We start from the raw sequence: 48,059 nt of genomic DNA, 5'->3' as shown, positions 1-48,059 counted from the left end.
CATGTGCCGGACAAGGAGAACGCCCAAAAAAACGCCAGCGCAAGCCGGGCCGACGCAAGTCGCGCCGCTGGGTGGTCGAAGTGACTCATTCATGGCTCAATCGCTTTCGTCGGTTGCTGATTCGCTGGGAGAAGAAGGCGAGCAATTATCTGTCCCTGCTGTTTTTCGCCTGCGCCATCATCTGTTGGCGCAAATGCGAGGTTTAGAGATAGGCTCTTACTGAAAGACCAGGGGACCAAGCCCAGCGCTCGACCTCGGTGGTGGGTTGTCGTTCACAGGGGGGATGAACGACGGGGGGACTCCAAGGTCTGAGATAGACCTGATCCCCTGGCTTTTCAGTAACGCCACTATTTTACCTCACTATACGTTAGCAAATCAGCGCTACGCGCAGTCATGCTTTTTTCCCTTATCCTTTGATCGCCCCCATGCGCACGCCCTCTAGAAAATACCTCTGAAACGCCAGGAAGAACACGATCGTCGGCAAGGCCGCCAGCGCCGCGCCGGAGAAAATCACCCCCCAGTCCGTCATGAACTCGCCCTGCAGATTGGCGACGCCGACGGTTAGGGTGTAATTTTGCGGTGTATTCAGCACGATCAACGGCCACAAAAAATCATTCCAAAAGCGCACAAAGGTAAAAATGGCCAGCGAGGCCACTGCCGGCTTACACAACGGCAGAATGATCTCCCAAAAGATGCGCAGCTCGCCGGCGCCGTCCACGCGCGCCGCTTCCTCCAACTCCGAGGGCAGCGTCTGAATGTACTGGCGCATGAGGAAGATGCCAAACACCACCGCCGTGCCGGGCAAGATCACCCCGCCCAGCGTATCCACCAGGCCTATGCGGCGCGTGATGAGATACAAGGGAATCAGCGTCACATGAACGGGGATCATCAACGTGCTGAGCAACACCCAAAATAAAAGGTTGCGCCCCGGGAAGCGCCGCTTGGCGAAAGCATAGCCGGCCATGGTGTCGAAGATCACGTGCCAAGCCGTGATCGCCAACGCCACGACCAAGCTGTTGAGCATCCAATTTGCGTAATACTTGGTCCCGCCCAGCAAACGCGCAAAGTTATCCAACCGAAAGGCGGGGACGAGGATCGGGGTAAGCGGCGGCGTGCCCGAAATCGGCGTGAACGCATTGGCAAACAGCCAATACATCGGGAACAGGGCGACGACAGCGGTGACCACAAGGACCGCCACGGCCGCCCACTTGCCCCATATCGCCGACCAGTGCAGTCTGCGCCGGCGCTGCGCCGGGCGAACGCCGGCGCGCACGTGACCGATGGGTTCAATCATCAGAACGCCGTCCTACGCGCGTCGCGCAGCTAATACTCCACATCGCTGCGCAACAATCGAAACTGGACAACGGCCACCGCAGCGATCATCACAAACAACACAAACGCCTGGGCCGAGGCCACGCCGAAGTTCAAATCTTTGAAGCCGTTGTTGTAAATCTGGGTCACGATGGTTTGCGTGCTGTTGCCGACGCCGCTGGGCACCATCACGTAGATGCGCTCGAAGACCTCGAAGCTGGCGATGGTGTAGATCACCACCAAATAGAGCGTGGTGGATTTGATGAGCGGCACGGTGATGTGCCACCATCGTTGAATTGGGCCGGCGCCGTCCAGCTCGGCGGCCTCGTAGTACTCGCGCGGGATGCTGCCCATCGCAGCGCTGAACAGCACCACGGCCGTCGCCGGCACGGTGAGCACCGCCGAGAGCGTTACACTGCCCAGCGCGATGTCCGGGTCGGAGAGCCAGCGCACCGGCGGCAGGCCCACCCAGCGCAGCACATAGTTGGCAAAGCCCCACTGCGCGTTAAAAATGTAGGCCCAAGTCAGCCCGATGATCAGCGCGCTGGTCACCGCCGGCAGGTAATAGGCCGCCCGAAAGAAGGTGCGCAACCGGTGGCTCAGCGGCTGGATCAGGCTGGCCAGCACCAACCCCACCAGAATGTTCGAGGTCACGGTGAACACCGTGTAGATCAGCGTGTTCCGGATGGCGCTGACGAACACACCCCCGAATTGCGTGAAGGCGGTCAGGTAGTTCTTGTAGAACGGCGTCATCCAGCGGCCGCCGCGCACCAGGCTGTATTCTTGGAACGAGATGACGAGCGCCCACACCACCGGCGCCAGCACGAACACGGTAAACGTGAGCAAGCTGGGCAGGATGAAGGCATAGCTCCAACCGTGCCGACGAATGAAACGACGCAGGCCAGTCATGGGCTGATCCAACTATGACGGTGTGGGGAGGGGCGCAGCGCATGCCGCAGCCCTCCCCCACCCCTCTATCGTTCGGCGATCATTGTTCGGCGATCAGCGCGTTGGCTTCTGGCGCAATCTTGGCCATGGCCTCGCGCGGGTCGGCCTTGCCGAACACGATGTTCTGATATTCGGGATGGAACAGCCGGGTGAGCTTCGGCCATGCCGGCGTGAGCGGGGTGATCCACATGTAGTCCAGCATCGGCACGAACTGATCCAAGGGCGGCGCGACCTTCACCGACCGCCGCGCAGCGGGGGCCAGGTAAAAGCCGGTGGCGGCGGTCTCGCTGGGCGGCACGTCCTCTTGCACCTCGGCGCTGGTCAGATAGCGCGCCAGGTCCATCGCCGCCTGCTCCTTCACCTTGTCGCTCGTCGCTGCCACAGCAATCACACCGATCGCCCCCACCGTCAGCCGGTTGCCGTTCACACTGGGCAGCGGGTAGATCGCGAAGTTGATCTTGTCGGCCTTGAGTTGTGGGCTGAAGCCGGTGGCGTCCACGATCATGCCGTATTGCTTATTCTTGAAGCCGCCTTTCACGTCTGCGTCTTTTTGCGAACCGAAGTCGGGCGGCGTCACCTTGTGTACCAACGCCAACTCGGCAAAGCGTTTCAGGCCGGCCGCAGCCTTGTCGCTGTCAAAGCCGAATTTGCCGTCCACGATGGGGCGCACGCTGGGGTCCTCGTTCATCCACAGCCCCCAGGTGTTGATCACGCCTGGGTCAATGAAGCCGCTGAAGCCATACACCTGTTCGCCGTTGGCGCGCTGGAAGGTGAGCTTCTTGGCAGTCTCGACGAATTGATCCCATGTCCAGTCTTTCGGCGGCAGCGGCACGCCCGCTTCCTGGAACACGTCCAGATTCAGATAGATGCCCATCGGCACCACCCACAACGGCCATGCGTATGCTTTGCCATCTTTGAGCCGGACGGCATCGAGCGTATTGGGCAGGATATCGGCTTTGTCGGCGTCGGTGAGATAGTCGTCAATCGGCGCGATCAGGTCGTCTTTGACGAAAGCCGGCAGGCGGTCGGACGGCAGGCGCAGCACGTCAATGCCCTGGCCGCTCTGCAATGCGGTGGTGAGCTTGGTGAACCCTTCGTCGTTGGGCGGGTAGCCGGTGATCTCGACGTTGATGTCGGGGTTGTCGGCCTCAAACTGGGCGATGGCCAGGTCGAAGGGGTTGGCGAATTGATTGCCCGGCGTGTAGCCCAACACCCACAAGTTCAGCGTGCCTTTGTAGCCGCTGTTGCTCTTGCGCAAGCCGCCTTTAGGGGTAGCAGCCGGCGCCTGGGGCGCGGCAGGCGCTTGGGTAGCAGCCGGCGCCGAGGCCTCGGTCGCGGCAGGGGCTTGGGGCGCCGCCGGCGCTGTAGGGGCAACCGGGGCGGCGCAGGCGCTCAACAGCACGCTCATTGCGCCGGCCATGCGGATCAAGATTGAAACGCGCTTGTTCATGGATTTCACACTCCTCCTCGTCATGGTGAATTCAACCGCTGGGTTCAGCCGCCAGGCTCAACTCAGCGTAGAACACGTATTTATCTCCGCGGTAGTACGATTCCACGGTCTCGAACGGACAGCCGTGTTGCGAGTATGTCGTGCGATAGAGGTGCAGCACCGGGCTGCCGACGCGCACGCCCAGCACCTTCGCTGCCTCAAGCGGACAGGCAACCGCCTCCAACTGCTGTTCAGCCCGTGTGGGGATCACCCCATACTTTTGAGAGAGCAAATGGTACAGGGATTGGTTGGTCAGGTCTTCGCACAGAATATCCCGGCATAGCGTCGCGCTCAAGTGGGCAGTCTCAACCGCCATCGGCTCGCCGTTGGCGGTGCGCAAGCGTTGCAATAGGATCACCTGCCGATGACGGGCGTCCAAGCGCAAGCGATGGGCCACCGCCGCCGTGGCGCGCGTCACCGTCAACTGCAACACCACCGAGCCGGCCGTCTTGCCGCGCTCTTGCATGTCTTGCGTGAAGCCGGTCAAGCGCGTTAAATGTTGCGCGATGCGCGGCGGCGCGACAAACGTGCCGCGGCCCTGATCGCGCACCAAGCGGCCCTCCATCTCTAGCTCCGCCAGCGCCTGGCGCACGGTAATGCGGCTGATGCCAAAGCGCTCGCACAATTCTCGCTCCGAGGGCAACTGCATCCCCGGCGACCATGCGCCAGAATCGATCTGCGACAGAATCACCTCCTTGAGCTGGCAATACAACGGCGTGGGATCACGCTTATCCAAGCTGGGGACGGATTGCCAGGTGTTCATGATGTCATGACCAGTTGGTATTGTAGCCTACCCCCAGCCCTGGTCAAGCCTTATGCATACAGCAGGGCAAACGCGCGTTGCCGGTGAAATTCCTGCTCTGACGCGCGCCACAGCGCAACGATCTCTGCAACCGAGGCGCCGGCCTCCAGGCCGGCGCGCGGCGCACTGGTCCCCATCAGCAAATCAAAATGCGGCGCACGGCCCTCCCAGCTCGCCGGCAAAAACGCGAAATCGCCCGGCGCCATCGTCCGACACGCCGCGACGAGGTGCAGGCCCATCCGCACCGGCTGAAGCGCCTCGCGATCCACGACATGCACCTGAACACCCTGACACAACCGGCCGGCGTGCTTGCCGGCGCTGGGGATGAACTGCGCAGGCCGGAAGCGCACCCCCGACAGGCCGAGCGCGTTCAGCGACCGCGCCAGGCCGTAGGCATCCAACCACGGCGCGCCGATCAGCTCAAACGGCAGGGCGGTGCCGCGCCCTTCGGAAAGCGTGGTGCCTTCCACCAGGCAAGCGCCCGGATAGACCGTCGCGGTGCTCACATGCGGCATGGCCGGCGATGGGGGCGCCCAAGGCAAACCGGTATCGTCGAACCACATCGCCCGCCGCCAGCCTTCCATCGGTATTACAGTCAGGTCGGCGCGCAGGTTGCACTCCGCATTCAGCCAGCGCGCCAACTCGCCCATCGTCATGCCGTGACGCACCGGCAACGGAGCGACGCCGACGAACGACTCAAAGCCCGGTTCGAGCAACGGGCCTTCGATGGCGAGACCGTTGATCGGGTTAGGCCGGTCCAACACGATCACCGGCAACCCGAATTCCCCGGCGGCGGTCAGCACGTGGAAGAGCGTGCTCAGATACGTGTAAAAGCGCGCGCCCACATCCTGCATGTCGAACACCAGCACATCCAGATCGTTCAACATGGCCGGCGTCGGGCGGCGCGTCTCACCGTATAAGCTGTATATCGGGATGCTGAAGCGGGGATGTACGCTGTGGGCGACCGGGTCGGCGTCGGCTTCAGCGCTCTCCAGGCCGTGCTCTGGCGCGAAGAGCGCCCTGAGCGCAACGCCAGACTCGACCAGCGCATCGGGCGCAGCTTGCAGGTCAGGCGTCACCGCGGCGGCATGCGTGACCAGGCCAACGCGCTTGCCGCGCAACATGCCGCCCTTTTCGTTGACCAGGCGATGTAAACCGGTGATGACCACAGCGCACATTTATACCCGGGTCATAGGGACGTGAGACCATCCGGCGCACACAACCTACGAACGCAGCGTGCCGCGGCACGGATAAAAAAGATGACGCGGTCATGGGATTACCCATGACCGCGCCTTCATCAGGAACAGGCTAAGTGCAACAGGCGTATCACATATTCTTGATGTAGGTGGTGAACCAAAATTCGCCGAGTCCGTAATCGTCTGGCCAGTGTGATCCGCGCACGCCGATCTTGTCCGGCTCCATGCCTGGGCCGGTCACCTGCGGTTTGATGAGGTAAGGAATGCGCTCGTGATACAGCGGGCAGATGACGAACTGCGACAGGACCATCTTCTCGGCCTCGTAGAACTTGGCGTCGCGCTCCTCCTTGGGACCGGCGTAGGCGGCTGCCTCGTTAAACATAGCGTCATAGGTTTCGTTGTTCCAGTTGGTCAGACGGTTGGAGGTGAAGACGCCGAGCATGTTGGATTGATCGAGATAATCCATGCCGTATGAGTCCACCCACACCGCAGCGGCACGGTTGGTACGCACTTCCTCGATGAACACGCGCCAGTCACGATTGACCACTTCGGCTTCAATGCCGAGTTGATTCTTGACTTCAGCAGCAAACCCCTGGGCGATGAGCGAAGCGGTTTGACCACCGATGGGGGTAACGGGAATCTCCAGCTTCGGAAAGCCCTGGCCGTTGGGATAGCCAGCTTCGGCCAAGAGCTGTTTGGCTTTCTCTACATCGAACGGCTGGATAGTCTTGGCTTCGGGCGAGTTCTCCCACGAGCCAGGGAAACCAGCAGCCAGGAAGGTATACGCAGGAACGCCGCCTCGGCCGGCCACCGCTTGCACAATCGGCGCGCGATCAAAGCACATGCTCAACGCCTGGCGCACACGGATATCGTCGAACGGCTTCATGGCAAAGTTAAAACCGACGAAGTAGGTGCGGAAGTCGCCGTACATCCAATACACTTGATCAGCCAGCGAGGGGTCGGCCTCGGCTACGCGCCCGGTAGTCGCGTCGGTGCGCATCCACAGCACATCGCTGGATTGGAATGCGGTGACAGCGTCAATGGCTGCCGGCACTTCGCTGACGAACTTGGTGTACCACGGGATCATCTCCGCCGGGCCGGTGTACTTCTCGTTCAACTCCAGCACAAAACGCTTGTCCTTCGACCACTCCGTCAGTTTGAGCGGCGAGCACGTCACCGAAGTGGCTACGTCGTTGTTGTAAAACTTGCCGTGTTTCTCCAAGGCGGCCTTGCTTAACGGCACCGACCAGATGAGCTGCGACGGCAAATACGGCGCCGGGGTGGTGGCCTCAAATTCCAGGGTGTAGTCGTCCAGCGCTTTCACGCCAATCTCGCTGACCGGCACTTTGCCGGCAGTGGCTTCGCCCCAGTTCTTGAGGTTCAAGTAATACCAGGCAAAGTCCCAGGCGTGCTCCGGACTAGCGCCAAGTTGGAAGGTGGCTACATAGTCATGCGCTGTCAGCTCGTTGCCGTCGGACCACTTGATCCCTCGACGGAGCTTAAAAATCCACTTCTTGCCGTCCTCTGCTGGGCTCCAGCTTTCGGCGGCAGCGGGCAACAGATCGTAGTTCTTGTTGAAGCGCACCAAGCCAAGGCTATACGGGGAGGTGAGGCCGCTGGATTGATACATGGAGATGAAACGGTCAAGGGTATATGGTGTGCCACCGAACACGACCATGACCTGTTTATCGAGCGGCGCGGCATCGGGCGGCAGCACTTTGCCCAGCACATTCGCTTGTGGCGCTGTGGTTGGGGTGGGCACGGCCGGAGTAGCAGGACCTTCATACACCGCCGGCCCCGACGGCCGGCCTGTCGGGGCCGCGCAAGCTGCCAGGCCGGCGGCCACGCCCATGCCGGCCAGTCCCAGAAACGTCCTTCGGGTCATCTTTTGTTTGCTCATAATTTGGTTAACCTCCTCTTACTCGGCCATAGTCGAATGTCGAACTACGACGCGGTAAAAACCAAAACCTATCGTTTGCCGCGGCTAGGATCTAAGGCATCTCGCAGGGCATCGGCCAGGAACATGAAGCTCAACGTCGTGGTGGACAACGCCAGCAGCGGGAAGAGGATCAAGTGCCAAAACAAGCGCAACGTGGGGATGCCATCGCTAATCATCTTGCCCCAACTCGGGATCGGGTCGCGGATGCCCAAACCCAGGAAACTCAAGCCGGCTTCAGCATAGATTGTGCCGGGGATGCCCAGTGCTACGGCGATGATGAGCGCGGTAAGCGAATTGGGCAACAGGTGACGCAGGGCGATATGCCACGAGCCGGCGCCCAGCGCCTGCGCGGCCAGGACGAAGTCGCGGTTGCGCAAGCGCAAAACTTCGGCACGCATAATGCGCGCGTAGCCGATCCAGGTAGTCACCATCAGCGCGAAGATGAGCTGGGGAATGCCCGACCCCAGCGCAGTAACCAAAAACAAAGCAAATAGAAAGCCTGGCAGAGCATTGAAAACCATCACAATCGCGTTGAGCACGTTCTCAACCACACCTCGCTTCAAGCCGGCCAAAAAGCCAAACGGCACACCAACCAGCAGTGCCGCAAGCTGTACAGCAAATGCGACCAACAATGATGCACGCGTCGCATAGATCAAACGAGACAGCAAATCGCGGCCCAGCAGGTCGGTGCCCAGCAGATGCTTAGCGTTGGGAAACTGTCCGGCGTCCTGAATGTTGGACTGATCATAGCCATACGGAGCCAGCACAGGTGCGAAGATCGCAACCAGGATCAGCAGGATAACGATGACGGCGCTGACGGTCGCCGGCTTATTACGCTTCAGCCGGCGCCAGGCTGCTCCAAACGCACCGCCCGATATTGCGATTTGTGACCCAACCGTTTTACCGATTACGCTACCAACGGACGCCGTAGATGCCATGCTTATAACTCCACGCGCGGATCCAACTTAACATAGAGTATGTCAGTAACGAGCAGCGTGATGCCCCAAATTACAGCCATAATTAGGGTCAGAGCCATCACCATTGGATAATCTCGGTTGACCGAGCTACTGACCAGATACTGTCCCAGGCCGGGGATGCGAAAGGTGGTCTCAATAAATACCGAGCCGGTCAAGATGAGTGGAATGGTCGGGCCGAATACGGTGACCAGGGGAATCATCAAGTTCTTGAACACATGCCTGGGGATGATCAAATGCTCGGCCAGCCCTTTGGCCCGCGCCGTGCGTACATAATCTAACCCAAGTTCGTCGAGCGTTAGCCCGCGAATATAGCGAATCAAGGTGGCGGTCGGCCCAAGGGCATAGGCGATTACAGGAAGCACGAGATGCTCCGGGCCTCCCCAGCCTCCCGAAGGGAGCAGCCGAATGCGCGCAGAAAATGTTAAGATCAGCGCTACAGCGATGACAAAGCCGGGGATCACCGTCATCGAGGTGGCGAAGGTGTTAATAATGAGGTCCAAGAACGAACCTTTGTGCTTCGCCGCTAGAATGCCCAACCACACACCCAACGGCAAGCTAATTGCAATCGTAATGCCGCCCAAGATAAGCGTAGGCCCCCACACCCGCGCGATCAAATCCTGCACTCGCTCAGTAGGGCTGAAGAAGGAATAGCCAAAGTCACCCTGGAGTGCATTGCCGACGTAAGCGATATAGCGCTCGAATATCGAGCCGGTCATACCGTACTTGCGCAAAATGTTCTCACGCTGGGCGCCTTGCAAGGGCATCTGGCGTTCCTCGAATGGCCCACCAGGCACGCTATACATGATGACGAACGTGATGACCGAGATGACAAAGACGACGAAGACCAGCGCCAAACATCGGCGGATGACATACCCAACCATGCAAGCAAGACTGTATCCTGTTAGCCCAAAATTAGGCGAATAATTTAGCAAAGTCACGACAGAAGTCAAATGTGTTTCATCAGAAGACCAGAAGGCAGCAAAGTGGATTGGCTATGCATCGGAGCATCTCTCGCGCTGACGGCATCGGGCTGCTGCCGGCTACAATCCAGCCCATGCTCATCCTCGGTCTGATGTCCGGCACGTCGGCCGATGGGATTGACGCCGCCCTGGTCGAGCTGAGCGGCGCGCCGCCCCAGTTGAGCTGGCGCATCGTTCATCTGAGTTCGACGCCCTACCCACCTGCGCTGCGCGATGAGCTGTTCGCCTGCTTCCGCCCGGAAACCGGCACGGTGGACCGACTCTGCGCGCTGAATTTCGCGATTGGTCGCGCGTTTGCCGAGGCTGCCCTGCGCTGCATCGCCGAAGCCGGCCTGCAACCCGGCGACGTCCAGCTCATCGGCAGCCACGGTCAGACGCTTTGGCACATCCCGGCCGGCGCGCACGCCTCAACATTGCAACTCGGCGAAGCCGCCGTCATCGCCGAAGCCACCGGCATCCCCGTCGTCAGCAACTTTCGTGCGCGCGACATGGCGGCCGGCGGGCAGGGCGCCCCGCTCGTGGCCTACGTGGACGCGCTGCTGTTCAGCGACGCTGCGCTCACCCGCACGGCGCTCAACATCGGCGGCATCGCCAACTTCACCTACCTCCCTGCGCACAAGACATCGGGCGCCGGCGCGCCGCAGGAGCACGACGCCGCACAAGCGTTCGCCTTCGACACCGGCCCCGGCAACATGCTGATTGACGACGCCGTGCGGCGGCTGACCGAAGGCGCACAAAGCTACGACCGCGACGGAACGCTTGCCGCGCGCGGGCGCGTGCACGAGGGGTTGCTCACCGAATTGATGGCGCATCCCTACCTCGCACAGCGCCCGCCGAAGACCACCGGCCGCGAGATGTTCGGCGCCCCCTTCGGCGCACAGGTGTGGGCGCGCGGCATGGCGCTCGGCCTAAGCGGAGAAGACATCATCGCTACCCTCACCATGTTCACCGCCGCCTCGATCGCCCAGGCGCATCGCGACTTCCTGCCGCAGCCCCCCGATGAAGTGATCGTCTCCGGCGGCGGCGCACGCAACGCAACGCTTGTGCGCTTCTTGTCACAAGCGCTCGCGCCGGCCCGCGTGCGCCTATCGGATGAACTGGGCATGCCGGCCGAGGCCAAGGAGGCCATCGCCTTCGCCGTGCTGGCCTACGAAACCTGGCATGGACGACCCGGCAACCTGCCCGCCGCGACCGGTGCGCGGCATCCGGTGGTGCTCGGCAGCATCACGCCCGGCCGCCCAACGGCCCCAGACAAACCGCCCCATCCGGCCGACGCCGTGACCGAAGCGGTGAATCCGGCCACGCGCGACATTGATCGGCGCAGCACGCTGGAGATCGTGGATGCGATCAACGCCGAGGACCGGCGCGTGGCCGAAGCGGTCGCCACGCAGCGCCTGGCGATGGCTCAAGCGATTGACGCCATCGCTGCGCGCATGCAGCAGGGCGGGCGGTTGATCTACGCTGGGGCCGGCACTTCGGGCCGGCTGGGCGTGCTGGACGCCAGCGAGATGCCCCCAACCTACAATGCGCCGCCGACGCAGGTGATGGGGCTGATTGCCGGCGGGCCAGCAGCCTTGACCGCCTCGATTGAAGGCGCAGAGGACGACGCCGAACAGGGGCGCGCCGATGTTTCCGCCCTCAACGTAGGCCCGCGCGATTGCGTCATGGGCATCGCCGCCAGCGGTCGCACGCCCTATGTGTTGGGTGCGCTGGCCGAGGCCAGGGCGCGCGGCGCGCTCACGCTGGGGCTGACCTGCAACCCCGACACGCCGCTGCACCGCGCCGCCGACATCGTGATCGCCCCAGTGGTCGGGCCGGAGGTCATCAGCGGCTCCACCCGCATGAAAGCCGGCACCGCCACCAAGATGGTGCTGAACACCATCAGCACCGGCGTGATGATCAAGCTCGGCAAAACCTTCGGCAACCTCATGGTGGACTTGCAAGCCACCAACCACAAGCTGCGCGAGCGCGCCCGGCGCATTGTGGCCCAAGCCTGCGGCCTCTCGCCAGAGGCGGCAACAGACCTGCTGGCCCGCTGCCATGGCGAGGTCAAAACGGCGATCGTGGCGCACCTGGCACAGGTTTCACCCGACGCAGCTCGCCTGCACCTGGCAGAAGCCCACGGCAACGTGCGCCGAGCGATCGAGAAGATACAGGGGCAATCCCTTTGAGCGGGGAGACAGGGATTCGAACCCTGGGTCCAGTTTTACCCGGACAACCGCTTAGCAGGCGGCTCCGTTCGTCCACTCCGGCACCTCCCCAGAGGTCAGATTGTCAGAAGTCAGATATCAGAAGTCAGATATCAGAAGTCAGATCGTGGATGTCCGACCTTCTGACTTCTGACCCTCTGCTTTCCGACGGAAAGGGTGAGATTCGAACTCACGGTGAGGCGAAGCCCCACAGCGGTTTTCAAGACCGCCGCCTTAAACCACTCGGCCACCTTTCCCTATCATTGACCCAACGCCAGTGGGGGCATATCTTAGCACAAAATGCTAGAATTCTCGTCGCCACTCCGTGTGGCGAACGGTGAGTCGCAGGCTCATCAGCGGGGCGGTGGCGAAATGGCAGACGCCGAAGACTTAAAATCTTCTGCTGCGAGAGCAGCGTGTGGGTTCGAGTCCCACCCGCCCTATTTGCTGTGGTCGGCGCGCGGCGCGCAGATCAAGTTGCAGGAGACGAGCCTGCCTGTGGACGGCTTCAGTCGCAACCGGTGCCCAGCAGCTTGAGCTGGCTATTGATTTCTTGCTCACCCTGCCCCCGACTGACGAAGATATACGTGCCATCCGGCTGCATCAACCGCGCCTTGACGTTGTCGCGCAGGCCCAGGTCGAGAATCTCGACTTTGATCCGGCGCTTGATGGATGGATCGAGGATGGGATAGACCGTTTCGACGCGCCGGTCGAGGTTGCGTTCCATCAGATCGGCGCTGCCGGAGTAGATCTCTTCGTCGCCGTTGTTACGGAAGTAATACACCCGGCTGTGCTCCAAGAAGCGGCCGACGATGCTGACCACGCGGATATTCTCGCTCAGATTCGGCACGCCGGGCCGCAGCGAGCACATACCGCGCACGAGCAGGTCCACCTTCACGCCTGCCTGCGACGCACGATACAGCAGATGAATCATCTCCGGATCCACGAGTTGGTTCACTTTGAAGATCAGGTGGCCGCCGCCGTGCCGCAAGTGATGCGCGATCTCGCGCTCGATCAGCTCGGTCATCCGCCTGCGCAGCGTCACCGGCGCGACCAGCAGCCGGCGATATGACTTTTGTCTGAAGTAGCCGGTCAGGTTGTTGAACAGTTCGGCCACGTCCTGACCGATCTCCGGGTCACAAGTGAACAGGCCGAGATCGGTATAGACGCGCGCGGTGCTGGCGTTGTAGTTGCCGGTGCTCAAGTGGACGTAGCGACGAATCTCGCCATCGGGATCGCGCCGCACGACCATGCAGGCTTTGGCATGCACTTTGTAACCGGGCAGGCCATAGACCACGTGCACGCCCACTTCTTCCAGCGCGCGCGTCCACTGAATGTTGTTCTCTTCGTCAAAGCGCGCCTTCAGTTCCACCAGCACGGCGACCTGCTTGCCGTTCGTGACCGCTTCCATCAGCGCCTCGACGATCGGCGAGTTTGAGCCGACGCGATACAGCGTCTGCTTGATGGCGAGCACGTGGGGATCGCGCGCGGCAGCGCGCACGAACTCCACCACGGGGGCGAACGAGTCGTATGGGTGATGCAACAGCACATCACCGCGCCGAATACGCGCGAAGATGTCTTCGGAATTGTTCCAATCGTTAGGGATACGTGGGGACAGCGGCGGGTCTTTCAACTCCGGCAGCGGCAAGCGATGCAGTTCCCACAAGCTACTCAAATCCAATGGGCCGGCCAGCCGAAAGACCTCGTCGCTGGATAGGTTGAGGTTCTCCGTGAGGATGTCGCACACTTCCTGCGGCATATCGTGCACCACTTCCAGACGCACCACGCTGCCGAAGCGACGATCTCTGATCGAGCGCTCGACGGTCGAACGCAAATCGTCGGCTTCGTCTTCCTGAATCTCGATGTCAGCGTCGCGCGTCACGCGGAAGGCATAGGTGCCGGCGATGTCCATATCCGGGAAGAGCGCACCGACGTTCGCCGCGATGATCTGATCCAGCCATGCGAAGCAGCGCTCGCAGCGCTCGTCCTCGGCGCAATCGTTCAGCGGGAAGAAGCGAGGCAGCAAAGGCGGCACCTTCACCCGCGCAAAGTGCAACCGACCGCGCGAGCCTCGAATGACGACGGCCAGGCTGAGGCTGAGGTTGCTGATGTGGGGGAACGGGTGCGCCGGATCCACGGCCAGCGGCGTGAGGATGGGGAACACCGTGCGGTGAAAATACGCCGTCGCCGTGGCGCGCTGCGCGTCGGTCAGCTCGTTCCAATCCAGGACGCAGACGCCATGATTCGCCAACGCCGGCTGGATCACGTCGCACCAAGTGCGCAGATGCTCGGTTTGCAACGCGCGCACGCGCTCGTTCACCAGCGCCAACGTCTGCGCCGGCGGAATCCCCTCCGGCCCTGGCCGAGTAATCCCCGCCATCACCTGCTCGCGCAGCCCGGCGACGCGAATCATGAAAAACTCGTCCAGGTTGGTTGCGAAGATGGCCAGGAACTTGGCGCGCTCAAGCAATGGATGGGTGGGGTCCTGCGCTTCCTGCAACACACGCCGGTTGAACTCCAGCCAGCTCAATTCGCGGTTGATCAACTGCCCCGAAAGATGCGCCGCCGTCATACTGCAAGATTGTAGCCGAGCGCGCCTCTCAAGCATGCCATCACCGCCTTTGCTACACTCATGGCGATGACCGATAGCCCGCGCTGGCTGGAACTCAGCCTTGAAGCCGATGCCGAATTAGCCGAGGCAATCAGCGAGGCGCTCTTCCCCTACGTCGAAGGCGGCGTGGCTCTGGAGCAGACCCACCGGCACCCCCTGGGCGGTGAAATCGCCAGCCGCTGGGAGGACGAGCGCGCCGAAGGGCCGATCATCGTGCGCGCCTATTTACCCGACGATGAAACGCTGGCCGAACGCAAGCGCAAAGTCGAAGAGGTGCTCGCCTACCTGAACATGGTGCGTCCCACGCCCCAGCCGACCTATCGCATCGTCGCCCAATCGGATTGGGCCGACGCATGGAAGGCATCGTTCAAACCGCTGCGCATCGGTCGGCGCATCCTCATCCGCCCGTCATGGATAAACGACGTGCCGTCCGACCACGGCGCAGATCGCGACTTGGTCATCACGCTCGATCCCGGTATGGCGTTCGGCACCGGCCTGCACCCCACCACCCAACTGTGCGCCGCTGCGATGGAAGACTACGTCCAAGCCGGCATGCGCGTCCTCGATGTCGGCAGCGGTTCGGGCATCCTCTCGATCTTGGCGGCCAAACTCGGCGCGCGCGAAGTGGTGGGCGTAGACACCGATGATGAAGCCGTGCGCGCCGGCCGCGAGAACGTCCTGGCCAACGGCGTAGGCGACCGCGTGACGATCGCGCACGGCTCTCACGAGGTCGCCCATGGTGTTTACGATCTGGTCGTGGTCAACATCCTGGCCGGCGTGATCATTCGCATGTTGGCCGAAGGGCTGGCATCGCGCGCGCCGCGATTCATCTTCTCCGGCATCTTGGACGCACAGGCCTCGGACGTGGCGCGCGCAGCCGAGGCGGCGGGGTTATCCATCACAGAGCAGCGAGCGATGAATGACTGGATAGGCCTGGTGTGCACCAGGCGCAGCAAGGACAGATAACGCGCAACGGGCCTGACCCCCTCAACAGGCTGCGTCGCGGCAAAGGAAGCAGGCTTCAGGCGGGCACGTTCTCCCGGCCGGTGCGCAAACGATAGGCAATGCGCCCGCGCGTCAGGTCATACGGCGAAAGTTCCACGCGCACGCGGTCGCCGAGCAAAATGCGAATGTAGTTCTTGCGCATCTTGCCGGACAACGTGGTGAGCACCTGATGGCCGTTGTCCAGTTGCACCTTGAACATCGTGCCCGGCAACGCCTCGATCACTTCGCCTTCGACTTGAATCACGTCTTCCTTTTGCTTCTGCTCTCGACCTTTCTTGGCCATTCACCCTCCTCTCACTAAGAGAGGCGAAGCATTTGCACCGCGCTTCCGCCAGCCAAGACTACGCTGCAAACGCTTCGCCTCTGCTACCCCAACAATCAACTGGCCGAAATTATAGGCTCTTGTAAAATCTTCGTCAATCAACGCCGCTTCGCTTAACACCAACGTCGTATGAATAGCACAACACCCCCACCCCGAATGCGCGTCGCGCTGTATTTGCAAGACGCCCATCCCATTCGCGAAGGGATGCAGTACGCCCAATACGCCGAACAACGCGGTTTCGAGGCCGTGTGGCAGGCCGAATCGCGCCTGGTGCGCGACGCGATTGTGCCAATGGCTGCCTTCGCTGCGGTCACCGAGCGCATCAAGATCGGCAGCGGCGTGATTAACAACTGGACGCGCAATATCGGCTTGTTGGCTGCAACGTTGCTGACGCTGGATGACTTGGCGCCGAACCGGATCATCTGCGGGATCGGCGCATGGTGGGATCCGCTGGCCAAGAACGTCGGCATCGAACGGCGCAAGCCGCTCACTGCCATGCGCGAGACGGTCGAAGTGCTGCGCCGCTTGTTGCGCATGGAGCGCGTCACCTTCCACGGCGAGTTCCACCACGTGGAAGGCATTGAGCTGGATGTGGTGCACGGCCGTCGCGAGCCGCGCAACGTGCCGATTTACATCGGCGCCACCGGCGATCAGATGATGGAGCTGACCGGCGAGATCGCCGACGGCGTCGTGCTCAACTATTGCGTGCCGCCGGAATACAACGATCGCGCCATGGAACTGCTCGACAAGGGCGCCAAGAAAGTTGGGCGGCGGGCCGAAGATCTCGACCGACCGCAACTGGTAGTGTGCGCCGTCAACCACGACCGCAAGAAGGCCATTGAGGACGCCAAGGAACTCCTGACGCAGTATCTCGCCCAACAGCCCCACATCGCCAAGGCCAGCGGCGTGAGCGACGACATCGTAAAGCGGGTACAGTCCATCCTCGGCTGGCCGGCCACTAAGGAACAGGTGCACGAAGCGATGCAATTCGTGCCAGATGAGTTCGTGCTGCGCATCTCGGCCACCGGCACGCCGGAAGAAGCGCGCGCCAAGGTGCAGGAATACATCCGGCGCGGGTGCACCTGCCCAATCCTGTATCCGATGAGCGACGCCCGGCTGATGATTGACACGTTCGCGCAAGCATAAGCGCCAGGGCGCTGCTTGACAGGGTGCGCGTGAATTCAGATGGATGGGCGAAGGCGCTGCCCTTCGCCCACCCCGAAAAGCAATGGTCAAAGTAGTGACTGATTCCACCGGCGATGTTCCGGTGGACATCGTGCGGCGCCTGGGCATCATCGTCCTGCCGATGATCGTCGAGGTGGACGGCGTGACCCATCAAGACGGGGTGACCCTCACCCGCGAGCAGTTCTACGCCAGCCTGCCAAGCTACACCAGTTTCCCCAAGACGGCTGCGGCCTCGCCCGAACGGTTTGCGGACGCTTACCGCGCCGCACATGCTGCCGGAGCGGACGGGGTGGTCTCGGTGCACATCGCTCGCACCATCAGCGGCGTATGCAACGCAGCCGAACTCGCCGCGTCCGAAGCTGCTGACGCCGGCATCCCCGTGCGCGTTGTGGATTCCGGCTCGATGACGATGGGGCTGGGCCACTTGGTCATCACGGCCGCCGAAATGGCGCAACAAGGGGCAACGTTGGACGCGATCGTCTCGACGCTGGAAGCGATGAAGCAGCGCATCCGCATCCTGGCGATGGCCGACACGCTGAAATACCTCCGCAAGAGCGGGCGGGTGTCATCGCTCACCGCCGGCATCGGCGAACTGCTACAGATCAAGCTGCTGATCGAACTCAAGCAGGGTGCCATCACCCAACTGGATCGCGTGCGCACGCGCGGGCGCGGTGTGGAACGCCTGATAGAAGCGGTGCGCCAGACGCCGGGCGCTCCCCGTTGTTTCTCCATCGTCTACACCGGCGGCGACCAAGCGAGCGACATCGCCCGCATTCGGCGCGAGTTGGAGCCAATCGCCCCGATTGAGCCGCCCACCCCTGTGCTCGTCACGCCGGTCATCGGTGCGCACTTCGGGCCGATGGGCCTCGGCGTCGTCATTGTGAACGAGCGGGCGCACGTATAATCTCGGCACTCTACGCATCCCAGTTGCGTTTCAGGTATCGCGTCAGTGCGCATCACGCGATGCGCGCTGCGCAATGAGCAACCCGCTTTGCGCGCCATGCCCAATCCAGCGACTGAAAAACTCCTCAAAATCCTCAGGCTCGAAGCGCAGACCGGCTATCGCGACAAAGCGGTCACGCGCGGCTTGCAGTCATTCGCCGCCGCTTGGCTGGCCGACGCCGCGCGCAACGACATTGACCCCGCCTGGGCCGAGACGATCGCGCAGGAAATGCGCAATTACAGCGCCTCTGCCGATGAAGCGCACCGTCGCGCGGCGCTCGACGCGCTGATGACCCGATTGCGCTCGCCCGTCCTGCGCAGCTCGACGCAGGCGCACGCCAAGGGTACCCCCAGCCCCCGCGAAGGAGCGATGATGTTTGCAACGGAAAATCAGGCTGCCGCAGACTCTGAAATGCCGCCTGTGGAGATTGCGCCGGTCGTCACGACTGCGCCGCCCCGACGCACCGAGCCGCCACGCCCGCCGGAGCACCTTGCGCAGCCGTCCCGACGCGAACCGCGCGCCCCCCGCCCGCGCGAAGCCGGCCTGGGCCTAGACGCGCCGGTGACCAAGGTCGTCGGCATCGGTGACTTCAACGCGCAGAAGCTGGCTCGCCTCGGCGTGCATACCATCCGTGACTTGCTGTATTACTTCCCGACGCGCTACGACGATTACAGCGCCATGAAGACGATCAACCAGCTCTTTTACGGCGAGCAAGTCACCCTCATCGGGCGCATCGCGTCGGTGCGCAAACACCGCACCAGGAGCAACTTGATCATCGTGCGCGCGGTGATCGAGGACAAATCGGGCGCCATCGAATGCAGTTGGTTCACCAGCGAGCGCTACGTTGATCACTTGATGAAGCAGTTGTCGGTCGGGCGGGAGATCGTCATCAGCGGCAAGGTGACCGAGTATTTGGGCCGGCTGACCTTCCAGAACCCCACCTATGAGCCGGCTGAACGCGAATGGATCACCGGCGGCAGCATCGTGCCGGTGTATCGCCTGACCGAGGGGCTGCAGCCGCTGCTGTTGCGCCGGGTGATGAAGCGCATGGTCGAGTACTGGCCCTCGCGCGTGCCCGAGCATCTGCCCGAGGAGGTGCGCAGCGAACTCGGACTCGTGTCGATCGCCGAAGCGCTGCGCGAAATCCACTTCCCACGCTCCATGAAGTCGCAGGAGCACGCACGACGCCGGCTGGCCTTCGACGAACTGTTCACGATCCAGTTGGCCGTGCTGCGCCAACGTCAGATTTGGCGCCAGGCGCCGGCGCCACCGCTGCGCGTTGATCCGGCCGTGCGCGATCGGCTGATCGCCGCCCTACCCTATCAACTCACCGGCGCGCAACAACGCGCCCTACAGGCCATCATCAAAGACCTGGGCCAACCCAATGCCATGCACCGGTTGCTGCAAGGCGATGTCGGCTCCGGCAAGACGGTGGTCGCCGCGTTAAGCATGGCGCTGGCCGCGAGTTTGGGCGCGCAATCGGCCATGATGGCGCCGACCGAAATCTTGGCCGAGCAACACTACAAAACCATTCAGCGCCTGTTCGACGGCTTCGCCGAGCGCGAAGCTACTGCCCCGATCACGCTGGCACTGCTGACGGGCAGCACGAAGCCCACCGAAAAGCGCGCCATCTACGATGGACTCGCCAACGGCAGCATCCACGTCGTGATCGGCACACACGCCTTGATCCAGGAAACTGTATCGTTCCAGAACCTGGGGCTGGTGGTCATAGACGAGCAACATCGCTTCGGCGTGTTACAGCGCGCGGCGCTGCGGCAAAAGGGCGGCGCGTTGAACCCCCATACGCTGGTGATGACGGCAACCCCCATCCCGCGCACCCTGGCGCTCACGCTCTACGGCGACCTAGACAACACCGTGCTCGACGAGATGCCGCCCGGCCGTCAACCGATCGAAACGCACTGGTTCCCCCCTGCCGAGCGCGAGCGCGCGTACCGCTTTGTGCAACACCAGGTCGAGCAAGGCCGACAAGCCTTCATCATCTGCCCACTCGTCGAAGAGTCGGACAAGATCGAGGCCAAGGCAGCGGTGGAAGAATACGAGCGCCTACAACGCGAGGTGTTCCCAACGCTCAAGCTGGGCTTGCTGCACGGCAAGATGAAGCCGGCAGAAAAAGAGCAAGCCATGCGCGCCTTCGCCGGCGGCGAGACGCATATCCTCGTCTCCACCTCGGTCGTCGAAGTGGGCATTGACGTGCCGAACGCGACGGTCATTTTGATCGAAGGCGCGAACCGCTTCGGCCTGGCGCAACTGCACCAATTCCGCGGGCGCGTCGGCCGCGGCGAGCACAAGTCCTACTGCCTGCTGATCGCCGACACCAGCTCGGCCATCAGCGACCAGCGCCTGCAGGCGATCGTGAACACCCAGGATGGCTTCAAGCTGGCTGAGATTGACCTGGAAATTCGAGGCCCGGGCGAGTTCTTCGGCACTCGCCAAAGCGGCGCCCCTGAGTTCAAGCTGGTCAGCGTGAGCGACCGCGACTTGTTAGACGCGGCGCGCGCGCAGGCCGAGAAGCTGCTCGATCACGATCCGGAGTTAACACAACATCCCTTGCTGGCCGAGAAAGTGTCCGAATTCTGGAAGCATCGCGAGGCGGTCGGCGACGCAAGCTGAGGCCGTCTGTCGGCCCCACCTTTCGAACACAACGCAATGCGTAGCAGACACCAACCACCCAAGCGAACAGACTAACGCCTTGATCATGACCATCGCGCTTTACCCCGGTACGTTCGACCCCTTCCACAACGGCCATCTTGACATCGCCCAACGCGCGCTGGCGTTGTTCGACGAACTCATCATCGGCGTCTACGACCAGCCAGATAAGAAGCTGCTTTTCTCACATGCGGAGCGCATCGCCCTGGTGGACGAGGTGCTGCGCGAGGTGGGCGTGGATGGTCGGGCGCGCGTCACCGGCTACAGCGGCCTGACGGTGAACTTCGCGCGGCAAATGGGCGCATCGGTGCTCATCCGCGGCCTGCGCAACAGCGTGGATTTCAACTTCGAGCTTCAACAGGCGCAGACCAACCACTGGCTGGCCGCAGACATCGAGGTGATCTGCCTATTCGCTAACGCCCCGAACCACTTCTTGAGCGCAACGTTGATCCGACAGATCGCTACGCTGGGCGGCGACGTGACGGCGCTCGTGCCAGACTGCGTGGCACGCGCATTGAGGCGACTTAAATATACTTAACGACTATGGACATTCAACACCTGCTTGGAAGACTGGAAGCCATCCTTCTGGAAGCGCGCCGCGTGCCCGGCACGAAGATGAAGTTGGTGGATGCAGACCGGTGCTTTCAGTTAATAGACCAGATGGTGTTGGCCATTCCCGAGGAAATCAAGAAAGCGCAGCGCATCCGGCAAGAGCACGACCGCATTATCGCGCAAGCCAAAGAGGAAGCCGAACGCATCAAGGAGATGGCGCGCGAGGAAGCCAGCCGGCTGGCCGACGACACCACCATCATCGCCATCGCGCAGGATCGCGCTCAGGCGATCGAGGCGCGCGCCCGTCGCGAGATGGATCGCATGCGCTCAGAGGCAGACGCTTACGCCCTCGAAACACTGATACGTCTGCGCGAAGAACTTGAACACACCATAGCGGTTGTTTCCAACGGCATTGCCAAGCTAGAACGGGATCGGGCCGAGCGATTGAAGGCGCTGGAAGACAGCTCGGGGTCGCCGCCGACCGACACACCGCCCGCGCAAGAGTCACAAGCCCAAGCCGGCAGCTAGATCGCGCATCGAGCGATATGTCACGCCTCGCCTTACCGCCGACGGAGCCGGCGCTCCTTTCGCTGATCCCGTGAACGCGCGCGCCGAGAAGATCTGCGCAGCGCTGATCATCGCTGCGTCATTTATCCTCTTCAGCCTCTACAGCGTTCTCACCCCGCTCTTCGAAGCGTCGGATGAACTGTGGCACTATCCGATGGTGCAACACCTGGCGACGGGCGGCGGCCTGCCTGTGCAGCGCGCCGGCCAAACCGACGCCGAGGCCCCTTGGCGGCAAGAAGGCAGCCAGCCGCCGCTCTATTATTGGATCGCGGCTGCATTCAGCGCGCCCTTCGATTCATCAAATTGGCGCGACATTCGACGCATTAACCCACACAGCGACATGGGCGTGCCCACGCGCGACGGTAATGTCAATGTCGTGTTGCACACGCCGGCCGAAGCCTGGCCCTGGGAGCGCGCCACGCTGGCCGTCCGCGCCGCGCGCCTGGCTTCGATCCTGATGAGCACGGCGACGGTGTTCTTCGCCTACCTGGTCGCCCGCGAACTCTTCCCGAATGACGCAGCGCGCAGGACGCGAGACGCAAGTCTCCTGCGTCTTGCATCTCCCGTCATCGTCGCCTGCACGCCGATGTTCGCCTTTATCAGTGGCGCGATCAACAACGACAATGCGGCAGTCTTGTTCAGCACGGTCGGCTTGTGGTGGGCGCTGCGGCTGATGCGGCTCGGCGATTTATCGCTTAAGAGCGCAGTCGTCGCAGGGGCTATTGCCGGCCTCGGCGCGCTGAGCAAGAGCAGCGCACTGGGGCTGGTCGGCTTATTCGGGCTCGCCGGCCTGCTGACCGCTGTTGACGCAAGACGCAAGGCGCAAGACGCACCGCGATCGCTCGTCTTTCGTCTTTCGTCTTTCGTCTTCGTCACGCTCGTCGTCACGTTGCTCATCAGCGGCTGGTGGTTTGTGCGCAATCAGGCGCTCTACGGCGACCTGTTGGGCTGGAACGCCTTTCTCGATGTCGTCGGGCGGCGGGACCAGCCGGCTTCACCGGCGCAACTGTGGAGCGAACGCGAAGGCTTCATCTGGGCGTATTGGGGCGTGTTCGGCGCGATGAACGTGATCATGTCGCCGTGGGTTTACGACGTGCTGAACGGGCTCGCGGCGCTGGCAGTCGTTGGGCTCGTCTTGCGTGTTGCGTCTGCCGTCCTGGGCAAAGCGCCGCTGAGGCAAGACGCAGGACGCCAGATCCTCCTCTGCCTCTTCTGGGTCGCGCTCGTCTTCGTGGCGCTGGTGCGCTGGACGTCGCTCACGCCGGCCTCGCAGGGGCGACTGATGTTCCCGTGTATTGCCGTTATCTCGGCAGCGCTGGCCTACGGCTGGCGAGTGCTCCATCGCCACGTGCTGCTGGGCGCGTGCGCCGGCTTGGCTGCGCTGGCGATCATCGCGCCGTTCGCGTTCATCGCGCCGACTTACACCCAGCCGCCCAACCGGTGGACGCAGCGCCTGCCGCTCACGGTGAACGCCAAATTCGGCGGCGCAGTGTGTCTCCAGGAAGCCGGCCTCGAGACGACGGGGGTTCCACAGCCCGGCGACGAGGTCACACTGCACCTGAACTGGCTGCTGGCGCAGCCGGTGACGCGCAACTACAGCGTCTTCGTGCACCTCATTGATGAGCACGACGTGATCGTCGCGCAACGCGACATGTACCCCGGTCAAGGCAGCCTGGCGTTGAGCGAGCAGCCGGCCGGCCGCCGATGGAGCGATCGTTACACGCTGCGCCTCTCGCCGCTCACGCCGGCGCCCAAGCAACTGCGTTGGGCCGTCGGCCTCTACGACCACGCAACCGGCGAGCGGCTGCCGTTGGCCAACGGTGACGACCGCGCGATCTTCGGCGCAATCGAACTCGGCAGACGCACGGACGCGTCGCCGCTGCTGCGCTATGCCAATGGGCTGGAATTGCTCGGTTATGCGCTCGATCCATCCGCCCTCATGCCCGGCGCGACGCTCACCGTCACCACCCGTTGGCGTGCCGCCAGGCCTCTCCCCGACGATCTGAACGTGTCGTTGCAACTGCTGGACGATGGCGCAAACAAGATCGCGCAGCAAGACCTTGGGCAAATGCTCACGCAGTGGCCGGCAGGCGAAGAGATTGCGTTGACCCACGCGCTGGCGGTGAGCGACGACGCCACGCCGGGCGTATACCACCTGTTGCTGGTGTGGTATGCGCCGGACAACTTCGCGCGCCTGCCGGCCTACGACGCGCCGGGCCAATTCGTCGGTGATCAGATTACGCTGACGCGCTTGCGCGTACGCTAGCAGCGCGTCGTCGGCACGATCCGGCACTGGCCATGCCGCCGTGACTTTGGTCGTGGCGGACGATCTATTTCTTGTTGCTACTTCGCATCTTCGGCAACCGCAAGTAACGACAAGGGGGCCAGCCGGCCTCAATCGCCGCCCGCGCTCCTGACGGTGGCCGCAAAGCGTTCGAGCGAAGCGCGGCCGTGCACACGGATGCGCCGCCACGTCATCCCGTTGGCCAGCGTATGAACCGAGCCGTGCTCGGTGGTCACCGCTGCCCAGGTCTGCACCGAGCGCAACATGCGGATCACGGCGTCGTCGTAGCGACCGGATGGATAGCAAAAGAAGCGCGGGCGCTTGCCGGTGTGCGCCGTGATCTGCTCAATCGGCCCCAGAATTTCCCACACGAGGAACTGAAAGTCGCGATTGCGCAGGTCGCGGTGTGTGCGGGCGTGTGATTCGATGTCCATCCCCGCCGCCGACATTTCCTTCACCATCTCCCACGTCAGGTAGTTGGGGTTGCCGAAGTTGATGAAGTCGGTAGTGATGAAGAACGTGCCGCGCATGCCATACTTCTGCAGCAGCGGGAAGGCGTGCTCATAGTGGTCACGGTAACCGTCGTCGAAGGTGAGCACGATGGGCTTGGGCGGCAGCGACCGGCCCAGTTTCAGATGCGCATACAAGTCGTATAGGCTGATGGTAGTGTAGCCGTTCGCCGCCAGGTACTGGAGCTGCTGTTCAAAGTCCTGCGGCGCCACCGATAGGTCAATACGATAGCGGTCGGCACCGGGCGGCGGCTCGGAGATGTAGTGATACATCAGGATCGGCACGCGCGCTGAAGCCGGCAGGCGAGCCGGCGTGGCAGTCGCGGTCGGCGCAGCCGTGGACGTCGGATGCGGGGGCAGCGTCGCCGGCGGTTGATCCTCCGGCGGCAACTTAGCCTCGCCGAAGGCCGGACGGCCTGAACACAGCCCCACCCAGACAAATGCCAGCGACAAGACAACGACGAGCGCGACGCGCGCGAGACGAAACATGATGCGATAGAACTATGCAATTGTAGCGGGTCGGCCCACAGGCGCTATCATTCTTGCCATGAGACTGGCTACCTGGATCGCATCAACCGCGTTCGTCTGCATCGCGATGACTGCGATGATTGGGTGCGCGCCGGCTTCCGGCATGGACGCGCCGGCGTTCACGCCGCTGCCCTATGCCGACGATTTCAGCAACCCGAACAGCGGCTGGCAAACCCTCTCCGACCTCAACGCCGACGTGACATACGACGGCGGTGGGTTGCGCATCATCGTCAAAGTGGAGAACCTGACGCAGTGGAGCGCCGCCGGCAAGCGCTTCAAAGATGCCATCTTCGAGGTGGATGCCCGGCCCAACGGCGGCCCAACGGATAATGGCTTCGGCGTGCTCTTTCGCATACAAGACCGCAAGAACTTCTATCACTTCGGGATTTCGTCGGACGGCTACTGGCGCGCCGGCTACGTGAAGGACGGCAACTGGGTGAACTGGGACGATTGGCAACCACACCCGGCCATTAAGCTGGGCGGCGAAACCAACCGCATCAAGGTGGTGATGCGCAACAACGAACTCTCGTTCTTCGTAAATGATCAACCGATTGCGTCCAGGCAGGACGACACCTTCGCCAGCGGCGACATCGGCGTATTCGCCCTCACGCTAATTGACAACCCCGGCACCGACGTGACGTTCGACAATGTGCGCGTTACTGCCACAGAGTGAGCGCAGGGGCTTTGCACGGTCATTCCCGCTACGGTCGCCTGCGCAGGGTAAGGCCGCGCCGCCGGCGTGTCTGGGTAGAATTGCGAACGAGAGGCCCTTGTGAGAAAACTCCTTGCTGCTGTCGTTGCGACCATTCTGCTCTTCGCCGCGTCCGAGCCGCTACTGGCCGGATCGTCTGACGCTGAACATGGTGCGACGCGCTACGCCCGTCGCGGCAAGTGGATTGAAGTCGTAATCGCCGAACAACGGTTAATCGCCTGGGAGAACGGGCGCATGATAATGTCTACGCCGGTCTCCACCGGCGCCCGCTCCACGCCCACCCCGCGTGGCACATTCCGCATCTACAGCAAGTATGTCAGGCAGCGCATGCGCGGGCCGGGCTACGACCTACCAAACGTGCCTTATGTGATGTACTTCCGGCGGGGCGGCTACGCGCTGCATGGCGCATACTGGCATACCGACTTCGGCCAGCCCAGGAGCCACGGCTGCGTCAACCTGCCGATCACTGCCGCTGCCTGGCTCTACCATTGGGCGCCGCACGGCACCGTTGTGGTGATTCAATGATGCATACGACGGCTTATCCTCACGCTGAGTATCTCTACGGGATATGAAAACGACGCGACGATGTTTCTTGAAGATCAGTGGCGGCCTAGCGCTGGCCGTCCCGTTCATCCGCATACGCTCGACGCATGCGCAAGCGCCCGATCCCGGCGCCGGCGAGCCCCCGGAGTTGCGCACTCCCGAGCTGCAACCCATCCCGTATGCCTTCGGCCGAGCTTTCCGCAAAGACCTGATCATTCGTGAGCAACCCACAACCCAAGCGCCCATCGTACGCAGGCTACGCGCCAACGAAGTCATCCCACTCCTGGGCGAGGTCATCGGCCTGGGGCCAACGACTTACAACCCGTTCTGGTATCTGACCCGCGACGGCTACGTGCATTCAGCGAACGTTCAGCCGTGCAACAACGTGTTGAACAAACCGCTGAGTGAAGTGGATGAGCGGGGCCTGTGGGCCGAGATTACCGTGCCGTTCACCGAGCTTCGCGCCAGGGCCGATCCGCAGTCCGGCGTACGCAGTCTGTTGTACTACGGCTGCGTCTTTCGCATTCTGCAGCTCGCCGAGGATAGGGACGGCAAGGCCTGGTATGGGATCGCCGACGGCAACGGCGGTAAAACTGTGCTCGGCTTCGTGCGCGCCGAGCATCTGCGCCCACTTGGGCCGGAGGACTTCGCGCCGCTCTCCCCCGACGTGCCGCTGGATAAGAAGCGCATCGAGGTCAACTTGAAGAACCAGACGGCGACTGCCTACGAATACGACCAACCCGTGTTCACGGCGCGCGTCGCCACCGGCGGAAAGTACCGCACCCCAGAAGGTGTGGTGGACTTTTTCACCATCCCCGGCGAGCACCGCATCTTTCGCAAGATCCCCGGCACGCGCATGACCGGCGGCACACCTGGCTACGACTACTACGACTTACCTGGCGTGGGCTGGGCATCGTTCTTCACCAGCAGCGGCATCGCCTTCCATGGGGTATATTGGCACAACGACTACGGCCGACCGCGCAGCCACGGCTGCGTGAACATGCTGCCGGATCAAGCGCACTGGGTCTTCCGCTGGACGACGCCGGCTTATCCACACACCGAGCGATCGAGCTTGCGGACGAAGCGTGAAGCGGGTTCGCTCGTGAAGGTGTTCTAGAATCTGAGCGGCCTGCGTCAGATGCAGCCGGCGCACGCACAAAAACGGCCGTGGGATGTTTTACGCATTGGACGATGAGCCAGTCGCCGAGCGGTTCGGAAGCGAGCTATAACTTACGAATGACACACACTCACGCGACGATGACCTGTCCGTATTGCGGCTTCCAGAAGGAGGAAACGATGCCGGTGGACGCATGCCAGCGGTTTTACCGGTGCGCCAACTGCGATGCGGTGCTGAAGCCCAAACCGGGCGACTGTTGCGTGTTCTGCTCCTACGGCAGCGCGCCTTGTCCACCCAAGCAAAACGATGACCGAGTCCGCTGAAACCGAGCACATCTATCGCATCGCTGGCATGGACTGCGCCGAGTGCGCCCGGACGATCGAGTCGGGCGTGGCGAAGCTGGACGGCGTGCAATCGTGCGCAGTCAACTTTGGCGCGGCCACGCTGCGTGTGAGAGGCGACGCGCCGCGTGAAGCCATCATCGCTCGCGTGCGCGAGCTGGGCTACGACGTGCGCGATGAGCACAGCGCCCCAATGCCCGCCGGCCATGCGTCCCCTTCATTTGTAGGCTTTTTGTTGGCGCGCCGCGACACCATGCTGGCCCTCATCGGCGCCGTCCTCATTCTTCCCGGCTTGGTGTTCAACGAATTGCTGCCGTTCCTAGGCGTCGAGAGCACCCTCTTCGATCTCACATCCATCGCGGCGCTCTGCATCGCCGGCTATCCGGTCGCCCGCAGCGCTTGGCGCGCGCTCACCGTCAACCGACAGATCAGCATCAATCTCTTGATGACCATTGCCGCCCTCGGCGCGGTCACCATCGGCATCTACACCGAAGCCGGCCTGGTGATCGTGCTGTTCGCCCTCGGCGAAGCGTTGGAGGGATACACCGCCGAACGTGCGCGCAACGCCATCCACAGCCTCAAGGCAATCGCCCCGGACGAAGCAACCATCTTGCGCCCGCGCATGGACTGCCCGGAGCACCTGGGGCAAGCCGGATATACCGGCGGCCCTTGCCCGTGGTGCGGCCAGCACGAACAGCGGCTGCCCGTGAGCGAGCTGCGAATCGGCGACGTGATCATCGTCAAGCCCGGCGAGCGCATCGCGATGGATGGCCGGGTGCGCGCCGGCGCCTCGTCGGTCAACCAGGCGCCGATCACCGGCGAGAGCCTCCCGGTGCCCAAGCAGCCCGGCAGTGAAGTCTTCGCCGGCACAATCAACGGCGAAGCGGCGCTAGAGGTGGAAGTCACGCGCCGCATCGAGGACAATCTCATCGCGCGCGTCATTCGCCTGGTCGAAGCGGCTCAAGAGCGCAAGGCGCCGGCCGAGCGTTTCGTGGACCGCTTCGCGCGCGTCTATACGCCGGCGGTGGTCGGGTTGGCCGTTGCGCTGGCCATCGCGCCGCCGCTGCTGTTCGGCGCGCCGTTCATGCCGACGGCCGACGACCCGGGTTGGCTCTACCGCGCGCTGGAATTGCTGGTGGTGGCCTGTCCCTGCGCGCTGGTCATCAGCACACCCGTCACCATCATCAGCGCCCTGGGCAACGCCGCGCGGCATGGCGTGCTGATCAAGGGCGGCGCGTATCTGGAGGCGCTGGCCGGCGTGCGCGCCGTCGCGTTCGACAAAACCGGCACACTGACCGAGGGCAAACCCAAGGTGATCAAGGTGAAATCGGCCCATTGCACCGACCCGATCACCGGCGTGTGCGACCACTGCGCCGATTTGCTCGCCCTGGCCAGCGCCGTGGAGCGACGCAGCGAGCACCCGCTGGCGCAGGCAGTGGTGGCCGCCGCCGAGGATCAGCGCCTGAGCGGACGCTATCCCGCTGCACAATCGGTCAAGGCCATCGCCGGCAAAGGCATATCCGGCCGCGTCGCGGAGCGCGAGGTGCTCATCGGCAGCCATGCGTTCTTCGATCAAACCCTGCCCCATGACCGCGCGCTGTGCGAAGAGATCGAGTCGCTCTCGGCGCGCAGCCTCACACCGGTGCTCGTCGCCGCAGACGGGGCGTTTGCCGGCTACATCGGCATCGCCGATGCCACGCGCGACACCAGTCGGCAGGTCATAGACGCGCTCCATCGTAGCGGCATCCAGGCGACGGTGATGCTCACCGGCGACAACGCGCGCGCCGCCCAGGCGGTCGCCCAGCAAGTCGGCGTGAGCGAGGTGAGAGCCGGGCTGCTGCCGGAGCAGAAAGTCGAAGCGGTGCACGCGCTGCGCGACCGATACGGCGCAGTGGCGATGGTGGGCGACGGCGTGAACGACGCGCCGGCGCTGGCTGCGGCCAACGTGGGCATTGCCGTCGGCGATGGAACCGCGCAAGCGATCGAAACCGCCGACGTGGTGCTCATGAGGGACGACCTGCGCCTATTGCCCTTTGCGTTACAACTGAGCCGCGCTGCCACACGCACGATTCGCATCAACATCGCCCTCGCCGTCGGCATCAAACTGGCGGTGCTCCTGCTGGCGCTATTCGGTTTGGGCACGATGTGGTTGGCCGTGCTGGCCGACATGGGCGCGTCGTTGCTGGTGACGCTGCACGGCATGCGGCTGCTGCGCTATCGTCCTGCAGACCCGGCCGCACCGGCGTAAAACGCTACGCTTCCCCATCTCGGCGCGCGGAGGCCCGCCGAGCGAACTCCCGGCCGGCGTCGGTCAACGCCAAATGGCCGTTGACTTGCTGCACGAGCTGTGCGCGCCGAGCCATGCGGATGATCCTGCGGGCGAACTGGGGTTGCCAGCGCAGCTCGCTGCTGAGGTGCGCCACCTCGGCCTCGTGCTCTTCGTAGGCTTGATGCTCGTGGTTGAACAGGTGGACGACCAAGTTCTCCATCGCGAGGCGCAGCCGCCGGCGTCGCAGGCGCCGAGCTTGGGTCACCAGGCCGTGCGCCGGCGAGAACAACAGCGCCAGCAAGAAGCAAGCGCCGGCCATCGTCGCCATCGCGCCGGCCACCGACACATCCAGCGCAAACGCGACGAAGCCGCCCGAGAGCGCCGACAGCGCGCCGGTGAAAACTGCGAAAACGATCATGCGGCCCAAATCGCTGGTGAGCAGGTATGCTGTGGCCGCCGGCGCGATCATGAACGCCACCACCAGGATCGCCCCCACCGCCGTGAACGCCCCCACCGCCGTGATGGAGACCATCGCCATCAGCCCATAGTGGATCAACATCGGCGAAAAGCCCAGCGCCGCCGCCAAGCCCGGATCGAAGGTCGCCAGCTTCAGCTCCTTGAACAACAGCCCGACGAACAGGAGATTGGCGGCGCATAGCGCGCCCATCACCCAGAGCGACTGCGGGCCGAGGTTTGTGCCGTTGAGGATCAGGACGTCGAACGCGACGAACTCGATGTTGCCATAGAGCACTGCATCGGCATCCAGGTGCACGTTGGCAAAATACTTGGATACCAGAAAGGTGCCCAGCGCAAACATCGCCGGGAACACGACGCCGATCGCCGATTCGCCGCCGACCCGATGCGTGTGGTGTAGCGCTTCGACCAACGCAACGGTGACGACGGCAGCCAGCGATGCGCCGACGAAGCCGGCCAGCAGGTTCGGACCCTGAGCCAAGAAGTAGCCAGCGACGAGGCCCGGCAGGATGGCGTGACTGATCGCGTCGGCCATCATCGCCATGCGCCGCAGCACCAGGAAGACGCCCAACAGCGCGCAGGCCGTCGCGACCAGCACACCGGTGAGGATAATCGCCAGGGCCGCCCCCATTCGCGTTCACTCCACCCAAGCCGCGCGTTGCGCGCGCCGCCGCACGGCATCCCACAGCAGACCGCGTTCCGGCGCGAGGAAGACCGAGCACAGCATGATGCCCGTCAGGCTGAGGATGACCATCGGGCCGGTGGGAATACCTGCGTCGCTCGCGCTCACCAGTGCGCCGCCCAAGCCCGATAGCGCGCCGAACAGCGCCGCCAAGATGATCATCACGCTCAGCCGGTTCGTCCACTGGCGCGCCGCAACCGCCGGCCCCACCAGCAAGGCTGCCATCAACACCACACCGACGGTTTGCAGGCCAATGACTACGGCGACCACGATTAGCGACGTGAGGAGCACGTTGAGCCAAACGGTATTGAACCCCAGGCTGGCCGCGAAGGGCGCATCAAAAGCGAGCAACTTGAACTCCTTGTAGAGCAACGTCACGATGGCGAGGGCCACGCCACCGAGGATCGCCATCGTCATCACATCTTCTGCAACCAGCGCTGCCGCTTGGCCAAACAGAAACCTGTCCAGCCCGGATTGATTCGCGCCGCCGCGCTTGGCGATGAAGGTGAGCAACACAATCCCGAGGGCAAAAAACGTGCTCATCACAATGCCGAGCGCGCTATCCTCGCTGATCCGGGTGTGTCGGACGATCTGCAGCAGCAAGATGGCCGCCACCCATCCGGCCCCTGCCGCGCCCAACAGCAGGACGATGGGCGCTTTGGTCTGCGTGAACAAGTAGGCAATGCAAATACCGGGCAGCGCGGCGTGGGCCAACGCGTCCCCCAGCAGACCCTGCCGTCGCAGCACAGCGAAACACCCCAGTACGCCGCTCACTACACCGAGCAGTGCGCTGCCCAGCGCCACGTTGCGCAGTGTGTAGTCGGCAAACAGTTCAACCAGTACGCCCATCGCTCCTGAATTCTCAATGCTCCATGCCTAACGCCCTGCGGTCTTCCTCAAAGTGCTGGAAGTGTTCAATGGACGCCTTCATCGTGCCGCCGTAGGTTTTGCGCAGGTTGTCGGCAGTAAAGGTGGACATAAATGGACCATTTGCGATCAGCCGAACGTTAAGCAACACCACCCAGTCGAAATAATCCGGCGCCGAGTCGAGGTCGTGGTGCACGCAGATCACCGTCTTGCCTTGCTGCTGCAACGCTTGCAAAAGCGCCACGATCGCCCGCTCGGTCACCGCATCCACCCCGACGAACGGCTCGTCCATGAAATAGATTTGGGCGTCTTGCGCCAGGGCGCGCGCCAGAAACACGCGTTGCTGCTGACCGCCACTGAGCTGGCCGATCTGCCGATCGGCGTACTGCGCCATGCCCACCTGTTCCAAACAACGCAGGGCAAAATCGCGCTCGGCCGGCCCTGGCCGGCGAATCCAGCCTAGCCGGCCGTACGTGCCCATCATCACCACATCCAGTGCGGTAGTGGGGAAATCCCAGTCCACGCTGCTGCGCTGCGGCACATAGCCGACGAGACGGCGCTGCTCGACATAGGGCTTGCCGTAAATCCGCACGCTGCCCGCCGTCGTGGGCACCAGGCCAAGCGCGGCTTTGATCAACGTGGACTTGCCGGCGCCGTTCGGCCCGATGATGGCCGCTAATTTGCCTTCGGGGATCGTCAGGTCAATATCCTGCAGCGCCGGCTTGTCGCGATAGACCACCGTCAAATCGTTGATCTCTAGCGGGGCAACGGCAACGCCTATGTGCCTCGCAGCAACAGGCGATGGGTCTTGCACGGCAGAGGGGGAGAACATAGATAGTTAAGGATTCGGCCCGCGCAGCGCGCCGACGATCGTATCCACGTTGTGTTTGAACATGCCAATGTAGGTGCCTTCCAGCGTGCCGTCGGCGCCCAGCGCGTCGGAGAACAACTCCCCGCCGATTACCACATCCCAGCCGCGCGCGCGCACCGCTGCCTGCACCGCTTCGATCGCGTCGGGCGGCACCGAGGATTCGACGAAAATCGCCTTGATCTTGCGGTCGGCGATCAGCGCGGCCAGCTCTTGGACGTCGCGCGCGCCGGCTTCAGCCGCCGTGCTCACCCCTTGCAAGCCGCGCACCTCGAAGCCATAGCGCCGGCCGAAGTAGCCAAAGGCGTCGTGCGACGTGATCAGCACGCGCGATCCTGGGGGAATCAGCGCGATCCGCTGTTCAGCATACGCCTGCAATTCATCGAGCTGCTCGAGATACAGCTCCGCGTTGTGCTCGTACAACTCGCGCGACGCCGGGTCGAGGTCGCTCAACACCTGCGCCACGAATCGGGCAGCATCCTGCCACAGCCTCACGTCAAACCACACGTGCGGGTCGTAGTGTCCTGGCGACCCCGCCAGCGCTCTCAATTGAGTAGGATCAATCCCACCCGTCACGGCAAAGGCCGGCTTGCCGGCGCGCGTCATCTTCTCGAACAATTCGGCCATGCGCCCTTCGAGATGCAAGCCGTTATAGAAAATGACATCGGCGCGATCGAGCTTCAGCACGTCGCCGCTGCTGGGCTTGTACAGGTGTGGGTCAACGCCGGGCCCCATCAGACTCACCACCTCAACGCGGCCGGCGCCGATGTTCTTCACAACATCGGCCACCATGCCGGTGGTCGTCGCTACACGCACGGGTCGCGAAGCCAAATTGGGCGAAGATGCTACGGACGAAGGGGCACAGGCGGTCAACCCAACCCCCAGCGTCAGCGCAATCCATGTGTGTCGTAGCCACATCATCCGCTCCCTTTTAGGTTAAACTAAACCGTCGGCGGATTATATTTAGGCTAACCTAAAAGTCAAGTTAAGTTCCACTTCCAGCGCTCAGACCCTTTTGGCCCGCCGCGCGCAGAGGACGATTGAGTCGGCGCCGCTCTACTTCGCTTGAGAGGGTTCAGAAGCGTATGCCGGCAATACGAGCAGCGATAGTCATACACCACAACACCGCGGCAGGGCTGGTCACGCGCAGGCTTACGCGCGGCTGCCGCCGGCGCTGGGGCTTGGGCCGCCGGGGAATGGGGTATCGCCGCGGGCGCGGTCGGTAAGGCTTGGCATCAACGGCGGGCGGGGGCAGGACGGATTTCGCCCTGCCCCACGCTTGCCGCAGCCATCACGGCCTCTGCACGATGGGCAGGTAAATGCGTAGCGCCTCAACTTCTACTCGGCTAGTCAGTACAATGCCCGTGTCCACGTTGTCCACGAGCACCTTCGGCTCGTTGGTGATCTGCCCTTCCAAAATCTGCGCCTGCACGGCATAGACCAGGGTATGCGATTCGCCCGGCGCAAGGCTGCCGCTCCACACCACGCCCGCCAGCGTCGCCAGTGGGCCCACGGCGAGGCTGCCGAAGTAGCCACCGCCGGTAGCACTGCCCACCACGTAGGTTGTGCCGGACGGGATCGGCGCATACAGCAGAATGTTGTTCACCCCACCGCTGCCGTTGTTGGTGATCACCACTACGTAGGTGATGATGTCACCCTTGCGCACGATGCCCAGTGTGCTGGTCACGGCGGTGAGATGGCCGACCAGGCCGGTGCTCGGCGCAGGCGGTTGGACATAGGTCACCATCACGCTGCCGTTTAGGCTGCCTGTCACCCCATACACCACCTGAGAACCCGGAACGGTGGAGGTCAATGTGACGGTCACCCGTCCGGTGGCGTCCGTCGTCCCGCTATTTGGGCTGAGGTTGCCGATGCCGGTCAAGAACAGCACCTGCGCGCCGGGCACCGGGTTACCAAACGCATCGGTGACCTGCGCCACCACGATGCTCTGGCTAATGCCGTTTGCCAGGATGAGGTTGGGCGTGGCGGTGAGCACGATGCTGGCCGGCGCGCCAGCGGTGAACGTCACCAGCGCCGTAGCGCTCGTGCCGCTTGCCGTTGCCGTCACCAGCGCCGTCCCCACAAGCGTGGAGCTGACCGTGGCGGTTGCGACGCCGCCTAGTGTGGTCGCTGCCACAGGCGCAACGCTGCCCAGAGAGGCGGAGAAGCTCACCGGCGTGCCATCCGGCACCGGCGCGCTGTTCAGGTCGGTAACTGTCGCCGTCAGCAGCGCCGACGTGCCGACCGGCGTGGTGGCTGGATCAGCGCTGAGCGCGACGTTCACGCCGGCGTTCACCTGCAGGCGCACCAGGCCAAAATCGGTTTGATCGCCGTCGCTCGCCGTGACCGAGATTATCACCGTGTCGCTGACGCCGATGGACGGCGTGAAGATCAGCGTCGCCAGCGAGGCATTCACGTCGGTGATCGTGCCGCTGATGGTGTAGCTGCCCAGCGCCGGCGCAAAGCTGCCGGTTGCGCCGCCTGCCAGGGTGAAGCCCAGCACACCCTGTGTAGCATTCACAAGCTGGAGCGTGACGCTGATCGCATCGGCGAGGTCAGGGTCGAGCACTTGGAGGTCGTGCAAGGGGAAGCCGCTTGCGCCCACGCGCTGCTGCGTGAAGATGTGCTGGCCGACCGGCACGCGCGCAATGGTCAATGTACCGCTGACCTCATTGGCCGCCAGCACATACAGCGCGTCGTTGCGCTCAACCAGCTTCACGCCCTCCGGCGCAGCGCCGGTGGGGATCAAGCCGAAGACTACCGGCTCGGTGACCACCGTCATGTCTATCAAGGCGACCGCGTCGGCGCGCTCGAGACCAACAGCGACGATCGCGCGGCCCTCGAAGACCACAGCATCGAGCCCCTCCGGCTCGCTGCCGCCGCGATTGCTGCGGTTGTCTGGGTAGCGCCTCCAGCGAGCCGCTATGTCATCCAACTGGCCGGCAGTGTCCGCGACCAGCGCGCCGTTGTCTGCGCGGATGATGCTCACGGTGCGGCCACCGCGCACGCCGGCGCTGCTGGCGCTGGGGCGCGTGTCGCCCTCATCCGCCGTGACGAAGTAGGATGTGCCGTCCACCGCAATCGTGGCAATGCCGTCCGGCTCACGCCATGCCGTCAGCAACTGCACCGGCTGGTAGCCGCCGCCGTTGGTGAGGTCAGCTTGGTGAGTGGTGGAATACAGGCCGAAGAACGTGAGCGTATAGGGCGGCGTCATCTCCACGCGCACCACGCCGTTGTTTTCCTGCAAGCTGACGTAGGCGAATTGGGAGTCGGCGGAGAAAGCGATGCTCTCGGGCTCTAGCGTGTTCGGCGTGTTGTCAATGAGCAATCTTCCCAGATCGTCGTAGCGGCCCACGCTGAAGCCGGGGGTGCTCGCCTGCGAGGGGAGCGAGAGGGTAATCACGTTCAGCGGCGTCGGGTTGTCGGGGTCAAAGCTGCTGAGGTCCACGATGGAGATCGAGCCTGGGCCGCCGTTATCGCCCGTTCCCGGCGCCTCGGCCTCGTTGGCGACCACTGCAAAGCTGCCGTTCGGCGAGATGCCGATGGCATCCGGCTGGATGCCCACCGGCGCCTCGGTGATATGTGCGCCACTGGTCAAGCGGTAGGCGATCAGCTTGCCGTGCACCGGCGACGCTGCCGGCGCCGCGCCGCCTGCCACGGCGAGGATCAGGTCCTGGGTGGGATGGATCGCCAACGAATTCAGCCCGCTCAGCACGGCAGTCGGGCCGACGCGGCCCACCTGCGTGGGCGAGAGGATGTCGCTGAGATCAAGGCGGTCGAAGCTCTTGTCGCCCGCGTTGGTCAGCGCGCCCCAATTGCCGCGGACAGCGATGATCTCCGCGCCGGCGCCGCCCAGGCCGGTGTCGTAGGTGGCGATGGCGGTGAGCCTCGGCGCAGTGTTGAGCTGCAAGTCCACCAGCAGCAAGTCATGGTCAGCGGCGCGGAACGCATCCGGCGCGTAGAAGTAGGCTTGTTGGGCGGGCGACTTAAATTCCGTGTTGTAGTCCAGCACGACCGGCTCGTCAGCGTTGACGTGCCACTCGTGCACACCGATGATCTGCGCGTCTAGCGTCGGCGAGGCCAGGGCGTGATCGAGCGCGCCCCATTGGCCGCGGAACGAGAAGGAGTAGAAATTTGCCCCTGCGCGCGACTCAATGACATGCGTGTAGCCGGCGTCCTTCAAGGCACGGATCGGGTCCTCCTGCAAGTAGGAGTTCAGGTCGCCAACGATGAGGACGTCGGGGTCGGCGATGCCGGTGGGGTCTGTAGCCAGCCAGGCGGCCAACTGTTGGGCGGCGACCGTGCGCGTGCCATTGCAGTTACCCTGGCCGTCGCCGGCGTCAACGTCGTTTGGCGCGGGGCTGGTAGCAGCGTTGTTGGCGCAGGAGCTGCCTTTGGACTTCAGGTGATTGACCACCACGGTGAAACGCTCGCCGCTGATGCGCTCCTCAAAGCTCTGCGCCAACGGCGGGCGGTTGCGTAGCGTGGTCGTGGAGTCGCTAAGGTCAAACAACCCAAATGCGCCAGTGGTGAGCACGGCAGTCGCGCCCACGGGACGCACTTTCTCCGGCTTGTAGATGAGGCCGACCTTGATCGCGTCTGTACCCAGCGCGTTGGTGGCGCCGGTGTTTGCGTCCGCGTCAACGAAGGCGAACGTGCCGGGTGCGGTCGCCGCGTTCAAGCGACCCACCAAGTCCTGAATCGCACTGTTGGCACCATAGCCGTCGTTCTCTAGCTCTTGCACTGCGATGATGTCGGCGCGCGAATCCAGCAGGGCGGCGACCGTCTTGGAAATTTGCCGCTGGAACTCGGCCGCGTTACTTGCGCCACGGCAGTCCGTCGGCGCGCCGCCCACGCCGCTGGTGCAGGCGCCCGCGCCGAAGGTGTTGAAGTAATTGAGCAGGTTCGCGCTGGCGACGCGCAGCGCTCCCGCCCGTGGCACGGGCGCGGGGCGCGGATTGGCGGCGACGAAGGTCACCGGCGCGGTTGGCCTCACGCGGTAGGCATTTGGGCTAGCCGACGCGCCGCCCCACCCGTAGGTCAGCACACCTAACACGTTGCTCACCGTGTCGCCGCCGCGCAGCGTGTTGGCCGCGGTGAGGGTGAGGCCATTGCGCGCAAAGATGACCGGATCGGGGTTCTGCTGGTTAGTTGCGTCGTCCAGGATGATGGCGTTCAAATCATTCTGCGCTTGGAGCGCAAGCGCAGGCGCGCCGGGCGTGACCACATGCGTCGGCTGCCACAGACGACCGCCAAACGAGAGACTCACTTGGCCGAAGCGACCCAGGTAATAGTTGTCCGTCACTACAAGCTCCTGCGGCAATTGCACGCGCATCCCCTCGAATCGCTCTAAGTCGTCGGCCGAAGGTAGCGGCAGTGTGATCGTCGCTGGCGACGGCAGCGTGGCAAGGCCGCAGTCCACGATGGGCGGCGTCACCGTGATCTGAGTCTGACCCTGCACCTCGCCCACCGTGCCGGTCAGCACGACGCGCTGCCCGATGGAGACATCGTTGTTGTTGCTGTTGAAGACAAACACGCCGTCGGAGGTGGCCGGATCGCCATCGCCGACCTCCTCCTGCAGATAAAACCCCCTCAGCGCCGGCGAGGGGCCTTCAAAGTCACCGACGACCACGCCGCGCACCGTCACTATACTGCCGACAAGGGGAGAGGCATTCCCATTGCCCTGGATGGCATAGATGGGCGTGAACACCCCGCTCGTGCAGATCGCCGGCGGACCGGACGAGACGGTGGTGAACGATGAGGAGAAGTCCGCCGCCATGTTGTCTGGCGGGTCATTGGTGTCTTGGTCGGCGACCTGCGCAGCATACACGGTGAGCGTGCAGCTCTCGCCGGGAGCAAAGTCCGTGTTCGGGTCCAACGTGAAGACTGTTGGCCCGCCGGTCACCGTGGTGTTACTCAGGTTGCGCGCGCCGCTCGACGAGCAGGTGATTTGAAACCAAGCGCCACTGACGTTGACCGGCTCGCTGAAGGTGATCACCACGTTGCTATCCAACGGCACATTGGTTGCGCTATGGGGCGGCGACACGACGCTCACGCTCGGCGCGAGGTCGCTCGACAGCACGCCGTAGAGGGTCACGTTGTCAAAGCGCACCGTGCCTCCCGAGGCGTACGACGAAGTGGGATTGGCCGGAAAGTATTGACTCGTGGTTGGGCTGAACGCAGTGACTACGCGGATGCGCAAGTCGGGCACAGAGACGCTATAGCTGCTCAGGTCCACCGTCGGCGTCACCCAGGTGTTGCCTTGAAAGACGGTATTGGTGTAAACATCGGTGAAGCTCGCGCCGCCGTCGGTGGAGAACTGCACCATTACCGTGTTGGCAGCCGTGTTGCTGCGGCGCAAGGCGAAGGACAGGGTGATGTTGGTGTAGCTGGAGGCATCCACTTGAAACTGTACGCCGGCTGTCTTGTTACCGCTAGATTGTGCTGGGTAATTGGTAGTGTTCCAGCCGCCGTTTGATTCGCCGCCCACCCCCTGGGCAAATGTAGCAGTCGTCCCGCCCACCAGCGAGGCAGTCCCGCTGCCGACTGCGGGCGTCGTCACGCCGCCGTTGAATGTCCACTGGGTGATGACCGATGAAGCGCTGGCCAAGCGCGGCGCGCTGCTCGTCAATGAGAAAACTAGCGAGGAGATCACCATGACCCCGCTCATGAAGAGACGAAATATTTGCCTGAGCAATCGTTGCATGACGAAAGACCTCGTTAACCGGGTAAATCCAAAGAGTGCTGTATAAGCGATTTTTGTTAAGACAGCTTTGGCCCTATCTGAAATTCGTGTAAAGCACCGGCAGGATTTGAGAGCGTAAAACTGGATTCCATCCACCGGATTGAAGTCCGCCGTCACCTGCTGAATACACCATTGCTGACGCCGTGAGATCGTTTTAACACCCGCAGCGCCATCGCATCGGAGAGGGATTCCACGATGGAACTGACATCAGAGGAGAAGCGCATATCGTCTTCCAGCACGCAGTAATCTCCGCGCTCGTTGCGGATCGGGTTTGCGCCTGTGATGTGCGCTTAGATGCCGCGCGGCACGTCAACGCTGACCATTGGCCGACGCAGCGACGTGTCGGTATACCTCCAGCGTGCGGCGAGCCGTCTTGGCCCAAGTGAAGCGAGCGGCCTGGCGCAGGCTGGCGGCGTGCATTTGGTGTCGCAGCGTGGCATCATGGAGGATGCGCGCGCATGTCGCGGCAATCTCTTCGGGGCGAGTGGGATCAAACAACAGCGCCGCGTCGCCGACCACCTCAGGCAGCGATGATGCGTTGGAGCAAGCGACCGGTGCGCCACAGGCCATCGCTTCCAGCGGCGTCAGGCCGAAGCCTTCGTAGAGCGAAGGGAAGACGAACAGCGCGCAAGCCGAGTACAGCGCCGGCATGTCGTCGTTGCGCACCTCGCCGATGAAGTGGACTCGATCAGCAATGCCCAGCGTCCGCGCGCGATCTTGCGCCTGCGGATAGCGTGGGTCCTGGTGGCCGGCGATCACCAGGACCTCGGCCGTGCCAGAGCGCTGGGCGTTCAAGATAGCCCAAGCTTCGATGAGTCGTACCAGGTTCTTGTGCGGCTTGTTGCTAGCGAGGTAAAGGACGAAGCGTTCGGGCAGGTTGTATTTGGCGCGCACCATGGCACAGCGCTCGACCGATTGGGGGATGAAGATCGGATCGGCAGCTTCGGGGATCACGATCACCGGCTTGCGCAGGCGAGGCCACGTGTGGCGAATGTCGCGTGCTGAGGCCTCTGAAACGGTGATGAGCATTGTGGAGGCGTGTGCTGCGAGCGCGGTCAATATCCAAATGAGGAGGCGATCTCTCGCTGTGGGTACAAAATGTGGCTGGGCGAGGGGAATGAGGTCGTGGAGCGTCGTCACCGAATGCGCCGGGCTGATGTAGGGTCGCACGTAGTAAGGGTAATGGGAAACAACAGCGGGAAGGGCTGCGATTGGCGGGCGTAGTAGGTTGGCGGGGTGAAAGAGCGGCGCGCGGCACTCGATCCGCTCCAGTTTGGGGTGGTTCAAGCGGTTCAGGTCGAAGCGGGTGTTGAGCGCCGAGGGATCAAACAGTGCGATGATGCTTTCATCCTCGTCTAGTTCATCCGGTAGCGCTGCCAGCAGGTTGTACGCATAGCGCCCGATGCCGGGGAAGTGATCTTGGATCACCCGCGCATCGAAATAGTATTTGCGCCGAGGATGCGCGTTAGAATTGAGCATGAGGTGCGCTATTCCTCTAACCAGACTGAGGGGAGATTGCGGAGAACTTCGATGTCTTGAAACTTTTGGCTGCGTCGCGCGCCATGTCGCTTCACCCATGCCGCCATGGCTGCTAGTCCTTCGTCCAGAGAACGAAGCGTGCGTTCGCCGAAGAAGCGTCGCACCTTATCGTGAGAGGCGTATGCATGCATTACTTCATTGCGTGATTCTACGTACCGGATGTTGGGCGCAACACCCATCGCCTGGGCCACACGTTCGGCGAGCTCCCGCACGGTATACGGTTGATCGGCGCCGATGTTAAAGGTTTCATTCCAAGCATGCGGCATGTCAATCACATCCGCCATGATCGGTGTGATGTCGCGAATGTAGCTGAACGCGCGCGTTTGCCGCCCGTCGCCAAAGATGGTCATTGGCTTGCCCTGCAGAATCTGGTTCATGAAAATGCCGACCACGTTGCGGTAGCGGTCGCCGATGTTTTGTCGCTCGCCGTAGACATTGTGGGGACGAAAGATGACATAGTTCAGCCCGAACATGTTTCGGCAGGCTGCTAAGTCTTGCTCAACGGCTAGCTTGGCAATGCCATAGGGGTCTTCGGGATGGGGAGGAGTTTCCTCGCGCATGGGGAGTTCTGGGCTGGAGCCATAAACGGCGATAGATGAGGTAAATACAAAGCACTTTACATTGTGGTTGACGGCGGCATTGATCAAATTCATGCTGCCGATCAGATTATTTTCGTAGTTAAAGCGGCGGATGAAGTGGCTCAAGCCCTCGGCTGCGTAGGCTGCCAGGTGGTAGACGTAGTCAAAACGCTCGGCCTCGAACAACCGTTGCACCAACTCGACGTTGGTGATGCTGCCGACGACCAATTTGGCCTGGGGCAATACGTTGTCGGCAAATCCACCGCTCAAATCATCCAGCACGACCACATCATGTCCACGCTCAATCAGCTCTTCAACCACGTGTGAACCGATAAAGCCGGCGCCGCCGGTAACCAAGATTTTGCTCATGTGCGATTTCCTATTTTTCCTATGTGCTCATTGAATGCCCAAGCATGGGGTTGGACCCGCGCGCGTCAGCACGGTGAATACGCCGAACCGCTGCGAGCGGTAGCACTGCTCCAGAATGGCCAGCGCCTCGGCATCCGCGTTCAGCGCGGTTGCTTTGAGACGTTCTTTCTGCGCCCAGGCAATGACATCTACCCGTCGCGCGCGCAGTGTTGTTTTTAACAGGTCTGGATTGCCAAGGTACGGGTATATCTGGTCGCCGGGCCGACCGGCATACCATAGCAAATCTTTATCCGTCAGCGAATAACCGCCCGGCGGAACGTTGGTGCGCACGGCGGCTGTCGCCTGCGCCCGATCTGCATACCTGTAGGTGTAACGATAGCGCGTGCTGTATTCGGCAGTGACTTGAACCAGATCTGTCGCTAGGTAGCTGCCCAGGGTCAACGCGGCCAGCCCGCCGGCCAACAGTGCTGTGCGCGTCATGCGCACGCGGTGCGCTAGTGTGAAGCCCAGGCCGATCACCAGCGCCATCGGCAGCGCCAGGCGCGCCATGGCCAGGCCGCCGATGCGCAATCGTTCGGCCAGCACAGTGGTTTCAAAGGTCGCGCGGTAGATGTCGTACATTGGGTCGCCAACAATGAACAGCATGTAGAGCGTGCCGCCCAGCATAATTGGCAGTGCGATGCGCGACAAGACGCAACCTGGTTGTCTAATTTGCCGGCTGACCCACGCCGCAATGATGACCATCAGCACAGGAAGGGCCGGCGTGTGATAGCGCGGGTATCCCCAGGCCGGCACAATCATTGTGCCATAAAAGGCAAACACCCCGACTACATACAACAGAGCAATGTCTGTGTCATTGATTTGCCGGCGCGCCCAGCGCTGGGCGCTGTCCCAAAACGTCAACAGACCAAGGAGCGCAATTGGCAATCCCAGCCAAAAAACCATCACACCGCTGGTCTGGATAAAGTGGTTTGGGGCTTGCGATAGTGCTTCGCCGACACCGCTGCTGCGCCCGACAAGCGCAGCAGAGGCATCAGCTAAGGTGTAGCCGGTGAACCAGCCGTACACGGTGTGCAGCACTGCAAACAGCGCTGCCCCGCCTGCGGTGAATGTGGCTGCTATGCCGGCCTCGCGCCAGTTGCGACGCGCAATCTCGCCGGCGATCAGCGCTGCCGCCAGCATCGGCGGGGTGGGCAATTTGATCCACAGGCAAATGGCGAATCCAATGCTCAGGACAAAAACGCGCATGACCGGTGAGCGTCTGCGCAGCGCCAGCCACAAGCACAGCAATGCTGTGAGCGCCGTCGTCAATAGCCCATTGTCAATGTCAATCAGCACGCTGTTCTGGACAATGAGTGGATTGAGCGCGTATAGCCCGATTGCTACAAGCGCGATAGTTTGCCAGTTGAGCCGGCCGGGCATATTGTGGTAAAGCAAACGCGCCAGCCATGCTAACAGTGGCAAAGTGAGTAGATGCGGAATCAACACACTCAGCCGGGCGGCTTCAACAGTTGCTCCAAAGATGCTCAACAGCAGTTGCGCCCAGTGAACGTACAGGTGCGGGTGTGGAATGATCTTGCGCCACTCCGGCCAATATGCCATGGCTAGAAAGAAGTCGTTTTCATCGGTGCTGAGGGGCTGCCAGCCCATGCGCAGCGCGCACCCTATGGTGAACGCAGCAGCTATGGCAAGGGTAATTGCCAAGATATGTCGGCGCGCCCAATCGCGCAGGGTAGCTTGTCTAGAAACGCTCATCGGCATGCTCCGCCGACGTGAAAGTAAGCCAGATAAGACCCCACCTTCAATGGCGCGGAATAACATCGGCCCAATAATGCGGTCAATGTGGGATCGCGCGTGATGTGGGTGTAGCGGCCGTCTTCTTTAGTGGTCAGCACAAAGGCGGCCGGTGGGTCGTTCTCGAAACGCTTGATGATTTGCTGAGCGGTGCAGGTGGGGCAGGCCAGCAGCTCTACGACAAAATCGCCGTCGCGTTGCGCCGCCCATAGAATTTCTTTAGGGGCGATCAATCGGTCGTGAGGGGCGGTTTTGGAGGCGATGATGGCGCCGATCTCGCGGCCGCCCCGCCGGCCATATTCGTAGATTGTGGCGTAGTCGGCGGTGGTTTGGGTGGTGGTGGTCACCGTCCAGCTAGCTAGGCTGAAGGCAATGGCACCGGCCAGCAGCGCCGGTTGGACGCGTCGCACTGCCAACCAACATATCAGCACTGCTAGCCCAAGTGGAATCACCAAGGCGATGACTTGCAACTGCGCGCCGAAGCGCAGTCGCGTCAACAAGTCGTTTGTCTCGAAGGTGAGCGCATATTGCGGCAGCAATGGGTCTGGCAAGACCAGCGCAAAAAACAATGCGCATCCTGCGGCAGCGGCCAGAATAGCGCCTCGAGGATGCGCCGACTGCCACAGTGTGTTGAATGTCGGGCTGTCGGCCAGCGCCAGGCTGACCAAGATCAACATGCCTAAAAATACCGGGTAGTGGTAGCGCGGGAAGCCCATGGGCAGTTCGTTGCCGGCGCTGTAGAGCGCCATGCCGAGCAGGCTGAAAAGCAGCAGGGCGTCGGCGTAACCGATCGCTGCGCCGCGCGCCACTTGTCCGATGCGATGCACAGCGACAGTCAGCCAGGCCGCGATGAACGGGATGCCGATCCAAACGCTGGTGATGCCGCCGCCCATGAGGATGCGCGAGATGGTGCGTTGTATTTCGCTGCCGGCTGTTTGCACTCTGGCGATGGATGGCCACAGCGCCTCGATGGGAAATTGGCTCCATGCGATGAAGATCAGAAAGCTGAGGGCAAAGCTCAGGCTGCCCAGGGCCAAGCCAATCAGCGCACTGGCCACACGCCGGCGTCGTAGCAGTGTCACGATCAGCAACGCCACCCCCAATAGCAGGGTTGAGGGCAGCCATTTGATCCAAAGGAGCAGCGCCCAAGTTAAGCTGATCCATGCAATGCGTTGTGCTGAAGGCGCATCCTCAGTGATGCTGAACGCCAGCAGTAGCGCTGCCATGCCGAGGGGCCACAGGGTGTTGTCAATGTCAAGCAGCAGGCTGCCCTGCAGCGCCAGCGGGTGAATTGCCCAGATCAGGGCAGCGATGAGGCCGGCGCGCCGGGCGCGCGCCACATCCGCGCTGAGCGCCAAGCAGGTCATGGGCAACAGCCACAGCACGGCCAGGAAGCTCAACCCGCCGACCAGGCGCATGGCCGGCAGCGTGTAACCGAATGCCTGCGTAGCCAGGCTGCCCAGCGCGGTGTAAAGCGGTGGGTGGGGAATGACTATTTCGCTCCAAGCGCCGCGCGCAATGCGCGCGAAATCCTGGGCAAAGACAACCTCATCGGTGTAGATCAGCTTGTCCCGAGATAGGACAAAGATCAACGCATACAGACCTGTCAGTGCTGCCAACGCCGGCCAGATCGGCCTGCCGTAAAGCGTGCGGAATCTCACCATCCAAAGGCTCTTCATCCGGTATATCAGGCAAAAGAGGAACTGCAAGCTACTTGAACCTGTAGCTGAGGATCAGGCCGATCATGCGCAACCCGGTGCGCAATGCGCCTTTAAAGTTGCCGGTGATCTTGGACTCGCCCACACGCCCGCGATAGTTGACTGGCACTTCAATGACCCGGATGCCGGCGCGCAGAGCGAGGATCACCATCTCTGGCAGGAAGTGAGACTTGCCAACGGTGAAACGATCTTGAATGCGTTCAAGCGCCGAACGGTGAATCAGGCGCAAGGTGCAGCCGCAATCGCTGAGCGAGGGGCCGTTATAGAGGAATTGCAGCATCTTGGCAACCGCCCAATTGCCGATGCGCAAAAACCATCCCATGTTGGCTTCTTCCCAGATCATCTCGCGGGTGGTGCGCGTGCCGCAGACCATTTCAAAGTCCTCGGCATAGGCGAGCAACTTCAGCACGTCGCGGCCCACGAACGTGCCATCTGGCTCAGCGAGGATGATGAGATCGCCGGTCGCTTCGCGCATGCCACGTCGTAGCGCATAACCGTAGCCCTGTTGGGTTTCGAGCACGACGCGCGCCGGTGTTTTGGCAGCTTCTTCGGCCGTGCGATCGCGCGAGTTGTTGTTGACTACGATCACTTCATCCACGATGCCTGGAATCCAGAAATCTTCCACCGCCTGGCGGATGTATTGCTCTTCGTTGTAGGCCGGGAAGATCACGCTCACGCGTTTGCTGTTATACATGGTGTTCTCTCGGCGATGAATCTGGTTTTTGTGCCACGATCAGCATTTGGCCGGCAAATGGTTTGAACGGCGATGCCAAATATAGGCGAATCAACCAGGCCGGCACAGCCACGCTCAAGCCACGCATGCTATAGGGCAAAAAGCGGGGCATGACTTTCTCGATGTGGAATCCCTGGGCGCGCAATAGGTTGGCGAGCGAGACGTGGCTAAAGATGGAGCGATGGGTGTAGTCGTCGAAGTAGTGGCGATAAGCGTGGTAAAAGTTGGGCTGAATGACGATTAGCCGGCCGCGTGGACGAAGATGGCGGTGGATTTCCGCGACCAGGGGCATCACATCCTTCGGCTCAAGATGCTCCAGCACGTTTGACGCCAGGATGGCGTCAAATCGTTGATCCCCTAGACAGGCAAGGCCTGTGGAGAGATCGTGGAGGAGGACCTCTACGTCTGGAGCAGCAAATTCCGGCGTGCGTTCCCAGAGATCAATAGCAACCTTGCGGGCCGCCCGTGTGTAGTTGATCCAATAGCAGTATCCTGCGCCCAACTCGAGCACGTGACCGTCGGCTGGGATGTAGGGAGATACGAAAGCGCTGATCACCTTCCACACGCCGGCGCGGGCCGGGTGCGCAGTCAGGTGGGCTGCATGATAGGCTTGGCAGTAAGTGTGTTTGGTCATGGCCGATTAGCCAGTTCGTGAGCTGCTGCGCGCAGTGCGCGCGCCACACGTGCTTGTTGCTCCTCGCTCAGTTCTGGATAGATCGGCAACGACAGGATTTCCTGCGCAGCGGCCTCCGTGTGCGGCAAGTCGCCGGCCCGATAGCCGAGGTTGGCAAAACTCTTTTGCAAGTGCAGCGGGATTGGGTAGTGGATACCGGTTTCGATGCCTTGGGCAGCCAGATATGCCTGTACCTCAGCACGATGTGGCACGCGTATCACAAAGAGGTGCCACACCGGCGCGCGATCTACAGGCACGAATGGCAGCCCGATGGGCACATCAGCGAGTAGTTCCAGGTATCGCTGGGCAATCGCTTGACGACGGGCTGTCCAATCGGGTAAATGGCGCAACTTGACACGCAGAACCGCCGCTTGCAAGGTGTCCAACCGCTCGCCATAGCCGACCTGATCGTGTTCGTATTTGGCGCGCTTTCCATCAGGTCGAACCGCTCGTCCATGGTCACGCAGCGCTAGCACACGCTGCGCTAGTGCTGGGTCGTTTGTGGTGACGGCGCCGGCATCCCCGTATGCGCCCAAGTTTTTCCCCGGATAGAAACTGAAACAGGCCGCATGCCCAAGCGTTCCTACGCTTTGCCCCTTATATGTGGCCCCATGTGCTTGCGCTGCATCCTCGATGATGACAAGGCCATGCTGCTGAGCCAGCGCACGGATGGCGTCCATGTCAGCCGGCATGCCGTACAGATGTACCGGTACGATAGCTCTTGTGCGCGGCGTAATAGCGCGCGCCACCTCGTCTGGATCAATGGTGTAGGTCTGCGGGTCAATATCCACGAACACAGGCCTGGCTCCCACATGAACGATTGCCTCGGCGGTGGCGCAGAAGGTATGTGCGACGGTGATCACCTCATCGCCGGGTTGAACACCGCAAGCCTGTAACGCTAATTGCAACGCCGCTGTGCCCGACGCTACACCTATCACATGCGCTGCACCGCAGTAGCGAGCGAACTCCTGTTCAAATGTCTGCACATCTGGTCCGTTAATAAAAGCCGTTGTTTCGATCACGCGCTGAATCG

Annotated in this window: 37 protein-coding genes and 3 tRNA genes (1 of these 40 cut by a window edge); 15 read left to right on the top strand and 25 right to left on the bottom strand. The window is 62.4% G+C overall.

Features of this window, described 5'->3' with window-relative positions:
* The coding region (locus GXH28_RS05065) for a transposase (protein ID WP_169237924.1) at window positions 1-206 on the top strand (206 nt) is incomplete at its 5' end.
* Window positions 207-406: 200 nt separating this feature from the next.
* Here the strand turns inward: GXH28_RS05065 and GXH28_RS05060 are convergent.
* The 8 genes from GXH28_RS05060 to GXH28_RS05025 form a co-directional block, all read right to left on the bottom strand.
* Window positions 407-1,294, bottom strand: a complete 888-nt coding sequence (locus tag GXH28_RS05060) for a carbohydrate ABC transporter permease (RefSeq protein ID WP_169237923.1) — start codon at window positions 1,292-1,294, stop codon at window positions 407-409.
* A gap of 29 nt (window positions 1,295-1,323) precedes the next feature.
* The gene (locus GXH28_RS05055) at window positions 1,324-2,220 is read right to left on the bottom strand and encodes a carbohydrate ABC transporter permease (protein ID WP_169237922.1); all 897 of its coding nucleotides are present in this window, start codon (window positions 2,218-2,220) and stop codon (window positions 1,324-1,326) included.
* A gap of 79 nt (window positions 2,221-2,299) precedes the next feature.
* Window positions 2,300-3,709: an ABC transporter substrate-binding protein gene (locus tag GXH28_RS05050; RefSeq protein WP_169237921.1), complete on the bottom strand. Its 1,410-nt coding sequence runs from the start codon at window positions 3,707-3,709 to the stop codon at window positions 2,300-2,302.
* Window positions 3,710-3,740: 31 nt separating this feature from the next.
* Complete coding sequence (locus GXH28_RS05045; protein WP_240550192.1) at window positions 3,741-4,511, bottom strand: GntR family transcriptional regulator; 771 nt, start codon at window positions 4,509-4,511, stop codon at window positions 3,741-3,743.
* A gap of 50 nt (window positions 4,512-4,561) precedes the next feature.
* Window positions 4,562-5,719 (bottom strand): exo-beta-N-acetylmuramidase NamZ domain-containing protein, encoded by a 1,158-nt coding sequence (locus tag GXH28_RS05040; RefSeq protein WP_169237920.1) that lies wholly within the window; start codon window positions 5,717-5,719, stop codon window positions 4,562-4,564.
* A gap of 157 nt (window positions 5,720-5,876) precedes the next feature.
* The gene (locus GXH28_RS05035) at window positions 5,877-7,631 is read right to left on the bottom strand and encodes a peptide ABC transporter substrate-binding protein (protein WP_169237919.1); all 1,755 of its coding nucleotides are present in this window, start codon (window positions 7,629-7,631) and stop codon (window positions 5,877-5,879) included.
* An 83-nt stretch (window positions 7,632-7,714) separates the two neighbouring features.
* On the bottom strand, window positions 7,715-8,623 hold the full coding sequence (locus tag GXH28_RS05030; RefSeq protein ID WP_169237918.1) for an ABC transporter permease: 909 nt from the start codon (window positions 8,621-8,623) through the stop codon (window positions 7,715-7,717).
* A gap of 2 nt (window positions 8,624-8,625) precedes the next feature.
* Window positions 8,626-9,543, bottom strand: a complete 918-nt coding sequence (locus GXH28_RS05025; RefSeq protein ID WP_255464523.1) for an ABC transporter permease — start codon at window positions 9,541-9,543, stop codon at window positions 8,626-8,628.
* Window positions 9,544-9,716: 173 nt separating this feature from the next.
* Between GXH28_RS05025 and GXH28_RS16230 the strand changes: the two genes are divergently transcribed.
* A complete protein-coding gene (locus tag GXH28_RS16230; protein WP_240550191.1) occupies window positions 9,717-11,813 on the top strand; it encodes an anhydro-N-acetylmuramic acid kinase in 2,097 nt (698 codons plus the stop codon).
* 1 nt (window position 11,814) lies between these two features.
* Here the strand turns inward: GXH28_RS16230 and GXH28_RS05010 are convergent.
* Both GXH28_RS05010 and GXH28_RS05005 read right to left on the bottom strand, forming a co-directional pair.
* Window positions 11,815-11,903: transfer RNA gene (locus tag GXH28_RS05010), tRNA-Ser, on the bottom strand.
* A gap of 97 nt (window positions 11,904-12,000) precedes the next feature.
* Window positions 12,001-12,088 (bottom strand) — tRNA-Ser (locus tag GXH28_RS05005).
* Between the two features lie 101 nt (window positions 12,089-12,189).
* On the opposite strand from GXH28_RS05005, the gene GXH28_RS05000 reads away from it, so the two are divergent.
* Window positions 12,190-12,274: transfer RNA gene (locus GXH28_RS05000), tRNA-Leu, on the top strand.
* Window positions 12,275-12,339: 65 nt separating this feature from the next.
* Here GXH28_RS05000 and ppk1 read toward each other — a convergent pair.
* Window positions 12,340-14,403, bottom strand: a complete 2,064-nt coding sequence (gene ppk1 / locus GXH28_RS04995) for a polyphosphate kinase 1 (RefSeq protein ID WP_240550190.1) — start codon at window positions 14,401-14,403, stop codon at window positions 12,340-12,342.
* Window positions 14,404-14,463: 60 nt separating this feature from the next.
* Here ppk1 and prmA point away from each other — a divergent pair, with 60 nt between their 5' ends.
* Window positions 14,464-15,408 carry a 50S ribosomal protein L11 methyltransferase gene (prmA, locus tag GXH28_RS04990; RefSeq protein WP_169237915.1) on the top strand — a complete coding sequence of 315 codons (945 nt, stop codon included), beginning with the start codon at window positions 14,464-14,466 and terminating at the stop codon, window positions 15,406-15,408.
* A 55-nt stretch (window positions 15,409-15,463) separates the two neighbouring features.
* Here the strand turns inward: prmA and infA are convergent, their stop codons facing one another.
* Window positions 15,464-15,730, bottom strand: coding sequence for a translation initiation factor IF-1 (gene infA, locus GXH28_RS04985; RefSeq protein ID WP_169237914.1), 267 nt, complete (start codon window positions 15,728-15,730; stop codon window positions 15,464-15,466).
* 168 nt (window positions 15,731-15,898) lie between these two features.
* Here infA and GXH28_RS04980 point away from each other — a divergent pair, with 168 nt between their 5' ends.
* From GXH28_RS04980 to GXH28_RS04955, 6 genes are all read left to right on the top strand, one after another.
* Entirely contained in the window at window positions 15,899-16,915 is a 1,017-nt protein-coding gene (locus GXH28_RS04980) for an LLM class flavin-dependent oxidoreductase (RefSeq protein ID WP_169237913.1), read from the top strand.
* An 82-nt stretch (window positions 16,916-16,997) separates the two neighbouring features.
* Window positions 16,998-17,858: a DegV family protein gene (locus tag GXH28_RS04975; RefSeq protein ID WP_206156707.1), complete on the top strand. Its 861-nt coding sequence runs from the start codon at window positions 16,998-17,000 to the stop codon at window positions 17,856-17,858.
* A gap of 45 nt (window positions 17,859-17,903) precedes the next feature.
* A complete protein-coding gene (recG, locus tag GXH28_RS04970) occupies window positions 17,904-20,528 on the top strand; it encodes an ATP-dependent DNA helicase RecG (RefSeq protein WP_169237911.1) in 2,625 nt (874 codons plus the stop codon).
* 85 nt (window positions 20,529-20,613) lie between these two features.
* Complete coding sequence (gene coaD / locus GXH28_RS04965; protein WP_169237910.1) at window positions 20,614-21,102, top strand: pantetheine-phosphate adenylyltransferase; 489 nt, start codon at window positions 20,614-20,616, stop codon at window positions 21,100-21,102.
* Between the two features lie 5 nt (window positions 21,103-21,107).
* The gene (locus GXH28_RS04960) at window positions 21,108-21,644 is read left to right on the top strand and encodes a hypothetical protein (RefSeq protein WP_169237909.1); all 537 of its coding nucleotides are present in this window, start codon (window positions 21,108-21,110) and stop codon (window positions 21,642-21,644) included.
* Between the two features lie 70 nt (window positions 21,645-21,714).
* Complete coding sequence (locus GXH28_RS04955; RefSeq protein ID WP_169237908.1) at window positions 21,715-23,949, top strand: glycosyltransferase family 39 protein; 2,235 nt, start codon at window positions 21,715-21,717, stop codon at window positions 23,947-23,949.
* 128 nt (window positions 23,950-24,077) lie between these two features.
* Here the strand turns inward: GXH28_RS04955 and GXH28_RS04950 are convergent, their stop codons facing one another.
* Window positions 24,078-24,965, bottom strand: coding sequence for a polysaccharide deacetylase family protein (locus GXH28_RS04950; protein ID WP_169237907.1), 888 nt, complete (start codon window positions 24,963-24,965; stop codon window positions 24,078-24,080).
* Between the two features lie 58 nt (window positions 24,966-25,023).
* On the opposite strand from GXH28_RS04950, the gene GXH28_RS04945 reads away from it, so the two are divergent.
* From GXH28_RS04945 to GXH28_RS04925, 5 genes are all read left to right on the top strand, one after another.
* Window positions 25,024-25,677, top strand: a complete 654-nt coding sequence (locus GXH28_RS04945; RefSeq protein ID WP_169237906.1) for a family 16 glycoside hydrolase — start codon at window positions 25,024-25,026, stop codon at window positions 25,675-25,677.
* 99 nt (window positions 25,678-25,776) lie between these two features.
* Window positions 25,777-26,241 (top strand): L,D-transpeptidase, encoded by a 465-nt coding sequence (locus GXH28_RS04940; protein ID WP_169237905.1) that lies wholly within the window; start codon window positions 25,777-25,779, stop codon window positions 26,239-26,241.
* 67 nt (window positions 26,242-26,308) lie between these two features.
* A complete protein-coding gene (locus tag GXH28_RS04935; protein ID WP_169237904.1) occupies window positions 26,309-27,376 on the top strand; it encodes a L,D-transpeptidase family protein in 1,068 nt (355 codons plus the stop codon).
* A 119-nt stretch (window positions 27,377-27,495) separates the two neighbouring features.
* Window positions 27,496-27,699, top strand: a complete 204-nt coding sequence (locus GXH28_RS16225) for a GDCCVxC domain-containing (seleno)protein (RefSeq protein WP_169237903.1) — start codon at window positions 27,496-27,498, stop codon at window positions 27,697-27,699.
* Window positions 27,683-29,965: a heavy metal translocating P-type ATPase gene (locus GXH28_RS04925; RefSeq protein ID WP_169237902.1), complete on the top strand. Its 2,283-nt coding sequence runs from the start codon at window positions 27,683-27,685 to the stop codon at window positions 29,963-29,965. The genes GXH28_RS16225 and GXH28_RS04925 overlap by 17 nt, the downstream gene beginning before the upstream one ends.
* A gap of 4 nt (window positions 29,966-29,969) precedes the next feature.
* On the opposite strand, the gene GXH28_RS04920 is transcribed toward GXH28_RS04925, so the two are convergent.
* The 12 genes from GXH28_RS04920 to GXH28_RS04865 form a co-directional block, all read right to left on the bottom strand.
* Window positions 29,970-31,091, bottom strand: coding sequence for a metal ABC transporter permease (locus tag GXH28_RS04920; protein WP_169237901.1), 1,122 nt, complete (start codon window positions 31,089-31,091; stop codon window positions 29,970-29,972).
* A gap of 6 nt (window positions 31,092-31,097) precedes the next feature.
* Window positions 31,098-31,991: a metal ABC transporter permease gene (locus tag GXH28_RS04915; protein WP_169237900.1), complete on the bottom strand. Its 894-nt coding sequence runs from the start codon at window positions 31,989-31,991 to the stop codon at window positions 31,098-31,100.
* Window positions 31,992-32,004: 13 nt separating this feature from the next.
* Window positions 32,005-32,841: a metal ABC transporter ATP-binding protein gene (locus GXH28_RS04910; protein WP_169237899.1), complete on the bottom strand. Its 837-nt coding sequence runs from the start codon at window positions 32,839-32,841 to the stop codon at window positions 32,005-32,007.
* 6 nt (window positions 32,842-32,847) lie between these two features.
* Window positions 32,848-33,798, bottom strand: a complete 951-nt coding sequence (locus GXH28_RS04905) for a metal ABC transporter solute-binding protein, Zn/Mn family (RefSeq protein ID WP_240550189.1) — start codon at window positions 33,796-33,798, stop codon at window positions 32,848-32,850.
* 370 nt (window positions 33,799-34,168) lie between these two features.
* Window positions 34,169-39,535 (bottom strand): ExeM/NucH family extracellular endonuclease, encoded by a 5,367-nt coding sequence (locus GXH28_RS04900; protein ID WP_169237898.1) that lies wholly within the window; start codon window positions 39,533-39,535, stop codon window positions 34,169-34,171.
* Window positions 39,536-39,931: 396 nt separating this feature from the next.
* Window positions 39,932-41,101 carry a glycosyltransferase family 4 protein gene (locus GXH28_RS04895; RefSeq protein ID WP_169237897.1) on the bottom strand — a complete coding sequence of 390 codons (1,170 nt, stop codon included), beginning with the start codon at window positions 41,099-41,101 and terminating at the stop codon, window positions 39,932-39,934.
* Between the two features lie 8 nt (window positions 41,102-41,109).
* Window positions 41,110-42,108 (bottom strand): NAD-dependent epimerase/dehydratase family protein, encoded by a 999-nt coding sequence (locus GXH28_RS04890; protein WP_169237896.1) that lies wholly within the window; start codon window positions 42,106-42,108, stop codon window positions 41,110-41,112.
* Window positions 42,109-42,135: 27 nt separating this feature from the next.
* Window positions 42,136-43,863 (bottom strand): hypothetical protein, encoded by a 1,728-nt coding sequence (locus GXH28_RS04885; protein WP_169237895.1) that lies wholly within the window; start codon window positions 43,861-43,863, stop codon window positions 42,136-42,138.
* Window positions 43,860-45,566 carry a hypothetical protein gene (locus GXH28_RS04880; RefSeq protein WP_169237894.1) on the bottom strand — a complete coding sequence of 569 codons (1,707 nt, stop codon included), beginning with the start codon at window positions 45,564-45,566 and terminating at the stop codon, window positions 43,860-43,862. Before GXH28_RS04880 ends, GXH28_RS04885 begins: the two co-directional genes overlap by 4 nt.
* Before the next feature lie 46 nt (window positions 45,567-45,612).
* Entirely contained in the window at window positions 45,613-46,314 is a 702-nt protein-coding gene (locus GXH28_RS04875; protein ID WP_169237893.1) for a glycosyltransferase family 2 protein, read from the bottom strand.
* Window positions 46,307-46,987 (bottom strand): class I SAM-dependent methyltransferase, encoded by a 681-nt coding sequence (locus GXH28_RS04870; RefSeq protein WP_169237892.1) that lies wholly within the window; start codon window positions 46,985-46,987, stop codon window positions 46,307-46,309. The genes GXH28_RS04875 and GXH28_RS04870 overlap by 8 nt, the downstream gene beginning before the upstream one ends.
* On the bottom strand, window positions 46,984-48,059 hold the 3' portion of the coding sequence (locus GXH28_RS04865) for a DegT/DnrJ/EryC1/StrS family aminotransferase (protein ID WP_169237891.1). It continues 67 nt past the right edge of the window; only the last 1,076 of its 1,143 coding nucleotides appear in the window; its start codon lies off the right edge, out of view; its stop codon occupies window positions 46,984-46,986. The genes GXH28_RS04870 and GXH28_RS04865 overlap by 4 nt, the downstream gene beginning before the upstream one ends.

This window comes from Candidatus Roseilinea sp. NK_OTU-006, assembly GCF_012931985.1.
Taxonomy (GTDB): Bacteria; Chloroflexota; Anaerolineae; order J036; family Brachytrichaceae; genus JAAFGM01.
Note: the sequence above shows the minus strand (reverse complement) of the source record. Positions and strands in the feature narration are given on the sequence as shown.

Coding starts and splice junctions, on each gene's coding strand:
- GXH28_RS05060 (WP_169237923.1), bottom strand. CDS start 1,294: ATGATTGAACCCATCGGTCACGTGCGCGCCGGCGTTCGCCCGGCGCAG.
- GXH28_RS05055 (WP_169237922.1), bottom strand. CDS start 2,220: ATGACTGGCCTGCGTCGTTTCATTCGTCGGCACGGTTGGAGCTATGCC.
- GXH28_RS05050 (WP_169237921.1), bottom strand. CDS start 3,709: ATGAACAAGCGCGTTTCAATCTTGATCCGCATGGCCGGCGCAATGAGC.
- GXH28_RS05045 (WP_240550192.1), bottom strand. CDS start 4,511: ATGAACACCTGGCAATCCGTCCCCAGCTTGGATAAGCGTGATCCCACG.
- GXH28_RS05035 (WP_169237919.1), bottom strand. CDS start 7,631: ATGACCCGAAGGACGTTTCTGGGACTGGCCGGCATGGGCGTGGCCGCC.
- GXH28_RS05030 (WP_169237918.1), bottom strand. CDS start 8,623: ATGGCATCTACGGCGTCCGTTGGTAGCGTAATCGGTAAAACGGTTGGG.
- GXH28_RS05025 (WP_255464523.1), bottom strand. CDS start 9,543: ATGGTTGGGTATGTCATCCGCCGATGTTTGGCGCTGGTCTTCGTCGTC.
- GXH28_RS16230 (WP_240550191.1), top strand. CDS start 9,717: ATGCTCATCCTCGGTCTGATGTCCGGCACGTCGGCCGATGGGATTGAC.
- ppk1 (WP_240550190.1), bottom strand. CDS start 14,403: ATGACGGCGGCGCATCTTTCGGGGCAGTTGATCAACCGCGAATTGAGC.
- prmA (WP_169237915.1), top strand. CDS start 14,464: ATGGCGATGACCGATAGCCCGCGCTGGCTGGAACTCAGCCTTGAAGCC.
- infA (WP_169237914.1), bottom strand. CDS start 15,730: ATGGCCAAGAAAGGTCGAGAGCAGAAGCAAAAGGAAGACGTGATTCAA.
- GXH28_RS04980 (WP_169237913.1), top strand. CDS start 15,899: ATGAATAGCACAACACCCCCACCCCGAATGCGCGTCGCGCTGTATTTG.
- GXH28_RS04975 (WP_206156707.1), top strand. CDS start 16,998: ATGGTCAAAGTAGTGACTGATTCCACCGGCGATGTTCCGGTGGACATC.
- coaD (WP_169237910.1), top strand. CDS start 20,614: ATGACCATCGCGCTTTACCCCGGTACGTTCGACCCCTTCCACAACGGC.
- GXH28_RS04960 (WP_169237909.1), top strand. CDS start 21,108: ATGGACATTCAACACCTGCTTGGAAGACTGGAAGCCATCCTTCTGGAA.
- GXH28_RS04950 (WP_169237907.1), bottom strand. CDS start 24,965: ATGTTTCGTCTCGCGCGCGTCGCGCTCGTCGTTGTCTTGTCGCTGGCA.
- GXH28_RS04945 (WP_169237906.1), top strand. CDS start 25,024: ATGAGACTGGCTACCTGGATCGCATCAACCGCGTTCGTCTGCATCGCG.
- GXH28_RS16225 (WP_169237903.1), top strand. CDS start 27,496: ATGACACACACTCACGCGACGATGACCTGTCCGTATTGCGGCTTCCAG.
- GXH28_RS04925 (WP_169237902.1), top strand. CDS start 27,683: ATGACCGAGTCCGCTGAAACCGAGCACATCTATCGCATCGCTGGCATG.
- GXH28_RS04920 (WP_169237901.1), bottom strand. CDS start 31,091: ATGGGGGCGGCCCTGGCGATTATCCTCACCGGTGTGCTGGTCGCGACG.
- GXH28_RS04915 (WP_169237900.1), bottom strand. CDS start 31,991: ATGGGCGTACTGGTTGAACTGTTTGCCGACTACACACTGCGCAACGTG.
- GXH28_RS04910 (WP_169237899.1), bottom strand. CDS start 32,841: ATGTTCTCCCCCTCTGCCGTGCAAGACCCATCGCCTGTTGCTGCGAGG.
- GXH28_RS04905 (WP_240550189.1), bottom strand. CDS start 33,798: ATGATGTGGCTACGACACACATGGATTGCGCTGACGCTGGGGGTTGGG.
- GXH28_RS04900 (WP_169237898.1), bottom strand. CDS start 39,535: ATGGTGATCTCCTCGCTAGTTTTCTCATTGACGAGCAGCGCGCCGCGC.
- GXH28_RS04895 (WP_169237897.1), bottom strand. CDS start 41,101: ATGCTCAATTCTAACGCGCATCCTCGGCGCAAATACTATTTCGATGCG.
- GXH28_RS04890 (WP_169237896.1), bottom strand. CDS start 42,108: ATGAGCAAAATCTTGGTTACCGGCGGCGCCGGCTTTATCGGTTCACAC.
- GXH28_RS04885 (WP_169237895.1), bottom strand. CDS start 43,863: ATGAGCGTTTCTAGACAAGCTACCCTGCGCGATTGGGCGCGCCGACAT.
- GXH28_RS04880 (WP_169237894.1), bottom strand. CDS start 45,566: ATGGTGAGATTCCGCACGCTTTACGGCAGGCCGATCTGGCCGGCGTTG.
- GXH28_RS04875 (WP_169237893.1), bottom strand. CDS start 46,314: ATGTATAACAGCAAACGCGTGAGCGTGATCTTCCCGGCCTACAACGAA.
- GXH28_RS04870 (WP_169237892.1), bottom strand. CDS start 46,987: ATGACCAAACACACTTACTGCCAAGCCTATCATGCAGCCCACCTGACT.